This window comes from Thiohalophilus sp., from assembly GCF_034521165.1.
GTDB lineage: Bacteria > Pseudomonadota > Gammaproteobacteria > UBA6429 > Thiohalophilaceae > Thiohalophilus.
In genome coordinates this window covers 113,325-170,721 of sequence record NZ_JAXHMV010000012.1, presented here as the reverse complement: position 1 = coordinate 170,721, position 57,397 = coordinate 113,325, and the positions used below count along the sequence as shown (strand labels likewise).

Sequence of the window (57,397 nt, the reverse complement as noted above, 5' to 3'; positions counted from 1 at the left end):
GTGTTTATTTATCCCCTCCCCCTAACCCCCTCCCTGTGGGAGGGGGACTGATCGTGCTATTTGCAGGACATCCCCTCCCCTTCAAGGGGAGGGTCAGGGAGGGGTGATATAAAATCAGCTCCTGCAAAATCACCTCGTAACTCGTTACTCGTCCCTCGTTACTGTTTTTTTAGCCATGTCGCTTTTCGAAGTCGGCCATGAACTCGACCAGGGTATCGACGCCGGCTTCGGGCATGGCGTTGTAGATGCTGGCGCGCATGCCGCCGACGGAGCGGTGGCCTTTCAGGCTGGTCAGTCCCTGTTTGGCGGCTTCCTCGAGGAAGGTCTTGTCCAGTTCGGGATTGGCCAGGATAAACGGCACGTTCATCCACGAACGGCAGTCGGGCTTGACCGGGTTGGCATAAAAGTCGGAACTGTCGATCGCGTTATACAGTTTGTCCGACTTGCGTTTGTTGATCTCGGCCATGCCTTCCAGACCGCCCTTCTCTTTCAGCCATTCGAACACCAGCCCGGCCAGGTACCAGCCGTAGGTCGGCGGGGTATTGGCCATGGAGTCATTTTCGGCATGCACCTGATAATCGAACATGGCCGGGGTTTTATCCAGCGTCTCGCCGATCAGATCCTTGCGCACGATGACCACGGTCAGACCGGCCGGGCCGATGTTCTTCTGCGCGCCGGCGTAGATCACGCCGTATTTCGACACATCGATGGGCCGTGACAGAATCGTCGAGGACATGTCCGCCACCAGCGGCACATCGCCGGTCTCGGGAATGTAGTTGAACTCCACCCCGCCGATGGTTTCGTTGGGGGTGTAATGCATATAGGCGGCATCACCGCTCAATTGCAGATCTTTTTGCTCTGGCGCACTGGAGAAACCGTCGGCTTCGGTGGTCGCCGCCAGGTTGACGTCGCAGAATTTTTTCGCTTCACCAATGGCCTTTTTCGACCAGGCCCCGGTGTTAATGTAGTCGGCTTTGGTTTTACCACGCAGCAGGTTCATCGGCACCATGGCGAACTGGCTGCTGGCGCCGCCCTGTAAAAACAGAATCTCGTAATTCTCCGGAATCGCCATCAGCTCACGCAGATCACTGCTGGCTTTCTCGGCAATTGACATGAACTCCTTGCCGCGATGGCTCATCTCCATCACCGACATACCGGTACCGTGCCAGTCAAGCATTTCCTCGCGAGCGCGCTCCAGGACTTCCTGGGGCAACATCGCCGGACCGGCGCTGAAATTAAATACACGATTCATACAAACTCCTGATATTTGATTACTTGGAAACGTTTTACCTGTTTTTCGCTGTTTTCATATTCTGTTCGACAAGGGCCGAGGTACGAGTGACGAGTAACGAGGACCGGCGACTCGCTGGTTATTCCTCGTCACTCGTCACTCGTTCCTCGTCACTGATCTTGGCGATTCTTTCGATGCCGGAAAGTTTTTCGCCTTCGCCGAGGCTGATCAGTTTCACGCCCTGGGTGTTGCGGCCCATGATCGAGACTTCGTCGACTTTGGTGCGCACCAGGGTGCCGCGGCTGGTGATGAGCATGATTTCATCTTCTTCACCCACCAGTTCGGCGCCGATGACTTCGCCGTTACGCTCGCTGGTCTGGATCGACTTGACGCCCTGGCCGCCGCGACCGTGACGGGGATAGTCGTCCACCCCGGTACGCTTGCCGTAACCATTTTCGGTGGCGGTCAGGATGTCACCTTCGCTGGCGATGATCAGCGAGATGACATGCTGCTCCGATTGCAGCTTCATACCGCGCACGCCGACCGAGCTGCGGCCCATGGCGCGCACATCCTGCTCGTTGAAACGGATCGCCTTGCCGGCATTACTGAACAGCAACACATCCTGATCGCCGCGGGTCAGTTCCACGCCGATCAGATGATCGTCCTCGCGCAACTCGATGGCGATAATGCCCGAGGCGCGCGGGCGGGAGAAATCGGTCAATGGCGTTTTCTTCACGGTGCCGTTGCTGGTGGCAAAGAAGATGAACTGGCCTTCCGCGTATTCGCGAATCGGCAAAATCGCATTGATGCGCTCGCCCTCTTCCATCGGCAACAGATTGACAATGGGACGTCCGCGTGCGGTGCGCCCGGCCTGCGGCAGTTCGTAGACCTTCAGCCAGTAGACCTTGCCGCGACTGGAGAAACAGAGAATCGTGTCGTGGGTGCTGGCCACGAACAGTTTGTCGATAAAGTCCTCATCCTTGACCGACGTGGCTGCCTTACCCTTGCCGCCTCGACGTTGCGAGGTGTAGGCCGTAATCGGTTGGGCCTTGGCATAACCTTCGTGAGAGAGCGTTACCACCACATCTTCTTCGGTGATCAGGTCCTCGATGGTCAGATCTTCCTGGCTGGCGATGATTTCGGTACGCCGTTCATCGCCGTATTGAGCGCGCATTTCCGCCAGCTCATCACGAATCACCTGCATTAACCGTTCGCTGCTGGCCAGAATGGCGAGCAGTTCCTCGATCTGTTTGAGCAGCTCTTCGTATTCGTTGAGAATCTTGTCCTGTTCCAGTCCGGTCAGACGGTGCAGGCGCATGTCCAGGATCGCCTGGGCCTGCGCATCGGAGAGGCGGTAACGCCCTTCGACCAGGCCGAATTCAGGTGCCAGCCCTTCCGGCCGCGAAGCCGCGGCGCCGGTACGTTCCAGCATCTGGTTGACCACGCCCGGCTCCCACAGGGTGGACATCAACTGTTCCTTGGCTTCGGCCGGATTTTTGGCCGCCTTGATCAGAGCAATGATCTGATCGATGTTGGCCAGCGCAATGGCCAGGCCTTCGCGCACATGGGCCTTCTCGCGCGCCTTGCGTAGATCGAACACGGTACGGCGGGTCACCACCTCGCGGCGATGGCGGATGAACGCCGCCAGGATCTGATGCAGATTGAGCAGCTGCGGCTGGCCTTCGACCAGCGCCACCATGTTGATGCCGAACACGGTCTGCATCTGGGTGTGCTGATAGAGGTTGTTGAGCATCACCTCGACCACCTCGCCGCGACGCAGTTCGATCACCACGCGCATGCCTTCCTTGTCCGATTCGTCGCGCAGCTCGCTGATACCCTCGATTTTCTTTTCCTTGACCAGTTCGGCGATGCGCTCCAGCAGGCGCGCCTTGTTGACCTGGTAGGGCAGCTCGTTGACCACGATGCGCTGACGGCCGTTGGCCATCTCTTCGACTTCGGTACGTGCCCGCACGTAGATGCGGCCGCGACCGGTGGCATAGGCCTCGGCGATGCCGCGCGCGCCGTTGATGATGCCGGCGGTGGGAAAATCGGGCCCCGGAATGTAGCCCATCAGTTCCTGGATCGTGATATCGGGGTTGTCGATCATCGCCAGGGTGGCGTTGATCACCTCGGTCAGGTTATGCGGCGGAATATTGGTCGCCATGCCCACCGCGATCCCGGCCGAACCGTTGACCAGCAGGTTGGGAATGCGGGCCGGCAGAATCTCCGGCTCATACTCGGTTTCATCGTAATTGAGGGTGTAATCGACGGTCTCTTTTTCGATATCCGCCAGCAGTTCGTGCGCGATCTTCGCCATGCGCACTTCGGTGTAACGCATGGCGGCCGGGGCGTCGCCGTCCACCGAGCCGAAGTTACCCTGGCCGTCGACCAGCATGTAACGCAGCGAGAAGGGCTGGGCCATGCGCACGATAGTGTCGTACACCGCGCTGTCGCCGTGGGGATGGTATTTACCGATGACATCACCGACCACGCGGGCCGACTTTTTATAGGGTTTGTTCCAGTCATTGCCCAGTTCGCGCATGGCGTACAGGACACGGCGGTGAACCGGCTTGAGGCCGTCCCGCACGTCGGGCAGGGCGCGCCCGACAATCACACTCATGGCATAGTCCAGGTAGGACTGCTTCATCTCCTCCTCGATGTTGATCGGGAGGACTTCCTTGGCAAATTCGCTCATGCGTCGGCTTCAGTCAGGTTAGTGTGGCTCGTTAATTCTTGAGACGATTTTAGACGGCCACTATACCATAGCGGGGCTACCTACTGCATCTTTGGAAAAACGCGTGAGAAACCCGTTGCGGGCGTATCGTGGAAAGCCGGGCGGTTTTAAAAACCGTTTTGAGGCCCGGCCAGAGCAGAAAATCAGCGGTGCTCGCCCATGTGCCGGGCCATTTTCCCGGCATCGGGCTGTTCGATAATACCGCGCTCGGTGACGATGGCGTCCACCAGTTGTGCCGGGGTGACATCGAAGACCGGGTTCCAGGCCCCGGCCCCCTCGGCCGCCACCCGCTGCCCGCCGCACTCGAGCAGTTCAGCGCCATCCCGCTGTTCGATGGGAATCGCCCCGCCCTCGCCGACCGCCATATCAATAGTGGAGGTCGGTGCGGCCACCATGAATTTGACGCCGTGCTGGCGCGCCAGCACCGCCAGCGAATAGGTCCCGATCTTGTTGGCCACATCGCCGTTGGCCACGATCCGATCGGAGCCGACAATCACCCACTGCACCTTGCCCTGGCGCATCAGCCAGGCGGCGGCCCCTTCGGCCACCAGCGTCACCGGAATATTGTCCTGCAATAACTCCCAGGCCGTCAGGCGCGCCCCCTGCAACCAGGGCCGGGTCTCATCGGCATACACCGTCCCCAGTTTGCCCTCGGCATGGGCGCTGCGGATCACCCCCAGCGCCGTGCCGTGCCCGCCAGTGGCCAGCGCCCCGGCGTTGCAGTGGGTCAACACGCTATCACCCGGTGCGATCAGCGAGGCGCCAAACTGGCCCATTGTCAGATTGGCGGCAATGTCTTCTGCATGGATAGCCCGGGCTTCGGCCAGCAAAACCGGAAAGGGATCACCCTTTATATCATCCAGTTGGCGCCGCAACCGCTCGATCGCCCAGTAGAGATTGATAGCCGTCGGCCGGGCCTCGCCCAGCTGCTGCAGATCGGCTTCGAGTTTGTCACGCCAGTGCGCCGCTGACTCGGCGTAACGCTGTCGTGCCGCCAGCGCCACGCCATAGGCGGCGGTGATCCCGATCGCCGGTGCGCCGCGCACCACCATATCGCGAATCGCCTGAGCAACCTCGGCCACACTGCGGTAATGATTGTATTGATGTTGCCGGGGCAACAACCGCTGATCCAGCAGACAGACCGCGTCGTCATCCCACATCACCGGCTTGAAGGTGTCGTATTCTTCCAGCATAAAAAATTTCGGGGTTGCTTCGGGTTAACTATTGTAATCCGTCAAACTACTTTAAAACACGACAAATTTTATACAACGACAGGCGAAACCAGAAAATGGTCGCTTTTATCCGGTCTGTACTCTCGCAGAGTCGCAAAGGAAAACAAACTAATCCCATAGCGGGCTCTGCGTCTCTGCGAGAGATTATTTATCGTCGGCGATCCCCTTCCTCGCTCTCTGGTTCAGGATCGCTGCCGAAGAAGGTTCACTGTCGTGACAAAAAATCTTGCAGCGGTGAATCCAATGCCTGTATCTTTCCCGGCATGAAGATTGACACTCTGTTATCCGCGCGCTGGGTTCTGCCTGTCGAACCACAAGACGTGGTGCTCGAGCAACATGCCATTGCGATCCACAATGGGCGCATCGAGGCCGTTCTGCCCAAAGCCGATGCCGAACAACGCTATCAGGCAGATCATGTCCAGCACTTCGAGCAGCATGTGCTGATGCCCGGGTTGATCAACCTGCATGGTCACGCCGCCATGACCCTGATGCGCGGGCTGGCCGACGATCTGCCGTTGATGGAATGGCTGCAACAGCATATCTGGCCGGCGGAACAACAATGGGCAGGCAAGGAGTTCGTCTTTGATGGCAGCCTGCAGGCCTGTGCCGAAATGCTGCGCGGCGGCACCACCTGCTTCAACGATATGTACTTTTTCCCCGAGGAGACCGTGCGTGCGGTGGAACAGGCCGGCATGCGTGCCTGCGTCGGGCTGATTATGATCGACTTCCCCACCCCGTATGCACAAACGCCCGATGAATATCTGAGCAAGGGCATCGCTCTGCACGATCAGCTGCGTGGCAACAGCCTGATCCGCACCGCCTTTGCCCCGCATGCGCCCTACACCGTCTCCGACGAACCGTTGCAACGGATTGCTACCTATGCCGAGGAACTGGATATTCCGGTGCATATGCATGTGCATGAAACCGCGCACGAGATCGAGGAAAGCCTGAACAACACCGGCCAGCGGCCACTGCAGCGGCTGGAGGAACTGGGCCTGCTCAACCCGCACCTGCTGGCCGTGCATATGACCCAGTTAAAGACGGATGAAATCGCCCGTCTGGCGGAGGCCGGCGCGCACGTGGTGCATTGCCCCGAATCCAATCTCAAGCTGGCCAGCGGTTTTTGCCCGGCGCATGAACTGGCGCAGGCCGGGGTGAATCTGTGCCTGGGCACCGATGGCGCCGCCAGCAACAACGATCTGGACATGTTCAGCGAAATGCACAGCGCCGCCCTGCTGGCCAAGGCCGTCGCCGGCGACGCCAGCGCCCTGCCCGCCGAGACGGTACTGCGCATGGCGACCCTCAACGGCGCCCGGGCGCTGGGACTGGAACAGGAAATCGGCTCGCTGGAAGCCGGCAAATCCGCCGATGTGATTGCCGTCGACCTGGGCACACTGGAAAGCCAGCCGGTCTATCACCCGATGTCGCAACTGGTCTACACCGCCGGGCGCGAACAGGTCACCGACGTCTGGGTCGCCGGCCGCCAGCTGCTCAAAGATCGAGAACTGACCACCATCGACACGCATGCCGTTCTGGAGCGGGTATCAGAGTGGCAACGGCGCCTAGCGCTTCTGGATTAACACAGTGCCGAGGGACGAGGTACGAGGGACGAGGTGAATTTGTCGGGGCTGAATTTACATCACCCCTCCCTGGCCCTCCCCTTGAAGGGGAGGGGATCAAAACCAGATCCTGGTACCTGGTACCTGGTACCTGGTACCTCGTCCCTCGCTCCTGCCCGAAGGGCATGGGGAGGGATCAAATCCGAGCCTCGTCACTCGTACCTCGTACCTCGGCCCTGCGAATTTCTGTATACTATAATATATGAGCCAAACACACACTAACGTCGATCACCAGGAAATCGCCAAGTTCGAGGATCTCGCCTCGCGCTGGTGGGATCCCCATGGCGAGTTCAAGCCGCTGCATGAAATCAACCCGTTACGTCTGGAGTATATCGACCGGCGCGTGACACTGGCCGGCAAGAAAGTCCTGGATGTGGGCTGCGGCGGCGGCATTCTCTCGGAAGCCATGGCGCAACGGGGCGCGACGGTGACCGGGATCGATATGGGGGAAGCGCCGTTGAGCGTGGCCCGGCTGCACAAGCATGAGTCCGGCGTGGAGGTCGATTATGAGCAGATCACCGCCGAGGAACTGGCCGAACGGGAAGCCGGTGAATACGACGTGGTGACCTGTCTGGAGATGCTGGAGCATGTGCCCGATCCCGCCTCAATCGTTCGCGCCTGCGCGCAACTGGTCAAACCCGGCGGGCATGTGTTTCTCTCCACCATCAACCGCAATCCCAAATCGTACCTGTTTGCCATCATCGGCGCCGAGTATGTTCTCAAGCTGTTGCCCAAAGGCACCCATGATTATGCCAAATTCATCCGTCCCGCCGAGCTGGAAAGCTGGGTACGGGCCGCCGAGCTCCAGACCCGGGAGCTGACCGGCATGAGTTACAACCCGCTGACCAAAACCTATTCCCTCGGGCACGACGTCAGCGTCAATTACCTGTTGCATACCCAGAGGGCGTTAGGGCGTTAGGGCGTTAGGCGTTAGGCGTTAGGCGTTAGGCGTTAGGCGTTAGGGCGTTAGGCGTTAGGCGTTAGGCGTTAGGCGTTAGGCGTTAGGCGTTAGGCGTTAGGCGTTAGGCGTTAGGCGTTAGGCGTTAGGCGTTAGGCGTTAGGCGTTAGGCGTTAGGCGTTAGGCGTTAGGCAACGATGGTGAGCCGGTTGGATTTCCTGTCAACTACCTAACGATTTCACCATCTCACACTCTGTCGCTCTTACGGCCTCACGATTTCACTTCACAAGGGAGACGCGGACATGGATAAGCCGCATAAACAATTACATGCATGGAACATTTCAATGCAACTGGTCAGTGAAATTTATCAACTGACCCAGGGCTTCCCCGATAATGAACGCTTTGGACTAACCCAGCAGTTACGCCGCGCAAGCATCAGCATAGCCTCCAATATTGCTGAAGGCGCGGCGAGAACCGGAATGAACGAATTTCGACACTTTATCAGCATTGCGCGAGGCTCCGTCAGCGAAGTTGACACCCAGATGGATATTGCTGAAATATTGGGTTACCTTACGGCACCTCAGCGTGAAACAGTGGATCAAACTTTAAAGCGTGTTGATAAATTGCTCTAATAAGTTGCATCAATCCCTAAAAGCGTGAAATCGCGAGATAGTGAGAGCGGAAGTTCGTTACACAACATGACCAGCAAAAGCAAACCAGTCAGGGCTAAACCACCTTCTCACGAGCTATCGACCTCGCGACCTCGCGATCTCGCCAGCTCACGCGCCATCCGAACCGTTCTGTTTGACCTGGACGGCACGCTGGCCGACACCGCGCCGGATCTGGCCCATGCGCTCAATGCTGTGCGCCTGAGCCACGAGCTGCCCGCGCTGCCGTTCGATATGATCCGTCCCGTGGTATCGCACGGCGGCAAGGCATTAATCGAGCTGGGCTTTGCCCAAACCCATATCGACGCGGACTTCGAGACGTTACGCCAGCAACTGCTACAGCATTATCACAGCAACCTGGCAACCCACACCGTGCTGTTTCCCGGCATAGCGGCATTGCTCGACACCCTCGAAAGCCGCGGCCATAACTGGGGCGTGGTGACCAACAAGCCCGGCTGGCTGACCGATCCCCTGCTGGAGGCACTGAATCTTGACCAGCGCGCCAGCTGCGTGGTCAGCGGCGATACCCTGCCCCAACGCAAACCCGATCCCGCACCGCTGTTGCATGCCTGTGAACAGTGCGGCAGCGAGGCGAATCAATGCCTGTACGTCGGCGATGCCCGGCGGGACATCGAGGCCGGGCGTCGTGCCGGGATGCAGACACTGGTTGCCCTGTTCGGCTATATTGGCGAGTATGAACAGCCGGATACCTGGGGCGCCGACGGGATGGTGGAATCCCCCGAAGCGATCCTGCAATGGCTAAGTTAAGTAGTTTTGAATGTTGAATTTTGAATTCTGAATTAAATGTGCTTTCTTCAATTCAAAATTCAAAACTCAAATATGAGGGGCAGGTCACGTTGGCGATAGCCTACGTGACAATTCCTCAAGAATAGAGCGTCAGGTAGCGCTGCGCGCAACCTGACCTGCGACTAAGTTAAGCAATTTTAAATGTTGAATTTTGAATGTTGAATTAAATACGATTTCGTCAATTCAACATTCAAAATTCAAAACTCAAAATTGAAATATGACTCAGGAACTGATTTACGCCGCGATTGCTGTTGGCTCCCTGCTGGTCGGGGCGCTGGCGGTTTATCTGTGGCTACAGGGGCGCATCAACGCTCTGCAACGGGAGAACAGCGAGCTGAGCACGACGCTGGAGCTGGAGCGTCGACACGCCGAGGAGAAACTGGAAACGCTGACCCAGGCGCGCGAGCAGCTCAAGGAAACCTTTTCCTCCATTTCCAGCCAGGCGTTGAAACACAACTCCGAGGAGTTCCTGCGTCTGGCGCAACAGAATCTGGAAAAGTTCCAGAACGAGGCCAAGGGCGATCTGGCGCAGAAGGAAAAGGCGATCGAGCAACTGATCAAGCCCATTCGCGACTCGCTGGAGAAGACCGAACAGCAGATCCACAGTATCGAAAAAGAGCGCAAGGAAGCCTACGGTGCGCTGCACAAGCACATCGAAACCATGAATCTGACCCAGCAGGAGTTACGCAACCAGACCCATAACCTGGTTCAGGCTCTGCGCCGCCCGGAGGTACGGGGTCAGTGGGGCGAGCTGACCCTCAAGCGGCTGGCGGAGCTGGCCGGCATGGTCGAGCATTGCGACTTTTATCAGCAGGAGAACATCCAGACCGACGAGGGCCGCCAGCGGCCGGATATGATCGTGCGCATGCCCGACGGGCGTGAGATCGTGGTGGATGTCAAAACGCCACTGGATGCTTATTTAAGTGCCATCGAAAGCAGCGACGAGGAACAGCGCAAACAGCACATGCAGCGTCATGCCAAAAATGTCCGCCAGCGTATCAACGAACTGCACAGCAAGGCGTACTGGAGCCAGTTCAGCCAGTCTCCGGAGTTTGTGGTGTTGTTTATTCCCGGCGATCAGTTTCTCAGCGCGGCACTGGAAACCGATTATCAATTGATGGAAGATGCACTGAGTAAAAATGTGATTCTCGCCACGCCGACCAGCTTTGTCGCCCTGCTGCGCGCGGTGGCCTACGGCTGGCGCCAGGAACAGCTGGCCAAGAACGCCGAGCAGATCAAGAAGATTGGTGAAGAGTTATACCAGCGCCTGGCGACCTTCACCGGCCATTTGCAAAAAATGGGGCGCAGCCTGGATACGACCGTCAAACATTTCAACAGCACCGTCGGTTCGTTTGACAGCCGCATCCTGCCCAGTGTGCAGAAGTTTCGCGAGATGGGGATCAGCTCCAGCAAGGAGATCGAGGCGCAGGAACAGGTCGAAAGCGGCGTGCGTCAGATCGACACCGACATCGATAACGACCAGTAGCCTAGTCTTCCTTGAGTTTGCCCTTGATGCCAGACCCGATTTCCTCGACTTTCTTACCGGTCCGCTCCATCGCTTCGCCGGTACTTTCCTGCAAGCGTTGCTTCAGGGTAGGCTCATCGATCGGATTGCTCAGCAACGGCTTGCCCTTGCCAATGTTAACGCCAAACCACAGCCCGACAGCCAGACCGATGATGACGCCAGAGAGGAGCAGTTTGAGTTTTTTCATTGTCTGATACCTTATTATTTATGATGTTCTTACAATACCACAGACCACTGTCATGACAAGCGACAAACTGGCCGACGCCTATGCCCACTGCGCGGCAATGGCGCGCAATCATTACGAGAATTTCCCCGTTGCCAGTCGCCTGCTGCCGGCGCGCATTCGCCCGGCGGTGACCGTCATTTATGCCTTTGCCCGCCGCGCCGATGATGTCGCCGATGAGGGCGATTTGAGTCGTGAACAACGACTGGCCCGACTGGATGAGTACCGGCTTCAATTGCAACAATGTCAGACGGGGGAATCGTTTGATGATCCGATCTTCATCGCCCTGCAGGATGTGATCACCCGCCACCACCTGCCCATCGAACCGTTCCGGCGATTATTGCAGGCCTTTGTTCAGGATGTGGAGAAAACCCGTTATGCCGATTTTGGCGAGCTGATGGATTATTGTCGCAATTCAGCGAACCCGATCGGCGAGCTGCTGCTGCACCTCAATAATGCCGCCAGCGAGCGTAACCTCGGCTATTCCAACGCCATCTGTACCGCCCTGCAGTTGATCAACTTTCTGCAGGATATCGATCAGGATTACCGGGAAAACAACCGGATTTATTTGCCACAGGACGAGATGCAGCGCTTCGGTGTCAGCGAACAGCATATTGCCAACCGTACGACCGATTTTGCCATGCAGGGGCTGATGCGCCAGCAGATCGAACGGGCCCGCCGGCTGCTTGAATCCGGCGCCCCGCTGGGATTGATCCTTGGCGGACGTTTTGGTTTCGAATTGCGGCTGATCATCGCCGGCGGGGCCCGCATTCTCAAACATCTGCACGAGAACAGTCGCGATGCGTTCGCCCGCCCGCGGCTCACCTCGCGTGACAAGCTGGCCATGATGGCACAGGCGGCCCTGCCCCGCCTGTCTGGCCGCAAGCGCCCGGGTAAACCGGGCGGTGGAATCTGATACACTGGCCGCATCATGACCCCCGATCAATATTGTCAGGACAAGGCCGCTTCCAGCGGTTCCAGTTTCTATTACAGCTTCCTGTTTCTCCCCCGCCACCGGCGCCGGGCGATTACCGCCCTGTATGCCTTCTGCCGGGAAGTCGACGACGTGGTGGACGATAACAGGACACCGGAAGTGAGCCGGGTCAAGCTGCAATGGTGGAAGGATGAAATCGATCGTCTGTTCGACGCTCAGCCACAACATCCCGTGACCCAGGCCTTGCAGTCGGCGATCACGGGGTTTGATCTGCCTCGCGAATATTTTATCGAGATCATCGATGGCATGGAAATGGATCTCGAACAACACCGTTATGCCACGTTCAAGGAACTGTCGCTGTACTGTTATCGGGTCGCCAGTGTGGTCGGGTTATTATCGGCGGAAATTTTCGGTTACCGGGATCGCCATACGCTCAAATACGCCCGGGATCTGGGCCTGGCGTTTCAGCTGACCAATATCCTGCGTGATGTCGGCGAAGACGCCCGCCGCGGGCGCATCTATCTGCCTCAAGAGGATCTGCAGCGCTTCGGTGTACGGGAAACGGATCTGTTACAGGGCCAGGAATCCGCCGGATTTTATCAACTGATGGCCTTCGAGGCACAACGGGCCCGCGAGTTTTACCAACGCGCCCATGCCCATTTACCCGACACCGATCGGCGTGCCCAGCGTGCCGGCCTGATTATGAGCCGCATTTATGAGCGCCTGCTCGATGAGCTGGAAAAAGACGGCTTTCATGTCCTGACCCGGCGTATCAATCTGACCGCGCTGGCCAAGTTGTGGCTGGCCGGGACCACCGTCTGGCACGAACGGCGCCGATGGCGACGCGCCCCACCGGACAGGGAACAGTCCCGATGAAACAGGCCCCGGTGGTGATCGTCGGCGGCGGCTGGGCCGGCCTGGCGGCTGCGGCGGACCTGGCCGCTCGCGGCCATCAACCCCTGCTGCTGGAAGCCGCCAAGCAACCCGGCGGCCGGGCACGCAAGATCGCGTTCGCCGGCCAGGCTGTGGACAACGGACAACACCTTTTTATCGGCGCCTATCATCATACCCTGCGCCTGCTCAAACAGTTTGATCTGCCTGTTGACGAATTATTCGAGCGCCGGCAATTGCAGTTGACCCTGCAATACCCGCAGGGCCTAAAACTGTCCCTGCGCGCCCCTCGCCTGCCCGCTCCCTTGCACCTGTTGTGGGCCCTGCTTGGCGCGCAGGGACTGTCGGCCCGCAATCGCTGGCAGGCCCTGAAATTTGGCTGGCGCCTGTCGCGCTACAATGTGATGCCGCAAACCGATCAATCCGTTCTGGCCCTGTTGCAACAATGGCAGCAGCCACAGGACCTGATCGAAGCCTTCTGGACCCCGTTGTGCCTGGCGATTATGAATACCCCGATCGAGGAAAGTTCCGCCGAGTTATTTGTCAGGGTATTGCGCGATGCGTTTATGCACCAGCGGGCGGATTCGGATCTGCTGTATGCACGCCGCGATCTCGGCAACCTGTTCAGCGAGCCCGCCACGCAATACATCGAACGCCAGGGCGGCGAAGTGCGACTGGGACGGCGGGTCTTGCAGTTGCATATCGAACAACAACAAATCCAGGGCGTCGTTACCGGCGACGGCGAAATTCAGACCTCACAGGTGATCCTGGCGGTGCCGCCGCGTGCGGCTGCCGCCTTGTGTGAATCCCATCCCGAGTTGACCGGCTTACAGCAACAGTGTAATGCCTTCGAATACGAACCGATCTGCACGATTTACCTGCAATACCCCAGGCAGGTGCAATTACCGCAACCCATGCTTGGCCTGCTCGGCGGGCTGGGCCAATGGCTCTTCGATCGACGCCTGTATGGCCAGAATGGCTTGCTGGCGGTAGTAATCAGTACCCGGGGTAAACACATGCGCCTGACCAATGCCGAGTTGATCGCCCGCATCGCCGGAGAGTTACAAGGCCATTTCCCCGACTGGCCCGCGCATGAGCAGGCCATGGTGGTTCGGGAAAAACGGGCCACTTTTGCCAGTCGGGTTGGCATTAACCCGCAACGCCCAGACGCTCGCACCGCCATCGACGGCTTGTGGCTGGCCGGGGATTATACCCGAACCGATTATCCCGCCACGCTCGAAGGCGCAGTCAAAAGTGGGTTACAATGCGCCACCCTGGCCCACCGGGCACTTCATACCTGAAAACAAGACGGTTTTTCATGACAACATCACTCATTGATTATCAGCCTGCCGCGGATCTGTTGCAGGATCGAATCATTCTTGTCACCGGTGCCGGCGACGGTATCGGCGCCGCCCTGGCCACTTCACTCGCGGCCCACGGCGCGAGCGTGATTCTGCTGGGACGAACGGTTAAAAAACTGGAAAAAGTCTACGATGCGATCGTCGCCGCCGGCTATCCACAGCCGGCCATCGTGCCGCTGGATCTGGAAGGCGCCACGGCCGATCACTATCAGGAACTTGCCGACTCCCTGCAACAGGAGTTCGGTCGCCTGGACGGGCTGGTGCATAATGCCGCCTATCTTGGCGCGTTAATGCCGGTGGAACATTATGATCTGCAATTGTGGGCCCGGGTATTGCAAATCAATCTGACCGCGCCGTTCCTGCTGACCCGCGCCGTTTTACCGTTATTAAAACAGTCAAAAGCGGCGTCGGTAATTTTTACCTCCGCCAGCGAGATCCAGGGCGGGCGCGCCTACTGGGGCGCCTACAGCGTGAGCAAGGCCGGTGCCGATAACCTGATGCAGATCCTGGCCAGCGAACTGGAAACCAACACCCCCATCCGCATCAACAGCCTCATCCCCGGCCCGGTACAGAGCCAGACCCGTCGCACCGCCTTCCCCGGGGAAGATCCCAACCAGCACGCCACCATCGAGCGGATCCTGCCCGCCTATCTCTACCTGCTCGGCCCCGACAGCGAAAACGTCAACGGCCAGATCCTGCAGGCGCAAGGTACTAGCTGAGGGTGCTGTAAATAACGCAAAGGACGCAAAGACGCCAAGAACGCAGAGAAATATTTATTCAAAATAAAACTCTAGCATTACATTAATGCCAGGGTTTTGGTTTTAGAAGCACCAGGTTTTTATAATCGTAACTTTGCGTCCTTTGCGTTAATTCCCAGAGCATACAAAAATGAGATTATCCCCAGAGATCTACATGGACTTCCTGTTCTTCGAGTTCCATAGGTCAGGTTGCGCATAGCGCTACCTGACATTCATGCCTGTAAATAACGCAGAGAACGCAAAGAAAACGCGTGCTCAAATAAGAAACCCGGCTTCACAGTCATGCGAATACCGGGGTCCTTTAAACAATTCTACCAATTTTTATTTTGAACTCTGCGTCCTTGGCGTCTTTGCGTCCTTTGCGTTAATCCTCAGAGCCTCAAAACATGGAACTAATCCCAGAGATCCACATGCACGCCCTGTGCTTCGAGTTTGTCGGCCCGGGCGGAGATGTAGCGCTGGAAGTTGGGCTGTTCCTTGTAGGCGCCGGAGGCGACGTAGTCCATCACTGACTGGACGTGGAAAGCACGCAGATAGGCCTCGGCACGGAAGACCTCGTTACCGCTGTTATCGAAAAACACCAGCGTCGGGGCATATTTGATATTCAGTTCGCCGGCCAGTTTTTTGGCGGTGGTGCGCTTGCCGTCGGGACCGACGACTTTTTGATCGCTCCACATATCCAGGCGTACCACGTCAAAACGCTTCAGCTGTTCGCGGGTTGCCTCGCGCGGATAGATATCTCCGTGCAGCTCGTCGCAGGCCTTGCATTGCTTTTGTTCGAACATTAACAACAGGGGTTGTTCCCTGCTGGTCAGTTTTTCCAGGTTATACGGTGGTCCCATCAGGAAATCGGCCTGGTGCAATTTGCCGCTGGCTTTCTCGCCGCCCTGCTGTTTGTAATACTCACGAAAACTCAGCTGGTTTTCTTTTTTCTGGCTGACGTATTCCAGGGCCGCCATGAATTTGTTCGGTGCATAATAGCCGTTGATGCGCAGCACGACCTGGCCGTTTTCATTCATCATCAACAGCGTCGGGGTAAACATGACCTTCAGGTTCTCGGCGAACTTCTTTTCGGTCAGCATATTGCCATTCAGATCGGTCACTTCCCGGTCGCCCCACATATTGATGGCGATGACATCGAAGTTTTCCTGTGTCACATCGGCAATATTTTTCTGACCGAAGTTATCCTGCAGCAACTTGGCGCAATAGGGACAGCCATCCTGATAAAAATAGAGCATCAACCGCTTGTCCTGCTGCGCGGCTTCTTCGATATCCTCGCGAATATCCAGGAATGAGTTTTTGAACCAGGCCGGTTTCTCGTGATAGCCCGGGTTGTTCATTCCTTCATCCAGCCCCTCACCGTCGGCGGCCAGCGCGGGTTTGCCGGCCAGCAGCAACAGCGCCGCCGGGACAATTATCCAGAATTTCTTCAGCAGCATGTTCTCCCCCTTTTGAATCGCGATGCTGATTCGTTTTTTTAGACCGCACTGTTACCCAGCCGTTCCGGAAAAACAAGTCCGCAGGCGTCAGTGAATTGACGTCCTGACACGCCGCCCCATAAAGCAGTTGTAACTCTTTGTTTTTAATATATTTAAAAGCTTTTACATGACTGGCACACTTTTCGCATATTGAGTCCAGCAATGCATGTGAAGGGCGAAAACATGGCGATAAACAGTACAACAGGCAGCCAGGACACTTCCGTCACCGCCGGGAATCTCGGCCAGGACCAGCTTGGCATTGCGCCAACGGACCTGCAACAGACGCTGGAGCTGGCGGGTCTGCTGCAAACGACCCTGGAAATCAATCAGATACTCGGGCATTTTCTCGACAACGCACGCATTCGGGTCGATTTTGACAGCGCCCATTACAGTTATGACGCGCTGGGCATGGAATTCGAGCAGGGGAGCCGCAAGCGGCACAGTTGTTCCTACCGGCTAAAACTTGCCGGTGAATTCCTCGGCGAGCTGGTTTTCACCCGCCGCCAGCGGTTTGCCGAGGAGGAACTGCAGAAGATCGAAAATCTGCTCTGCCAGCTGATTTACCCTCTGCGCAACGGGATCTGGTATCAACGCGCCCTGCATGCGGCCCATTTCGATCAGTTGACCGGCGTACACAACCGGGCGGCCTTCGACTCCAGCCTGGTGCGCGAGGTCGATCTGGCCCATCGGAACCAGGTGCCCCTGTCCCTGGTGGTGACCGACCTGGATGACTTCAAGCTGATTAACGACGAGCACGGCCATGCCGTGGGCGATGACGTGCTGCGTATCTTTGCCGAAACCCTGATGCTGAACATGCGCAGCAGCGACATAGTCTATCGTTACGGCGGCGAGGAGTTTGTCATCCTGTTGAGCAACACCGACCGGACAGGTGCCGAACTCGTCGCCCAGCGCCTGCGTGAAGCGGTCAACCGGACCCTCTTCAGCTCTAAAGGGTTGAATATTCCGGTCACCGCCAGTTTCGGCGTTGCCAGCCTCGGCCGCCAGGATGACAGCAAGTCCCTGTTCGACAAGGCCGATCATGCCATGTACGAGGCGAAAAAAGCCGGTCGCAACCGGGTCGTCGCCTTCTTTGCAGAGCAGGCCAAACAGAGTGAAGTTAGCTGATCGCCGGAATTTGAACCCGGTCACACCCGCAGACTGTTGCCGAAAGGCAAACCGGCTATACTGGTAGCCAAACCCGGCCCCGGCAGCAACGCTAATGAATTATCTGCAACAACTGGAAAAAGTCCTCGACAGCCGCTTCAAGCTGGTCAGCATCGAAACCTACGATACCGACCGGGTCAGCGAACTGTTCACCCAGCTCAGCCGCTTCAGCAACAAGGCCTTTTACATGCACCTGCCGGATGAAGGCATGCATCGTTTGGGGGCCGCCCACATCACCCTGCCCCGCACCCGTACCCCGCTGGAAGTACTCGAGCATATCGACAATACTCCCCATTTCGGGATTTATATCCTGCGCGATTTCAACGCGGCACTGGAAGACAAGAAAGTCGTCGACAAACTCAAACAGATCGGCGCCGGTGAGCAACGCAAGGTAGTCATCCTGCTGAGCGAATACATAGAACTGCCCAAAGAAATCAAACCCTATACCCTGCGCTCCAAGCACCAGATCAAACAGGCGAGCTGACGCCCGCGCCTCGCGGGCGAGTTCCGAGGAACGAGTCACGAGTGCCGAGGAACATCAAACCCCGGTTAGATAGCTCGTAGGAGCGGCTCCGCCGCGATAGAACTTATCGTTACGTACAACCTGTCGCGCCACAGGCGCTCCAACGGTGCTTTATTTAATCTTTACCACTTTTCTCGTATATGGCGGAAAATAACGCGGAGGACGCAAAGAAAATCATTTCCGTTATAAGTAAAACTTTGCGTTCTCTGCGCCTTTGCGTTCTTTGCGTTTTCCCAGCGTGCAGGAAAAGTGGATTTTATCGTTTAGCCTGGCGGGATGTTTTTTTACGGGATTGTTTTTTGCGAACCGTTTTCTTCCGGGTTGTCTTTTTCGTTGAACGTGGCGATTCGGGCAGGGCTTCGTCCATGCCGACCATGGCCAGGACGTGGTTGATGTCTTTCTCACCGAGTTCGCGCCATTGGCCCTGCGGCAGGTTGCGGGGCAGGAACAGGTTGCCGAAGCGGGTTCGGATCAGGCGGTTGACCGTAACCCCGACGGCGTCGAACAGGCGTCGTACTTCGCGGTTGCGACCTTCGTGCAGCAGCACGTAATACCAGTGGTTCACACCCTGTCCGCCCCCGTCGACGATGTCGTCGAACCGTGCCGGGCCGTCATCCAGTTGCACACCCTCGCGCAGCTGTCGGTAATGGTCGTCGGAAAGCTCGCCCAGCACGCGCACGGCGTATTCCCGTTCGATTTCAGAGGAGGGATGCATCAGCCGGTTGGCCAGTTCGCCGTCGGTGGTAAACAGGATCAGGCCGGAGGAGTTGATATCCAGGCGGCCGACGATGATCCAGCGGCCGTTTTTGACCGGCGGCAATTTGGCGAACACCGTCGAGCGGCCTTCGGGATCGTCCCGGGTACAGATTTCACCTTCGGGCTTGTTGTAGGCGAGGATGCGGCGCGGGGCGAGGTCCAGCGTCCGGCGCACCGGCTTGCCGTTGAGCCGGATTTCATCCGTCAGTTCGACCTTGTCACCCAACCGGGCCGGCTTGCCGTTGATCTCGATGCGGCCCTGCTCGATCCAGGATTCGATCTCCCGGCGAGAGCCATAGCCCGCCTGGGCCAGGACTTTTTGTACGCGTTCAGCCATCGGGTGTCAGTGCTCGGCGCTCAGCACCCGGGTCGTGCGGCTCTCGTCATTGTCGGTTTCTTCGGGCTCATCACCGGCGTCGGACTCGCCCTGCGCTTCGACTTCAGCTTCGATTTCGACTTCAGTATCGGTTTCAACGTCATCGGCTTCATGACCGATGGTTTCGTCAGCGTCATGGCCGGCGGCTTCGTCGTCAGCGTCATTGATCGCTGCCACCTCATCCGGGTGTTCGGCTTCAAGCGGTTCATCCGGGGCGTTCTGCATTTGCGAGGCGTCTTCACCCTGCTGGCTTTCCCCCCAGTCCAGTTCGGCATTGATGGAATCGATATCGCGCAGTTCCGCCAGCGGCGGCAGATCCTGCAGGCTTTGCAGATTGAAGTAATCAAGAAATTCCCGGGTGGAGGCGTACAGCGCCGGTTTGCCCGGCACATCGCGATGGCCCACTACCTTGACCCATTCGCGTTCCTGCAGGGTTTTGATGATCTGAGTGCTGACACTGACGCCACGGATCTCCTCGATCTCGCCCCGGGTGATGGGCTGGCGATAGGCGATCAGCGCCAGGGTCTCAAGCACGGCGCGGGAATAGCGGGCCGGCTTTTCCTCCCACAGCTTCGAAACCCAGTTGGCGTAATCCTGTTTCACCTGAAAACGATAACCGGAACCCACCTGGCGCAATTCCAGGCTGTGATCGGCATAGTCTTCCTGCAACGCGGCAAGCGCCGCCTTGATCGCCTCAAGGTCAGGCGCATTGTCGTCGTTGAACACCTCCTGTAACTGGTTGAGGTTCACCGGATCGTCGGCGGCAAACAGCACGGATTCGATGATGCGTTTGAGTTCCTGTTCAGTCATGGATCATTTCGGCCCTGGTTGTCCCTGATTACTCGGGGTTGTTCTCGGCTTGTCTGGCTTTGACATGAATCGGTCCGTAGACCTCGGTCTGGACCATTTCGATCAGGTGTTGTTTGAGCAGCTCCAGAATCGCCAGCAGCGTCACGACCACGCCGCTGCGTCCCTCTTCGAGGCTAAACAGCGCGTTGAAATCGGTAAAGCTGTCGGACTTGACCGCCCCCAGCACCCGCGACATGCGCTCGCGCACCGACAACGGCTCCATCTGGATATGATGGTGTTCATACCTGGAGGCCCGGCGCATGACATCGGTAAACGCGGCCAGCACATCCTTGATATCCACTTCCGGCGGGGTACGCACCACCTTGAGATCGGGCGCCTTGACCTCGGCAGGAAATACATCGCGCCCGACCCGCGGCAACTCGTCGATATCCTCGGCGGCTTTTTTGAAGCGTTCGTATTCCTGCAGTCGACGCACCAGTTCGGCACGCGGATCGCCCTCTTCTTCTTCCTCGCTGACCGGCCGCGGCAGCAGCATGCGCGATTTGATCTCGGCCAGCATGGCCGCCATCACCAGATACTCGGCGGCCAGCTCCAGACGCAGTTCGCTCATCAGCTCCACGTACTCCATGTACTGGGCGGTGATGGTGGCGATCGGCAGATCGAGAATGTCCAGATTCTGGCGCTTGATCAGATACAGCAGCAGATCCAGCGGCCCGGCGAAGGTTTCCGCCAGGAACACTTCCAGCGCATCGGGGGGAATATAGAGATCCTTGGGCAGCACCGTCATCGGCGTGCCCTGCACCACGGCGAAGGGCATCTCCTGCTGCTCGGGCGTCTCCTGGCTGTCGTGGTGCTCGATGGTGTCGGTCATGAATCAGCGATACTCCAGGCCCATGGCCTGCCGGACTTCCTGCAGGGTCTGGCGCGCGGTATCCCGGGCCTTGTCGCAGCCTTCGGTGATAATCTTGCGCACCAGTCCCGTATCCTGTTGATATTCCATGGCGCGTTCGTGGATCGGTGCCAGCTCGGCCTTGACCGCCTCGATCACCGGCGCCTTGCATTCCAGGCAGCCGATGCCGGCGCTGGTGCAGCCCTGCTGCACCCAATCCCGCACCTCGTCCGGGGAGTATACCTGATGGAGTTTCCACACCGGGCATTTTTCTGGATCGCCGGGATCGGTGCGTCGCACCCGGGCCGGGTCGGTCGGCATGGTGCGCAGTTTTTTCTCGATCTCGGCGGGATCTTCGCGTAACGAGAGGGTATTGTGATAGGACTTGGACATTTTCTGCCCGTCCAGACCGGGCATCTTCGGCGCCGGCGTCAGCAGACTGTCGGGCTCGGGCAGGATAATCCGGCCGCCGCCTTCCAGATAACCGAACAGTCGCTCCTTGTCGCCCAGGGTGATGTTCTGTTGATCGTCGAGCAGCGCCTGGGCGGTGTGCAGCGCCTCATCATCGCCCTGCTCCTGAAAACGGCGTCGCAGCTCCTGGTAGAGCTTGGCGTTTTTCTTGCCCATTTTCTTGATCGCCGCCTCGACCTTTTCCTCGAAGCCCGGTTCGCGACCATATAAATAGTTAAAACGGCGCGCCACCTCGCGGGTCAGCTCCACGTGGGCCACCTGATCCTCGCCGACCGGGACCAGCCCGGCCTTGTACATCAGGATATCGGCGCTTTGCAGCAGGGGATACCCCAGAAAACCGTAGGTGGCCAGGTCCCGCTCCTTGAGTTTCTCCTGCTGATCCTTGAAGCTCGGCACCCGCTCCAGCCAGCCCAGCGGGGTGATCATCGACAGCAGCAGATGCAGCTCGGCATGCTCCGGCACCCGGGACTGGATGAACAGGGTGGCCGAGCCGGGATTGACGCCCACCGAGAGCCAGTCGATGACCATCTCCCAGACACTCTGCTCGATGATCTGCGGATCCTCGTAGTGGGTGGTCAGGGCATGCCAGTCGGCGACGAAGAAAAAGCACTCGTACTCGTGCTGCAGTTTGATCCAGTTTTTCAGCACCCCGTGGTAATGGCCCAGGTGCAGGGCGCCGGTCGGCCGCATGCCGGACAGCACACGTTGTTTCTGATTGGGCAAAGCAGTCAATTCAGGCTCCAGAATAGAAATCGCCGGCCATGCCCGGGGCACAGCCGTGCTGATAGTCGGCCGTCACCGGCCACGGGGATCATCATTATCATTGTTCTGTCGTACCGGGCACCCCCGCTGGACAGGCCGGGCATTATACCCTGTTGGCCCCTGTAGCGGGCAAATCGGGGTGATTCAGACGCTCTCGAACGGCGCCGGGTCCCCCTTGCCCTGGCGAATCACCCGGGGCAGCTCGTCGGTCATATCGACCACCGTGCTGGGGTCGAAGCCGCAATGACCGCCGTCGATGACCAGGTCCACCTGGTGTTCCAGCTGCTCGCGGATTTCCTCCGGGTCGGTCAGGGGCATCTCCTGACCGGGCAGGATCAGGGTGGAGCTCATGATCGGCTCACCCAGCTCGGCTACCAGCGCCTGGGCAATAGGGTTGTCGGGAATGCGAATCCCGATGGTGCGCCGCTTGGGATGCAGCAGGCGGCGTGGCACCTCGCTGGTGGCATTGAGAATAAAGGTGTACGGCCCCGGGGTATGGCTGTTGAGGATCCGGAACAGGGTATTGTTGGTCAGCTTGGCATAGGCACTGATCTGGGAGAGATCGGCGCAGACCAGGGTGAAGTTGTGCTTGTCATCGACCCGGCGAATCTGACGAATGCGCTCCATCGCCTTTTTATCTTCCAGATGGCAACCCAGCGCGTAGGCCGAGTCGGTGGGATAGACGATCACCCCGCCCTGGCGCAGCAACTCCACCGCCTGGCGAATCAGCCGCGGCTGGGGCGTTACCGGGTGGATCTGGAAAAACTGGCTCATGCCGCCACCTCGCTGCAGCGAGCCCAGGCGTCAGACTCCCAGACGGGACGACAACCGGCCGGCAACTCGGGCAGGCGGCCCAGATCCCGATAGGGATTTTCCGGACCGTGGTAGTCGGAACCGCTGGAGGCGGCCAGGCTCCAGGTCTGGCTCAACTGGCCGAAACGCAGCATATCATCACGGCTGTGGCTGCCCGAGACCACCTCCAGCGCGGCGCCGCCCAGTTCGCCAAATTCCCCCAGCAGCTGGCGCAGGCGCGTGGCGTTAAGCTTGTAGCGGGCCGGATGCGCGATCACCGCCAGTCCGCCCGATTGGCGAATCCAGCCCACGGCCTGCTCCAGGGTTGCCCACTCGCCAGGCACATGGCCCGGCTTGCCCTTGACCAGATAGCGTTTGAAGACCTGCTTCAGATCCCGCGCGTGGCCCTGTTCCACCAGGTAACGGGCAAAATGCGTGCGCCCCACCAGTTCCCCGTCGGCATAGCCGCAGGCACCGTCATAGGCCCCGGCGATACCGGCTTTGGCCAGCCGCCGGCCGATCTCCTCCGCCCGCCAGCGGCGAAAATCGAGTTGCCGGGCAATACCCCCCTGCATGGCGGGATGCCCGGGATCGATGTGCAGGCCCACAATATGCAGGGTCTGGTGCGCCCAGCTGACCGACAGCTCGATCCCGGGGATCAGCCTGAGGCCCTGTTCACGCGCCGCCACCCGGGCCGCTTCAAGGCCGGCGGTGGTATCGTGGTCGGTCAACGCCAGCTGGTCAATGTCCCGCCCGGCCGCCCGGGCGACCAGCTCGGCGGGACTCAGGGTGCCGTCGGAGGCGGTGGAATGGGTATGTAAATCGAATCGCTCTGTCATGGTTTCTGCATCGGGATCTGCTGGATGACCGGCCATCATCCGGTAATTTCCGGTTTTGTGCCAGTGTAACGTGTCCGACGGGGAAAACGGGACCCTCAATTTTGGCTCATGCCTGGCGTGGCTGAAGGCCTGCCCGTGCCTGTGTTAAAGTTTGGATATTCAATACCTGCCACAACGCGGTGAACAAAAGCCATGAGCATTGTCGAGATCGATCTCAACGCCCTCGCCGACGTGGTGGAGGAAGTCACCGCCGCGCTCGACCAGGCGTATCGCGACAGCCCGATCGAACACAGCGAACTGGACAAGCCGCAGGTCGTTGGCGAGAACCTCAAACAGTTTGCCCAAATGGTGCAGCATGTCGATGCCCAGTACCACGGCACCACTGACGGCAAATCCCGCGAGGCCCTGCCCGACAAGTTGCAGGATCTCAGCCAGCTGGGCGATTACGGTCTCTCCCGGCTGGCGGAGCTGAGTGAATGGGCCCGCCTGCTGGAACAGGACGAGTTACAGGTCACGCTGGATGAGTTATCGATCCCGATCGCCCTGTGGACCGCGCGTAACATCGGCAGCCTCCAGGAGCTGCGCAGCGTGGTGGATGCCCTGTCACGGATCGCCAACCAGACCCAGGATGAGGACTTCCTTGCCGAGTTAAGCGGCATTATGGATGAGATTGCCAATGCCGCCGCCCCGCAGGTCAAGGCCGACGAGGACAAGAGCCATGCCGGGCGTCCCTGGCGCATGCTCAACCTCAACCATGGTATCGTCGCCACCCGGACCCACGATCCCGCCATTATGGAATCGGTCTTCGAACAGATCCTGTTGCGCCTGCCCGAGGATGCCCCGACTTTTTTCCGCGAGGGCATGGAACAGGTAGCGGCAATCGATTATCCGGGTCATGTGCGGGAAGTCATGGAAAAATATTATCAAATGACCAATAATCCGACTCTGCATTGAGCCTGCTCATTCTCCTGACATTCAACGCTGGACTGCCATGAAGTTTCTGTTTGATTTTTTCCCCATACTGCTGTTTTTCATCATCTACAAGCTGTATGGCATTTACCCGGCCACCGCCGTGGCGATTGCCGGTTCGATTTTGCAGAACGCGTTTTACTGGTATCGCCATCGCAAGTTCGAAAACATGCACCTGGTGACTCTGGGGCTGATCATCATACTGGGTGGCGCCACCTTGTTGTTCCAGAACAAGACGTTCATCATGTGGAAGCCCACCGCGGTTTACTGGGCCTTTGCCATTGCCTTTATCGCCAGCCAGTTCATCGGGGAAAAGCCGCTGATCCAGCGTATGATGGGCCATGCCATCGAAGTACCGCCGCGCATCTGGCGTAATGCCAATTTCAGCATGGCCCTGTTCTCGGTGTTACTGGGGGTCGCCAACCTGTATGTGGCCAACTTTTATTTCGTGGCCGAACAGGCCCTGATCGCCGCCAGTGAACAGGCAGTCAACCTGGAAAACTGCGCCGCCACCTATAGCGGCACGGCGGTGGAACTGTGCCGGCAGGCCAAATCCATGGAATCCATCTGGGTCAACTTCAAACTTTTTGGTATGCTAATCCTGAGTGTCGTCTTTCTGATCGGCCTCGGTGTTTATCTCTCCTTGCACGTCAAGGACGAAGAAAACAAGGACGAACTGGCAACCTCAACCGAACCGGGTAACGACGCCTGATGTTATACGCCATTATCGCCCAGGATAACGACAACAGCCTGGAACAACGTCTGGCCTCGCGCCCGGCACACGTGGAGCGCCTGCAGCAGCTCAAGGATCAGGGGCGCCTGATTCTGGCCGGCCCGCATCCGGCCATCGACAGCGAGGATCCCGGCCCGGCCGGTTTCAGCGGCTCGTTGATCGTCGCTGAATTTGCCTCGCTGGAGGATGCCCGGCAGTGGGCCGATGCCGATCCCTATGTCGCCGCCGGCGTCTATCAATCCGTTACCGTCAAGCCTTTTAAGAAGGTGTTTCCGTAGCCACATTCATCAAGTTAAGGAATCTCGATTATGTTTAAACCCAATACCTGCTCATCCGTCTTTGCGCTCATCGCTGCCGCCCTGTTATTCAGTGGCACAGCATTTGCGGCCGATCCGGTCGCTGTGGTCAATGGCGAGCCGATCTCGCAGCAAACCTACGAGCGGTATCTCAAATACCGCAGCCAGCAACAAGACGGGCAATCCGGCCAGGTCAATCGCGAAGCGTTGATCAATGAGCTGGTTAACCGTCAACTGCTGTTGCAGGAAGCCAAAGAACAGAAGCTGCATCAAAACCCGGACATCGCTTTTCGCATCAAGCAGCTGGAAGCCGACGCGTTGATCCAGGCCCTGATCCAGAAACAGGCCCAGAGCAGCCCGATCAGCGAAGACGAGCTCAAAAAGGAATATGAACAGCGTGTTTCCGCCAGCAATGCGAAAGAGTACAAGGCCAGTCACATCCTGCTCAAAAGCGAGCAAGAGGCCAAAGACGTCATCAAGGAACTGGACAGCGGCGCGGTATTTGCCGATGTCGCCAAGGCCAAATCCACCGGGCCCACTGCCAAAAACGGCGGCGACCTTGGCTGGTTCAACGCCAATCAGATGGTCCCGCCCTTCACTCAGGCCGTGGCCAGGATGGATAAAGGCAGCTACAGCAAAACCCCGGTCAAGACCCAGTTCGGCTGGCACGTCATCAAGCTGGAAGACGAACGCAAGGTCACTCCGCCCAAGTTCGAAGAAGTCAAGGAGCAGCTGCGCAGCATGAAAGGCAACCAGCTCATCCAGCAATATGTTATCCAGCTTCGACAAGACGCCAACGTCGAAATCAAGTAAACCAAAAAGCCCCGCAATGCGGGGCTTTTTTCTATCCTCAGTCGGTCGCGGCAACAACCGTTTCAATAACGCCTTTTAAAGCGCAAGATACTGATGACGCAGTTCGGTATTATCCAGTACCTCCTGGGCCGAGCCATCGAATACGACCTGCCCCATATCAAGAATGACTGCCCGATCGGCCAGCTCCAGTGCGGCAATGGCATTTTGCTCCACAATGATGGTGGTAATGCCCAGTTCCTTGATACTCTGGACGATCTTTTCGATTTCCTTGACGATGACCGGCGCCAACCCTTCGTAGGGCTCATCGAGCAATAGCAGCTTGATGTCGCGGGCCAGAGCACGAGCGACTGACAGCATCTGCTGTTCACCACCGGAGAGCGTGGTGCCCTCCTGATGACGACGCTCGCCGAGACGCGGAAAATGATCGTAGATACGCTCCAGCGACCAGCCAACGGGTTTGGCAATTTGCGCCAGTTTGAGGTTCTCCTCCACCGTAAAACCGGGAATAATGCGCCGGTCCTCCGGCACCAGGCCCACACCGGCCTGCGCCGCCTGATAGGACTTCATGGTATGCAGGGGCTGGTGATCCAGCCAGACTTCACCATGACGCAGCTGAGGGGAACCGATCTGTGCGATGCTGCGCAGTGTCGAGGTTTTGCCCGCCCCATTACGCCCCAGCAGCGCGACGATTTCCCCTTCGCGCACATCGAAGTTGACCCCCTGCACGATATAGCTTTCGCCGTAATACGCATGCAGGTTCCAGCAGGAGAAAAAGGCCGGATCGGAGCCGGTACCGCGAACGGTATGTTTTTCAGCCTGTTTACTCATTGTGGGTACCTCCCAGATAGGCTTCCTGGACCCTGGGGTTGCCACGGATCTCATCCGGTGTTCCTTCGGCGATAATCTGGCCCTGTGCCAGTACCGAGATCTTGTCCGCCAGGGAAAACACCACCTGCATGTCGTGCTCGATGATCACCTTGGTCATCCCCCGCTCCTTGATGTGCTGCAAAGAGGCGATGGTCGCATTGGTGTCGGCGCGCGACATGCCGGCAGTGGGCTCATCCAGCAAAAACAGTAGCGGGTGCTGCACCAGGCCCATGGCCAGTTCCAGGCGACGCTTGTCGCCGCGCGACATGGTGGCCGCGTGCATGTGCTTTTTCTCGAGCAGGTTCATCTCCTTGAGGGCCTGCTCCGACTCGTGCAGGATATCGGTTTCGGCATCCATGCGCACAAACGGATTGAGTTTGAACGAGCCATCGCGTCTGGCCAGCGCCGGAATCATCACATTCTCCAGTACCGTCAGATCGTGGAAGATCTCCGGCGTTTGAAACACCCGTACTACCCCGGCCTGATTGATCTCGTGAGCGGATTTGCCGGTAATGACCTCGCCGTTAAATGTCACGGTACCGCGATCCGGTGCCAGCCGACCGATACAGACATTCAACAGGGTGGACTTGCCGGCCCCGTTGGGGCCGATAATGGCGTGGGTCTTGCCTTTTTCCACTTGCAGATTGACATCTTTCAGGGCATGCAGCCCGCTGAAGCTCTTGTCCACGTAGGCAATGTTTAAAACGATATCCGATGCCATGGGTCAGTCCTCCACCTGTGAGCTGTCCGCTTCATCGGACCCATGTTTTCTCGCTCGCCAGCGTCTGGCGATACGTGACAGACCATCCATCAGCCCCCCGGGCAAAAAGATCACGATAATCATGAACAGCGCACCGAGTGTCAGATGCCAGCCTTCGCCAACAAAGGGGTGAACGATGGTGACAAGGAAATTCTCGATAAAGCCCGGCAGGAACGAGAAAGCCTCGTGCAAGGCGGACTCATTGAATGCGGAAAAGATATTTTCCGAGTATTTAATCAAAGCCGCACCGATGATCGGGCCGAGCAGGGTTCCCGTTCCACCGAGGATGGTCATCAACACCACTTCACCGGAGGCGGTCCACTGCATGCGCTCGGCTCCGGCCAGGGGATCGGTCACGGCCAGCAGCGAGCCGGCCATCCCGGCATACATGCCGGAGATGACAAACGCCCACAGCAGATACGGCCGGGTGTTGTAGCCGGTGTACTGCATGCGGCTTTGATTGGATTTGATCGCACGCAGCTTGAGACCGAAGGGTGAGCGGAAGATCAATACCGAAAGATAAAATCCTAAAATCAACATCACCGCCGAAAAATAAAAGGCCGGATAACCCTGCATGCCGATGCCAAACAGCGAACCGATGGGTGAACCATCATGAGCAGTACCCAGCATGTTGTCGATGATCCGCGGATCGTCGCGCAGCACGCGCAGTCCGGTTTCACCATTGGTAATGGGAGTCAATACCGAATAGGCCAGTTTGTAACTCATCTGCGCGAAGGCCAGAGTGAGGATGGCAAAATAGATGCCACTGCGGCGCAGACTGAGAAAGCCGATCACCACCGCAAACAGCCCGGCCAGCAGGGTGGCCAGGATCACCGCCGGAATAACATTCAGCGAGAGCAGCTTGAACGACCATACCGCCGTGTAGGAGCCTACCCCGAGAAAAGCCGCGTGACCGAAGGACAGGTAACCGGTCAGGCCGAACAGAATATTATAGCCGATCGCAAACAGCCCGAAGATGGCAAACTTCTGCAGCAGATCGGGATAACCCGCACCGAAGGGTTGTAACCACAACGGCGCCAGCAAAACCACGGCGGTGAAGCCCAGCATCAACAACCTGTCATTACGTGAAAGACTGAACATCTTCACCGCTTATTCCTCCATTACACCTTTCTGGCCCATCAACCCGCGTGGGCGAACCAGAAGCACAATTACGGCAATTAAATACACAATGATTTGATCCAGGCCGGGTAACACCGACTTGATCTCGTTCATGGAGGCAAAGGACTGGAGAATGCCCAGCAGAAAACCGGCTGCTACCGCCCCGGGCAGGGAGCCCATGCCGCCCACTACCACCACAACGAAGGACAGCACCAGAAACTCCATGCCCATGTGATAGTCCGGTGGCACGATGGGTGTATACATCACCCCGGCCAGGCCGGCCACCACCGAGGCAATACCGAATAATATGGTAAATCGTCGCTCCACGTTGAGCCCCAGCAGGCTGACCGTCTCCCGATCCGACATGCCGGCACGCACCACCATGCCAAAAGTGGTATAGCGCAGAAAAGCAAATACCAGCCCGATAACCAGCAGGGAAAACAGGAAGTACACCAGCCGCCAGTACGGATAGGCCACCGATTCCCCAAGGCCCAGCCAGACACCAATCGGCGCGGTACCCGACAACATTTCCGGTGCCGGGGTGGGAATGGGGTTGGCACCGTAAAAGGTCTTGATGACCTCCTGTATCACGATGGCCAGACCGAAGGTCACCAGGATCTGTTCGGCATGCGTGCGCTTGTAAAAGAACTGATACAGACCACGCTCAAGCACCAGACCGATCAGCAACATGACCGGTATAGCCAGAAAAATCGACAGGGGCACCGCCCAGTCGATAATCATGCTGCCGGTATCGCCCCACCAGATCTCCAGGTAGGGGACTTCCTTGTAGGCATCGAAGAAGGTGACGCTCTCGTCCTTTACCTTCCTGGAGATGGTCAACAGCTGCTGGAAGCTGACCGCGCAAAAGGCGCCGAGGGTGAATTTGGCGCCATGGGCAAAGTTAACCACACCCAGACTGCCAAATACCAGAGTCAGCCCCAGTGCGATCAGGGCATACGCACTACCCTTGTCCAGGCCATTGAGGATCTGCAGTACAAATGCATCCACGTTACATTTACCGATTTCGTTAAGCTGACAACGATGACCTGTCGGCTTATACCGGCAGGTCGCAAATAATCAGACACCGGCCCGCAAATCGGGCCGGTGCCTCGGGGTAAGACCGCAAACGTTTTATTTGCAGCTACCCAGTTCCCCGCCGAAGATGGAGGGATCGTACATGACCTGCTCGGTCGGTACCTGTTTGACCACCTTCAACAGGTCGAACTGGTTGGAGGGGTTATCGTTACCCTCTACCACCAGCACCGGCTTGAAGCACTGATGGTCAGCACCACGATACAGCGTCGGGCCGTTGCCCAGGCCGTCGAACTGGAAGTCCTCCAGCGCACTGATCACCTCACAGGGATAGAAGGTGCCCGCGGTTTCCACGGCATTGGCATACAGCAAGGTCTGCACATAGCAGGTATGCGCCGCCTGCGAGGGCGGAAAGCCATACTCCTGGCCGAAGGACTTGACGAAGGCCTGTGAAGCCGCGTCCTGCAACGCCCAGTTCCAGTTAGTACTGCCAAGGATCCCCTTGATGTTCTCGCCGGCACCCTGTGCCATCAGACGTGAGAACAGCGGGACCACGATCTGGAAGTCCTTACCGTTGACCTGCTTGTCGCGCAGACCGAACTGCACGGCCTGGGTCAGGGAGTTGACCATGTCCTTGCCGTAGTGGTTGAGGATCAGCACGTCCGCACCGGAGTCCAGCACCGGGGTAATGTACTGGGAGAAGTCACCGGCACCCAGCGGCGTGCGAACGGTTTCAACCGTCTGCCAGCCCAGCCCTTCGGTAGCGTTCTTGATGGACTCCTCCTGGGTCCAGCCCCAGGTATAGTCGGCCGTCAGATGGTAGGCCTTGCGATCAGTGCCATAACGCTCCCCGAGCACCGGTGCCAGGGATTGGCCGGACATATAGGCATTGAAGAAATGACGGAAGCCGTATTTACGCTTGTCCTTGCCGGTGGTGTCATTGGAATGGGTCAGACCGGCCATGAACATCACCCCGGCCTCGTGACACAGCGACTGTACCGCAACGGCCACGCCCGACGAGGAACCACCGCTGATCATCAGGGCGCCGTCTTTTTCGATCATGCGCTTGGCCGAGGCACGTGCCGCGTCCGACTTGGTCTGGGTATCGCCGGTCACATAATTGACCTTCTTGCCCAGGATACCGTTGCCCTGCAGGGCCATCGGTTTCATGGTATTGAGCATACCGCCGTCGCCTTCACCGTTGAGGTGTTTGACGGCCAGCTTGAAGGCGCGCAACTCGTCAGCCCCCTCATCGGCATAAGGCCCGGTCTGCGGAACATTAAAGCCCAGGGTGATCGCCGCGGCTTTGCCGGGGTTATTGACGAAATCCTGCGCCCAGGCATTGCGAACAAAAACGGTTGGCGCCATACCCGCGACACCGAGTGCTGCCGTTGACTTGAGAAAGTTACGACGCTTCTTGTTGAAATCATCACTCATAGTCTGGTTCTCCTCCAGCTGGTGTGGATTGGTAAATATTTCCTCCTGCCCCGAGGTCACGAGAAATACAAGCGACGAGCCCCGGTGTGTGGCGATATTGCTCCGCAACTGTAGAGCGGCCTGTAAACTAAAGCAATAACTGTTTGATATGAATGCCAATACATTGTAAATTCATGGCTCGAATTTTCGACTCTTATGTAAATAATTGACAACTTTCGCGAGGCGATACCGCTCATGACTGCAGCTGCGATTGGTTACAAGATCCGCGAGCGACGCAAGGAACTGGGTATAACCCAGGCCGCCCTGGCCAGGGAGCTGGGAATTTCCGCCTCTTACCTGAACCTGATCGAGGCCAACAAACGCGCGGTCGGCGGCCGACTCGCCACCCGACTCGCCGGCGCCCTGGACCTGGAGGTGGGGGAACTGACCGGCATCACCGAGCAGCGCCTGCGCGACGATCTGGGCGAACTCGCCGCGGACCCGCTGCTGGGCCACATCGATCTCGAGGCCAACTACGCCGATCAAATCATTGCCCGTAACCCCAACTGGGCCCGCCTGATCCTGGCACTGTATCGCGCCTACCTGGACAGTAACCAGGCGCTCTCCCTGTTGAATGATCGCCTGAACCAGGATCCGTGGTTGCAAGCCACCATGCATACCATCCTCACCCGGATCACCAGCCTGCGCTCCATCTCCGAGATCCTGATCAGTGACGGCACGATTGACCCGCCGCAGCGCAACCGGTTTGAAACCATGCTGCATAACGAGAGCACCCGGCTGACCGACACGACCCAGGAGCTCGTTGCGCATTTCGAAGAGCAAAACAATCTGGATCCCTCGCTGGCTGCTGCCGAGCAGGTGGACGATTTCATCATTGGCGAGCGCAATTACTTTCCGGCAGTGGAAGAGGCCGGGCTGCAACTGCGAAGGGAACTGGAGCGCCTCGACAGAAGCAACATTGATGCGGCACTGGTGAAGTATCTCGAAGAGAAGTTTGCTATCCGAATCCAGACCAACGCTTATGATCAGTCCCCTAACGCACTGTGGCACAACCAGAGCTATTTCGATAAAGACAACCGGGTGCTCTGTTTTCTGGCCAACGCCCCGCCCACCACCCGGCGTTTCCAGACCATGCGGGTTGCCGCGCAACTGAGCTTTGGGGATACCCTGAATTCCCTGGTCGCCGATCCCAGATTGACCACCGACGCCGCCCGGGCCCGGGCGCGGGGGGCGCTCGCCAGCTACCTGGCCGGTGCCGCGCTGTTCCCCTACACGTCCTTTCTGGAAGATGCAGAACGCCAGCGTTACGACATCGAGATATTGCGCCAGAAATACGAGGCCGGCTTTGAGCAGATCTGCCATCGGCTGACCACACTGCGGGCACCCGGGGCCGAAGGGGTGCCATTCGCATTTTTGCGCGTCGATCCCTCGGGACATATTTCCAAACGCTTTCCCCTGTTTGGCCTCTCCCTGCCGCGCTTCGGTCATGCCTGCCCGTTGTGGCCCGTGTTCAGCGCCTTCCAGACACCCGGTCGGGTGGTTCGTGAGCTGGGGGAGTTCCACAACGGCAACCGTTTTTTAATGATCGCGCGTACGGTCACCAAACGTGCCGCCACCTTCCGCGCCCGGCCGGTCATGTTCTCGGTCATGCTGGCATGCGAGGTGCTGCATGCCGATCGGACGATCTATGCCGAGGGCATCGACCTGCGTGCCCCCGGGGCGGCCGTGCCGGTGGGGTCAACCTGCCGCCAGTGCCAGCGGCTTGACTGCCAGCATCGCCAGGAACCGCCCATCACTTCGGGGCGCGCGGCCCGCCAGACGGTCTGAACAGGCGTTCCGAATGCCAGTCCAGGGAGATTGCTTCGCCACGTTGTTCCTTGCAATGACACCACTATTTTGGTCATTGCGAGCAAAGCAATCTTTTGAACAAAGTGATCAGGCATTCGGAACGCTTATACAGGGCATCGAGCATTCAAATCGGGCACGGTTACTGATAGATTGTGTTGACAAACACCCGCCTTTGGCTGACCGGGCGGGAAAGAAATGCAAATCGAATAATGACATCCTGGAAAGGGAGGCCGTGCGTGAGCGGACAGATACTCATTGCTGAAGATGAACCTTATATCGTCGATGCACTCAGCTTTATCCTGCGCCAGGCCGGCCACACAGTGACCGCCGAATCCGATGGCAGCGCGGTGCTGGAGGCGTTGCGCAAGACCCGGCCCGATCTGCTCATCCTGGATATTATGCTACCGACCAGAAATGGATTCGAGCTACTCAAGGAACTCAAAGCCGACGAGGAATTCAGACAACTACCGGTACTGGTCCTCACAGCCAAGGGTCAGGCCAAGGATCGCGCCATGGCCGAGCAGCTCGGCACTGATGCTTTCATTGCCAAACCGTTTTCCAACGCCGAGGTACTGCAGTGCGTGGAACGACTGATCGGACAGTCACAGAGCGCGGCGTATGATCACTAGAGCCCCCAAAAGTGCGGCATCGCTGCTCGCGCTGGGTATTGCGCTGCTGCTGCCGCCGCTTGCGCTGATTTTTGCCAGACAGATTACTCTGTGGGGGATCCCCTTGCCTGTATTTTATATCTTCGGGCTCTGGCTGGTATTGATCATCGGGATATGGCTGATATCGCGACAGCTGAAGCCCGACTCCACCGGCTAAGCAGTTAGCAGAACATGCTCAGTACCAACTTCGTCCTGCTTATTGCTCTCGCCTATGTGGTGATATTATTCGTTCTGGCGTTTGTCAGTGAACGTCGGGCCCGGGCCGGCCGTGATCGGCTGTTGCGTTCCCCCCTGGTGTATACACTTTCCATTTCTGTCTATTGTACGTCCTGGACGCTGTTCGGTGCCGTCGGCTCCGCGGCCCGTAACGGACTGGAATTCGCCACGATCTATCTGGGACCAACACTGGTGTTTGTCGGCTGGTGGTTCCTGCTGCGAAAGCTGGTGCGAATCGGGCATGCATACCGCATCACCTCGATCGCCGACTTGATCTCCTCGCGCTTTGGCAAAAGCGCCGTACTGGGCGTTCTGGTGACCTGTATTGCCGTGATTGCCGCAACCCCCTACATTGCCCTGCAGCTCAAGGCAGTAACAGCCAGCTTCGAAGTATTCAATCTGGCCAGCGACAACAGTGCTTCCACTTCCATCATTGCCGATACCGATCCGGGTTTTTGGGTCGCACTGACCATGGTACTGTTCACTATCCTGTTTGGAACTCGAAACCTCGATGCCAATGAACATAACCCGGGAGTAGTGGCGGCCATTGCCTTTGAAGCGATTGTCAAACTCTTCGCCATTCTGGCCGTGGGCCTGTTTGTTGTTTTCGGGATCGCCGGCGGGGTGAATGAGGTCTTTCAATTGCCCACGGCCGAGCGCATCATTTATGACAATGAGCTGTTCGGCTGGCGCTGGATTAACATGATGGTGCTCTCGGCCATCGCCATTGTTTGCCTCCCGCGCCAGTTTCAGATTACCGTGGTGGAAAATTCCGATGAAAACCACCTGCGCACCGCGGCATGGGCCTTTCCCCTGTACCTGTTTTTAATCAGCCTGTTCGTGTTGCCCATCGCCATTGTCGGGACCGCCCTGCTGCCGCAAGGAACGAACCCGGATATGTTTCTGCTCACTCTGCCATTGTCGGCTGATCAGAATCTGCTGGCATTACTGGCCTTTATCGGCGGCTTCTCCTCGGCCACTTCCATGGTCATCGTCTCGAGTATCGCCCTGTCCATTATGGTCTCCAATCACATTATCGTGCCACTCCTTCTGCGTATGCCACGCCAGAACCTGAATACCAGTGGAGACATCAAACATCTCATGTTGATTACCCGACGCATCTCTATCGCGGTGATCCTGTTACTCGGTTATCTTTATTTCCATCTCAGCGGCGAATCCGACGCGCTGGCGGCCATGGGACTGATCGCCTTCGTCGGTGTCGCCCAGTTCTTCCCCGCTATGCTGGGTGTGTTGTACTGGCGTAATGCCACCACCAGAGGAACGATTGCCGGCCTCTCCGTCGGCTTTATCCTGTGGATCTATACCTCATTCATCCCGAGTCTCAGCGAAGCCGGCGGCGCGCTGACCTCACTGGTCGAATACGGACCATGGGGGATTGAACTGCTCAAGCCCCAGGCGCTGTTCGGACTGGAAGGCATGGACCCGCTGGTTCACTCGGTATTCTGGAGCCTGGGCAGCAACGCCGCGCTGTTTGTCCTGGTGTCGGTATGGACGACGCACCGGCCACTCGAGAAACTGCAAAGCGCATTATTCATTGATGTATTTCGCAATCTGGTGGGCAGCGAAGCCCAGGTGATACACCGCCACGCGGCAATCAAGGATCTATACAAACTCACCCAGCGCATTCTCGGCCCGGCGGAGACCCACAAGCTTTTCGAGGAACTCACCGGCGGCGAGTTGATCCTGCAACAACTCCCTCCCCTGGATGCCAAAGGCATCGCGACTATCGAGCGGCGTCTGGCCGGTAATATCGGTGCCTCCACGGCGCACGCACTGGTCTCCCAGATTGCCACCGGTGAAACTATCAGCATGGACGAGATCATCAAACTGGTGGATGAAACCCAGCAGGTCGTCGAGTACAGCCACCGCCTGGAACAACAATCAATACAACTGCAAGCCACCGCCGATGAGCTACGCAGTGCCAATCTGCGCCTGCATCAGCTCGACGCCCGGAAGGACGAATTTCTCAGCCAGGTCAGCCACGAAGTCCGTACCCCCATGACCTCCATTCGTTCTTTCGCCGAGTTGTTATTGAACATCGACGCGCTGTCCAACGAACAATCCCAACGGTTCATCCGCATCATTCATGAGGAAAGCCTGCGACTCACCCGACTTCTGGATGAAATCCTTGAGATGAGTCACCTGGAACAGGGCCATCTGCAGATCGAATCGACTCCCGTCAATCCGGAAACTCTCATCGATCGCGCACTGGATACCTGCCACGGCCTGGCGGAACAACACCAGGTAAGGCTCGTTAGCGGCGAGCGCGCCGCGCTTGCGCAGGTACGCGGCGATGCCGAACGACTCTATCAGGTACTCATCAACCTGCTAACCAACGCTATCCTGTATAACACCAATCCCCAGCCGTGGGTCCAGGTGGAAAGCCGAAACATCGGTAGTCATTACGAACTGGATATCATCGACAACGGACCGGGCATTGCGGATATCACACAGGTATTTGAAAAATTCAGCCGCGGCAACCAGAACGCCGCCAATCCTCACGGCAGCGGGCTCGGTCTTGCCATCAGCCGCCGTCTTGTCCAGAAAATGAACGGCGAACTGGCTATCGTTAACAGCAGCGACCGGGGAACCCGTTTCAGACTACGATTGCCGCTGAACGACGAAAAGACTGGCGGCGATTGATATTTTGGCAGTTGGCAGTTGGCAGTTGGCAGTTGGCAGTTGGCAGAAAAATAGTCCCGTCGTTCTTGATTTGAATCAACTTGCTAACTACCAGGAAAAATATTCACCACGAAGGCGCGAAGTCACGAAGTTTTAATTATTTATTCTTCGCGACTTCGTGCCTTCGTGGTTTGCTTTTCAGTTCCGCACCATTGGCATCCCGATCATTTTTCGATGAGAGGTAGGCCGGACATAGCGCAGCGGTGTCCGGCAACTTGCTATTTAATCAAATCCAGAAATGCCGCCTCATCCAGAATTTCCACACCCAGCGATTCCGCCTTGTCGGCCTTGGAACCGGGATCGGCACCGACCACGACATAATCGGTTTTTTTGGAAACGCTGCCGGTCACCTTGGCGCCGAGTGCCTGCAGCGCGGCTTTCGCGTCGTCGCGGCTCATGCTCTCAAGTGTGCCGGTCAAAACAAATGTTTTGCCATTGAGCGGCAGTTCCTCGGCCGGTTTGACTTCAATAGTTTCCCAGGTCACACCCGAGCGGATCAGTTTTTCGATCACTTCCTGGTTATGTTTCTGTTTGAAGAAGGTCAGAATACTCTCGGCGACGATGGGGCCGATATCCGGCACCGCCATCAACGCCTCCTTGTCGGCCTTCATCAGGGCATCCAGCGAACCGAAGTGATTGGCCAGTGAACGTGCTGTCGCCTCGCCCACATCATGAATCCCCAGCGCATAGATAAACCGTTCCAGGGTTGTGTTGCGGCTTTTTTCCAGAGCGTCGATCAGATTCTGCGCCGACTTGTCGGCCATGCGTTCCAGCTGTACCAGTTGGTCTTTCTCCAGGCAAAACAGATCGGCCGGATCATGCACATAATCTTCATCCACCAGTTGATCCACCAGCTTGTCACCCAGTCCCTCGATATCCAGGGCACGACGTGAGGCGAAGTGTTTGAGCGCCTGCTTGCGCTGGGCGGCACAATAGAGGCCACCGGTACAATAGGTGACCGCTTCCCCTTCATGGCGGACGGTTTGTGAGCCACAGACCGGGCAGGTTCTGGGCAGGTGGTATTTTTTCAGTTTGCCTTCACGTTTGGATTCGACCACGCTGACCACCTGCGGAATCACATCCCCGGCGCGGCGAATGATAACCGTATCGCCGACGCGCACATCGAGGCGATCGATCTCGTCCTGGTTATGCAGGGTGGCGTTGCTGACCGTGACACCGCCAACATGCACCGGTTCGAGACGCGCCACCGGGGTCAACGCGCCGGTTCGCCCGACCTGCACGTCGATGCCGATCAGTCGGGTCATCTCCTCCTGGGCGGGAAACTTGTGGGCAATAGCCCAGCGCGGGGCCCGGGAGACATAGCCCAGTGCCTGTTGTTGATCCACGCGATTGACCTTGTAGACCAGCCCGTCGATCTCGTAATCGAGATTGTCGCGTTTTTCCTGCATTGTCTGGTAGTAATCCAGACAGCCCTGGATCCCCTCGACCACCCGGGTCTCGGGGTTGGTGCGCATGCCCCATTCACGTAACTGTTCCAGAATTGCACTGTGGCGATCCGGCAGCTCGGCGCCCTCCACCAGCCCCGCGCCGTAACAAAAAAACGATAGCGGACGTTTGGCGGTGAGCCGCGCATCGAGCTGACGCAGGCTGCCGGCAGCAGCGTTACGCGGATTGGCGAAGGTTTTCTCCCCGGCTTGTTCGCGCGTTTTATTGAGCTGCTCAAAACCCTGCCTGGCGATGATGACCTCGCCGCGCACCTCCAGACGTGCCGGGTAATCGGAACCCCGCAGCTTTAGCGGAATCGTCTCGATCGTGCGCACGTTCTGGGTGACGTCCTCCCCGGTGGTACCGTCACCACGGGTGGCGCCACGGATCAGTTTACCGTTTTCATACAACAGACTGATGGCCAGTCCATCGAGCTTTGGTTCCACGGCATATTCAATGGTATCGACCTGCAGCTTCTCCCGGGCCCGGCGATCGAATGCCTGGACCTCATCCTCATCAAAGGCATTGCCCAGCGACAGCATCGGCAGTTCGTGTTTGACTTCCTCAAAGGCGGATAACGGCGTCGCACCAACCCGCTGGGTCGGGGAATCGGGGGTGACCAGTTCAGGATGCTCGGCTTCCAGATCCTCGAGCTCGCGCATCAGGCGATCGTATTCCGCATCCGGGATCTCGGGATCGTCCAGCACGTAATAGCGGTAATTATGATAATCAATCTGCTCGCGCAGCTCGTTGATACGGTGCCGAACTTTGTCGCTGGCATTCATTATGCGTGACACTCTGTATTTGAGATTATTCTGTAGAACAAACCACGAAGTCTCGAAGACACGAAGAAGTAAAAAACTTCGCGCCTTCGTGTCTTCGTGGTAAAGCTTTTCTCGCCCCTAGTGACTCGTCCCTCGACCCTTGCCCCTGGGGCGCTGTTTCTGCAGGCCAGCCATTTTGCGGCGGAATAAAAAGGACTCGATCTGTTCCTTGAGGTGGCCGATGGTCTGCAGGGTAAGGAGGTTGCGTCGTTCGTCGCACAGGTCGCCGCCCAGTTGTTCGGCCAGGTTGCGGCCGGTTTTGAGCATCAGCTCGAAGGCTTCGCGCGAGTCGATCGGCGCGGGCAGCTGCATAAACAGGGAGACTCCCGGGGTCTGTAGTTGCTCGATGGCATGGAGGTCGAATGTTCCCGGTTCCACGGTATTGGCCAGGCTGAACACGGGACGTCCGCCCCCCTGTTCGGGATAGCGATGAAAAATCATCATCTCGCCGTGGCGCAGATCGTTGGCGTACAACGCATCGAGAATATCCATGCCGGCAAACTGCCGGCCCGCTTTGGCCATGACATTGAGGACGATCACCAGGGATTCGCCGTCGTCCTCTTCGGCATCAACGGCACTGAGACCACTCAGGCTGGCGACATCCACATCATCGTCGCGACGGGCATGCCATGACATTTGTGACAGGGCCTGCAGATCCTCGTCGTCCAGATCATCGTAGTAATTGTCCCGTGATGCGGTCGTGTTGACGTCATCGCTGTCATTGACGCGATGCCGTCCAAAGGTCGGTAAAGAGAGACGCGGAAGACGCAGGAAGCCGGGCCAACGCAGTCTCTGCCCGGAACGCAGGCGCATGACCAGATAGAAAATCGCGACGAACGCGACACCGATTGCCAGCAGGGTCAGCCGCAGCGGATCCATATCAGCACGACCTTGTTATGAATATGAATTGAACGTCACCAGTACCGGACTTTTTAATCATTCTCTCGCCGAGCTGCAGAAACGTTTATGCCCGTTGTTTGGGTGCAAAGTGAAACCTGTACATTCTTAAGATGACATTTGTTGCCTCTGCGTACTCCGCGCCCTGGCGAGAGTGACTCAACTCATGCCGAAGCGAGTTTGGCCGCTTCGTCGACGTCCACCGCGACCATGCGCGAGACGCCCGGTTCGTGCATGGTGACGCCGGTCAGGTGGTTGGCGACTTCCATGGTGACTTTATTATGGGTGATGAAAATAAACTGTGTTCTGTCCGACATGTGCTGCAAGAGATCACAATAGCGGGTGACGTTGGCATCGTCCAGCGGCGCGTCGACCTCGTCGAGCATACAAAACGGCGCGGGATTCAGTTCGAAGATGGCAAAGACCAGGGCCACCGCGGTCAGGGCTTTTTCGCCGCCGGACAACAGGTGAATGGTACTGTTGCGCTTGCCGGGCGGACGCGCCATGACGGTGACGCCGGTCTCCAGCAGATCCTCGCCGGTCATCTCCAGGTAAGCATGACCGCCGCCAAACAGGCGCGGGAAAAGATCCTTGAGCCCGCTGTTGACCTTGTCGTAGGTCTCCTTGAAACGGGTCCGGGTCTCCTTGTCGATCTTGTGGATCGCATCTTCCAGGGTCTTGAGGGCCTGCACCAGATCCTCGTTCTGCGCATCCAGGTATTTCTTGCGCTCTGACTGCTGTTCGTACTCCTCGATGGCCGCCAGGTTGATCGGCCCCAGGCGCTGGATCCTGGCTTCCAGCTGTTCGACGTTTTCCTGCCACTGAGTGACTTCGGCGTCTTCCGGCATCTCCTGCAACAGTTGCTGCAGTTCGAAACCCGATTCGGTGATCTGTTCTTCGAGCGTCTGGCGGCGAACCTTGAATTCCTGCTGGCTGATGCGGATCTGCTCCAGGCTGGAACGCACTTCCTGCACCTGCTGTTCGGCCGCGACACGCTGTTCCTCGAATTCGCGCATCTGATGCTCGATCGCTTCCATCGCCTGGCGCGCCTCACCCAGCTCGGTTTCCACAGCCACGCGTTTGTCGAGCTTGTCGGTCAGCTCCCTGTTCATCTCCTCCAGCGGCGCCTCGCTTTCAGCCAGCGCCTTTTGCAGCTCATCACGACGGGCGGAGAGCTGGGTGAGCTGGCTGTCGAGGCGTTCCCGGGCCTGCCGGGTGGAGTTCAGCTCGGTGCGCTCTTTTTCGGCGCGCAGTTTGATCTCGTGGGCTTCGCTGCGCACGCTCTGGGCCTGCTCGCGGGCCTGTTCCAGGGTATTACGCAGTTCATCGCGACGGTTGCTCAGCTGTTCGCGCTGTTGCTCCAGACCGGACATGGTATCCAGCGCCGTTTGCAGACGGCCGCGGCACTCCTGCAGCTCCTGTTTGTCCCGCTCGATTTCGGTGTGCAGATCCTGCTGTTCTTTTTGCAGCGCCTGCTGGCGGGCCTGGGCCTGCTCCAGCTGGTTCTGGCGCGCCTTGAGATCGGACTGCTGTTCGGCCTGGCGGCGACTGGCCTGATTCAGCCGGGCCTGGGCATCGTCCCGCTCCTGCTCCAGCTCACGCAGCCGTTCGCGCTCGCCTTCCAGCTGTTCCTGCAGGGCCTGCACACGGCCGCTCTCTTCCTGAATCCGGGTATTGAGCGCCTTGAGCTCCTGCTCGCGCTTGAGAATGCCGGTTTTCTGATCCTGCTCCTGGTCCTTGACCACCCGCAGCCAGTTGGGCCCGAGCCAGATCCCCTCGCGGGTGACGACCGACTCCTGTGCCGCAAGGTCGGCCCGCAGCGAGAGCGCCTCGGCCAGGGATTCGGCGGCATACACCCCGCCCAGCAGGGCATCCAGTTTCCACGGCGCGGAAACCTTGTTCAGCAACGGCGTGCCGCTGGCCGCGCGGGTCTCCGGACCCGGAGCCTGGGTGTCGAACAGGGTCAGGGTGCCTTCCTGCAGGCTGCCGAGCACTTCGGCCAGCGGATCGACCCCGGCCACGCAGACCGCTTCCAGATGCCCGCCCAGCACACATTCCACGGCCCGTTCCCAGCCGGCTTCGACGTCCATCTCCTCGGCCAGGCGCGGCGCATCCTGCAACTGTTGACCGCTGAGCCAGTCGTTGACCGCCCCCTCGTCCTTGCCCAGCGCCGCCTGCTGCAGCGCCTCGAGCGAGGCACTGCGACCGCGCAGATCCTGCAACCGGCTACGGGCCTGATCCAGGTCGGCGTTGACCTGGTGGCTGGAATCGCGCAACGCGGCGATCTGATCCTGCTTTTCAGTCAGAGACTGCTGGGCCTGATTGACCTGTTCGCCGGTTTGTTCGAGCTGTTGTTGCAACTCGGCCACTTCCTGCTGTACACGCTCCGGCGATTGCTGCTGCAAGTCCTGCTCGGCCTTGTCCAGCCGTTGCTGCAGCTGGGTCAGTTTCTGCTCCAGATGCTGAATACGGGTGCGCTCCACCTCGGCCTGGCGGGCCGGTTCGGCGGACTGCTGATTGAAATCTTCCCAGGCCTGCTGCCACTCCTGCATCGCCTGCTCGGCCCCCTGCAGGGCTTCGGTGGCGGTCTGCTCGCGCTGCTCTGCGGCCTGCAGATCCGGTTCAATCATCTTGAGCCCGGCTTCCAGCTCCTCGATCCGTTTGCGATCCGCCTCCACATGGACCTGGGCATCATTCCAGTCTTTTTCCAGCTGTTGCAGATCCTGGCTCTGCTGGGTGCGACGCTCCCTGGCGTGCTGGATGGACTGTTCCAGCCGGGCGATATCGGCGCCAATACTGTAAAACCGGCTCTGGACTTCGTTGAATTTGTCGCTGGCCTCGGTATGCAGGCCGCGCTGCTGTTCGATCTCGGCCTCGATATGGCGCTGTTTGGCCACCGCGCCTTCCAGGGCCGTCTCCTGTTCGCGCAACTGGTTATCGCTCTGGCAGGCCTGCTCGTCGACGCCCTTCCAGCGCAGCGCCTGGAGCTGGGCGCGCAGCAGGCGTTCTTCTTCCTTGAGCACCTTGTAGCGCTCGGCGGTTTTGGCCTGGCGTTGCAGCTTGGCGAGCTGCTTGTCCAGCTCCTCGCGCAAATCGTTGAGCCGATCCAGATTCTCGCGGGTGTGGCGAATGCGGTTTTCGGTCTCGCGACGGCGCTCCTTGTACTTGGAGATGCCGGCGGCCTCCTCAAGGAACACCCGCAGCTCTTCCGGCTTGGCCTCGATAATGCGCGAAATCGTGCCCTGCTCGATAATCGCATAGCTGCGCGGCCCCAGGCCGGTACCCAGGAAGATGTCGGTGATGTCCCGGCGCCGGCAGCGGGTGCCGTTGAGATGGTAAATGGACTGCCCGTCGCGGGTGACCGTGCGCTTGATGGAGATTTCGCTGTAGGTGGCGTACTGCCCGCCCAGGCTGCCGTCGCTGTTATCGAACACCAGCTCCACCGTGGCCTGACCGACCGGCTTGCGCGAGGTGGAGCCGTTGAAAATGACATCGGCCATGGAATCCCCGCGCAAATGCTTGGCGGAAGACTCGCCCATCACCCAGCGCACCGCGTCGATGATGTTGGATTTGCCACAACCGTTGGGCCCCACCACCCCGACCAGCGAGCTGGGCAGCGGAACGGTAGTCGGGTCGACGAAGGATTTGAAGCCGGAGAGTTTGAGTTTGGTCAGTCGCATCGGGGAAAGATACAGTAACCTTATATAAACAGGCAAGATTGACAAACCTGCAAAACCGCCGTCTGAATTCCGCCGTGCTGCCATCGAAAGCAAACAGCTTCAACGCAGAGGTGCAAAGACGTAGAGGAGCGCAAAGGATATCAATGTGTTAACTGAACAGGGACGAGGTACGAGGGACGAGGAAAACTCTCAAAATCAGACATTGTGGGAGCGCCTCTGGCGCGATGGTCGTCTCGGGCTCAAAATATCTATCGCGGCGCAGCCGCTCCTACCAAACCCATGAGGTTTGTCTTCCTCGTCACTCGTACCTCGTACCTCGTCCCTACCCGAACCTTGCCTGGCTTGTCAGCCAGGCAAGGTTCGGGTATTGTTTCGCGCCATGCCCAGCCAGCCCAGCAAGAGCCTCGAAACGTTCGACAATCCGATGCCGGAACGGGATTATACCATCCGCATCGAGGTACCGGAGTTTACCTGTTTGTGTCCCAAGACCGGGCAACCGGACTTCGCGACGCTCTATCTGGAGTATGTGCCCGAGGCCAAATGCGTCGAGCTCAAGTCGTTGAAGATGTATGTCTGGGCCTATCGCGACGAGGGGGCCTTCCACGAGAAGGTCACCAATACCATTCTCGATGATCTGGTGAAGGCGACCGAGCCGCGCTTCATGCGCCTGACCGCGAAATTCAATGTGCGCGGCGGCATTTACACCTCCGTCGTCGCCGAGCACCGCCAGAGCGGCTGGCAGGCCCCCGAGGCCGTCAAGTTACCTTGACGGCAGTGCCGAGGGACGAGTAACGAGGTCCGAGGTATGACTTCTTCACATTCCGACAACCGTCACACTGCACTCTATGTAGGGATTGATCTGGGGACGTCCGGTTGCCGGGCGACGGCGATCAATGCTGATGCCACAGTTCTCTACACGGCCAGTACCGAACTCCCCCCCGCCATGGCCGAGGGCATTGCCCGTTATCAGGATCCCGGGCTCTGGTGGCAGGCGGTGGAGCGGGTGCTGGATGAACTGTTTGAACAGGTCGATCCCGCGCAGGTAGAACGTATCGCCGTGGACGGCACCTCGGGGTCGGTGCTGGTGACCAATGCCGCCGGCGAACCGTTACGCGAGGCGTTGCTGTACAACGATCAGCGCGATCCGGTTTACGTCGAACACCTCAAGGCGATGGCACCGCCGGATAACCCGGTGCTCAGCCCCAACTCCGGCCTGGTCAAGCTGTTGTGGCTGAGCATGCACGTCGATAAAAGCGCCCTCGCCCACTGTCTGCATCAGGCCGACTGGATTGCCGGCAAACTCACCGATCGCTACGGCATCAGTGATGTCAACAACTGCCTCAAAACCGGTTTCAATGCCGAGCACTATACCTGGCCACGCTGGATGGATACCCTGCCGCTGGACAACGCCTGGTTGCCCACAGTGCAAGCACCCGGCGCGCCGGTCGGCCCGATCAGCGATCATATGGCCAAACGTTTCAATCTGTCAGAGAAGACATTGATCGTCAGCGGCACCACCGACAGTACCGCCTCGTTTATCGCCACCGGCGCCGGCGAGCCGGGCGATGCAGTGACCGTGCTTGGCTCAACCCTGGTATTGAAGGTGCTGGGCAATAAGCCCATTCTGGCCGCCAACTACGGTGTTTACAGCCAGCCGCTGGGCGACTTGTGGCTGGTGGGCGGCGCCTCCAACAGCGGCGGCGCGGTATTGAAACACTATTTCACCGACGAGCAACTGCAGGCGATGACGACGCAACTGGATCCGCAACAGCCAACCGGACTCAACTACTATCCACTGCCGGCTCTGGGGGAACGCTTTCCCATCAACGACCCGAACCTGAGCCCGCAACTGGAACCGCGTCCCGATGACGACGTGACGTTTTTTCAGGGCATGCTCGAGGGGATCGCGCGCATCGAAAAACAGGGTTATGAACGCCTGGCCGAACTCGGCGCCCCCTTCCCCAAACGCATCCTCAGCGCCGGCGGCGGCAGCGTCAACGACGCCTGGACGCAGATACGCCAGAGCCTGCTGGGTATTCCGGTGGAAACCGCGCCCAACACCGAAGCCGCTTACGGCAGCGCACTCATCGCTCTGCGCAGTGACAAGAGCTGATAACCACGAAGGCACGAAGGCACGAAATTAACCTTGTTTGTTTATCATATCGCTTGCCGGTACGATATGCCTAACCTGAACAGGCCGCTTTCACAGCAAGATGCTCTTTGTTCGCTGTAATACGCCGTAAAATTGCCGGCCACCCGTCCGCCAAAGATAAATAAAAAATTATTTACTTCGTGTCTTCGTGCCTTCGTGGTAAGGCTTTTATCTCTCAGGAGGTCCTATGATCAGTAATCCGTTTACCGGCGCCGGTTATCTGCTGCGCGGCCTGAGTCTGATTGGCAAACCTGGCGTGAAGCGCCATGTTGTGTTTCCTCTGATTATCAATATCCTGATCTTTGCCGGTTTAATCTGGCTGCTGGCCGCGCAGTTCGACGTACTGCTGGAATGGCTGATGCCGACCTTGCCTGACTGGCTGGCCTGGCTGGACAGTCTGCTCTGGTTTATTTTTGCTATCACCACCGGTATTGCGGTGTTCTTCAGCTTTACTGTCCTGGCCAATCTGGTCGGCGCGCCGTTTAACAGTTTCCTCTCCGCCGCCGTGGAAAAAAATCTGACCGGGCGCTCGCCCATCAGTGAAGTGGGGTTTATGGAGGAATTGATCAAAGCCATCAGCGGTGAAATCAGGAAAATGGCGCTGTTTGCCTTGATCGCGCTGGCTCTGCTGATCATTACACTGATTCCCGGGCTCAATCTGATTGCACCGGTACTCTGGATTATCTTCAGCGCCTGGATGTTGAGTATTGAATACCTGGATTACCCGCTGGGCAATCAGGGCAAGAGCTTTCCGGAGATTCGCCAGGCCATTGGGCAAAAACGGTTGTTGTCTCTGGGCTTTGGCGGCGCGGTGATGGTGGCCACCCTGATCCCCGTTTTCAACTTTATGGTGATGCCGGTTGCCGTGGCCGGTGCCACGGCGCTGCGGATTGAACAGTTCAAATAAGCAGGTCGGAGAAATTCTCCGACCTGCTTGCGATCCTCAGAAGCGAGGACCGGCGCCTTTTTGTTCAAGGTATTGATTGTAGGCCAGCTCGCTTTCCTTTCGGGACTGATTGGCCAGCGCAATCGCCTTGTCGTACTCCCCTTTCTCGGCGGCTTTTTGAGCGGCTTTCATCAGATCTTGCGTATCCCGCCAGGCAAATTCCACGGCATAGACTTTGTCATAGGCAGTCTGGGCCTCCGCCATGGCTTGTGCGTAACGTTGCTGGGTTTGTTCGGCGGACTCGCCACCGATGCCGGCACAACCTGCCAGCAACCAGGCGCCGACCGTGAAGGCCAACAGGGTTTTGATCGTGTTCATAGCGCTTCTCCTCAAGGTGTTGCAGTCATTATTAACAGGTATGACAACAGTCCTGTTCACCACGCTCTTTGACAGAGCATGGCTCACATTAGACCGCAACAGACAAGGAAGATGCGCGCCGGCTCACTGATTATGAACGATAATTTTTACTCGTTATAATCGATATTTTTGATTAAACGAGCAACAAATGCGGTATCGGCATGCAGGCCAACGTTATCCGGTGTTCATCGGGAAATAACGACTATTGCACTTCATTTGGCAATTTTTCGGGATCGATGCGAATTTCACTGTTTTCGATCCGCTCGTAAATCTCTTCATCCACCAGCGAGCGCTTGTGTAATGTTATCGTCTCCCCGTTTTTCACCATGGAACTGGTCAGGGATTTATGAATACGTGTCCCATCGGCATCCTGAAAGTCGACAGTCACCAGCGCATAGTAAGATTCATCGCAGTTATTACGAATCCGTGCCGTCCACTCAAGCCATACCTGACCATAGCTGGGCTCGGCGGAGTCGATATGATGCTCCACGGCTTCCAGGCAATCACTGGCCAGGGTCTGGCCGGACAGGAACAGCAAAAGGAACATGATGGCTATCTGTCTGATTTGCATTACGACTCCATGCATTAATCGTTAATCGTTAATCGTTAATCGTTAATCGGCAAGTATTTCGCTCTATTGCTCCAGAGATCGGGATTCGATGCATCCCGTCACTTTACGAATAACTTTTGCTCACGGCCTACTCAGTGCAATTCCTGTTCCAGTGCGACGCCAGATTCATCTTACTGGCATCGGAACAGCCGCGAATCAAGAGCTTAACTGACTCGCCGGAATAGCGGGGCACGAAGCATGCTTACGGCATGTTAAACTGGTTCTATCCATTGCGCCGAAAATCACGACAGGAACGCGGTCTTGCATCGGGATGACGGCACACATGTGTCAGAATGACTCACTACCGATCAAGGAGCCCCGTGTCATTGCAACGTTATAATCTGCGCACCGCGCTGCTGATATTCGTCCTGTTGCCCTTGCTGGCGCTGAGTGCCGCCGCCGGCTGGTACTCCCTGAAAGTGCTGGAAAACCAGAGCCGGGAGCGCATGCAGGACGAAATCGAACTGGTCGCCCGGGCCATCCGCCAGCCGGTGATTTACGCCATGGAGCAGGGCCGCGAGGGCGCACTCGCCCAGGCGCTGGATTCCACCTCGCATATTGGCCGGGTCTACGGTGCCTATGTCTACGACGCCAGTGGCAAGCGCATCGGTACCAGCGGCCCGACCGAACCGGCGGTGGGCAGTACCCGGGTCGCCGAATTGATGTCCGAAGGCGATCGTCGCGAGGAATACAACCGCACTCTCGACGGCGAGGACGTCTATTCCTATTTCCTGCCGCTATCGAACGAGGCCGGCCAGATCACCGGCATGCTGCAGGTGACTCGCCGGGCCAGCGAATTCGAATCCTATATCACCCGGTTGCGGTATCAGGGGCTGGCCGTATTGCTGCTGACGGCTTTGCTATTAAGCGTGGTGATCTTTTACGGTCACTACAAGGCATTCGGCTCTCACGTTGCGGCGATGCGCCGGGCGATTGGCCGCATCGGCGCCGGCGAGCGCGAACAGCGGGTGCCGACCGAAGGCCCGCAGGAACTGCACGATCTGGCGTTCGGCCTTAACCGGATGCTGGAGAACCTGATCAGCCAGGAAGAAGTGGTGGTTCGCCAGAAACTGGAACAGGCCGCGCTGGAGGATCGTCTGCACCGCTCGGAACGCATGGCGGCGATCGGCCAGCTGGCCGCCGGTGTGGCCCACGAACTGGGGACTCCCCTGAATGTGGTCGACGGCCAGGCCCAGCGGGCCCTGCGCCACCGGGATATCAATCCGGCCATTAACACCGCGCTATCGGAAATCCGTCATGAAGTACAGCGAATGAATTTTATCGTCCGCCAGTTGATGGACTTCGGCCGCAGCAACCCGTTGCAATGTCAGCCGGAACGGGCCGATCGGATCGTGCGCGCGGTACTCACCCAGGTCGCCAGCGATGCCCGTTATCGACATATTGAAGTCCAGGTGGATGAGACCCGGCCTATCCCGGAGCTGATGATCGATCGGCTGCGTATGGAGCAGGCGCTGTCGAATTTGTTGCACAACGCGGTTCAGGCCGCCTCGCAACAGGTCCGCATCGGCTGGTTTGCCGATGCGACACAGGCCGGTTTTGTGATCGACGATGACGGCCCCGGCATCGCCGAAGCGGATCGGGAACGTATTTTCGAGCCGTTTTATACCACCAAAGGGGTCGATGAAGGGACCGGCCTGGGACTGGCCGTGGCCCACGCCGCCGTCAGTGATCACGAGGGCCGGATCGAGATCGAACACAGCCCGCTGGGGGGCGCCCGCTTTCGGATCGTGCTGCCCGTCAGCCCGCAACACGGAGCCACGCATGGATAATAACGCCAACCCGTCGCATATTCTGGTCGTCGAGGACGACGCCTCGTTACGTAAATTGCTCATCGAGGAGTTGCAGGACAGCGACTATCACACTCTGGAAGCGCCCGACGCCGAGCAGGCCTGGCAATTGCTCAATGATCACCCGGTCGATCTGGTCATCAGCGATCTGCGCCTGCCCGGCGCCGATGCCATGGCGCTGCTGCAACAGACCCGGCAACTGCCGGTCGCGCCCGGCTTTATCATTATCACCGGCTTCGGCACGGTGTCGCAGGCGGTGGAGGCCCTCAAACAGGGGGCCGACGACTTTCTGACCAAGCCGGTGGATCTGCAGCATTTATTAATGAGTGTGCAACGGGTTAACGAAACCCGCCGTCTGCGCCTGGAACTGGTCCGCTATCGTGAATTGCTTGGCAGTGGCGACTTTCACGGTATCGTCGGGCGTAGCGCCCCCATGCAACAGCTCTACAGCCAGATACGCCAGATTGCCCGGGCCGCCGGGCCGGTGTTGATCGAGGGGGAAAGCGGAGTCGGTAAGGAACTGGTCGCCCGCGCGATCCATGCCGAAAGCGAGGTCAGCGAGGGCCCGTTCATTGCCGTCAACTGTGCCGCCATTCCGGCCGAACTGCTGGAAAGCGAGCTGTTCGGTCATGCCGCCGGGGCATTCTCCGGCGCACAAAAGGCGCGCCGCGGCCTGTTTCTGGAGGCCAGCGGCGGCAGCCTGCTGCTGGACGAGATTGGTGAATTGCCCATTGGCATGCAGGCCAAATTGTTGCGGGTCTTGCAGGAACAGAAACTGCGGCCGGTCGGCGCCAATCGCGAGGAAACGGTCGAAGTGCGAATTCTGGCCGCCACCAACAGCGATCTGGAGCGCGAGGTCAGCGAAGGTAACTTCCGCGAGGATCTGTTTTATCGCCTGAATACGTTTGCCCTGCAGATTCCCCCGTTACGCGAGCGTGGCGAGGATCTGGAATTGCTGACCGCCCGTTTCATTGATGAATTCAGCGCCCGACGCGATCACCCGATCCAGGGCATCTCCGATCGGGCCCTGCAACAACTCAAGCGCTATCCGTTCCCCGGGAATGTCCGCGAGCTGTCCAACATCATCGAATGGTCTGTCACTTTTTGTCATGCCAACCAGATTGATATCGAGCACTTGCCCGAACGCCTGCTCAAAAGCAGTGACAGTCAGACCGACACAGCCTTGCCTGCCATGCTGGCGCACAGCAGTGAGCTGATTCCCCTGCAGGAACTGGAGCGCCGCTATATCGAACACGTGATCAAACAGGTCGACGGCAACAAGCGGCGTGCCGCGGAAATTCTCGGTATCGGCCGACGCACACTCTATCGGCGTCTGGGTGAGGATGATGAGAACTGAGACCACCCTGTGCAGCTGACACGCCGGCACATGTGTCAAAACGCTACACACAAATCAGCAATATGCCCGCCTGATACATCCTCATACTGTGTTATTAGCCTGCAGTATCGCTCCCTCAGAATGTAAACAAAACATTTACTTGCCAAACAACTTTTTGTCTTTAAAGCGTTTTTGCCTGTTCAGCCTGGTTCTTTGTATGGTTTGTGGACCATTTCACAGCAATCCGGCATGCGGCTTGCTCCTGTCCCGGTGTCAGTAATCAAAACCCGAGGAGTCTTACATCATGAAATTCAAAAAAACAGCACTGCTGGTTGCCCTGTTCGGCATGAGCCTGTCACTTGGCGCTTACGCCCAGGACTATGGTCAGGGCGGTGCCCAGCAACAGCAGCAACAGGGTAGCCAGGCTCCGGCCAATGTCGACGACGCCTCCCTGAACAAGTTCAAGGACGCCTTTGCCGAAGTCAACAGCATCCGCGAATCCTTCGCCGGCAAACTGGAAAACGTTGAAGATCCGCAAAAAGCCCAGAAACTGCAGCAGCAGGCTCAGCAGGACATGGTGAGCGCCGTGGAAGATGCCGGGCTTTCTGTTCAGGAATACAACCAGATCTTTGCCGCCGTTCAGCAGAACCCCGAACTGCAGAAAAAGGTACTGGGTGATCGGTAATCTGAACGACTTGCAGCTGTAATAAAATGCCCCGTGTTACGGGGCATTTTTTTGCGTATAACAACCGCAAGTCAGCTAAACAAGCGTTCCGGATACCAGTCCATTTTAGCGCGTAGCCTGGATCAAACAGCAAGACGACGGATCCCGATTTTGCGGGGTTCAGGTGGAACCGCTTCGCTTGTTCCACCCTGTAGAGGGTGATCGGGTACTGGGAACGCTTATTTAGTCGGGTTTGAACAGGCGGGGATTGCGATCGGTGAACTTGCCGATCCAGTCGACGATAAAGGAACGTTCGCCCCGTTTCATATACCACCAGCCAAAGACACTGATCAACAGCGCCCCGAGCGCATCGACGATCAAATCCCACATAGTATCGGTCAGTCCCGAATTATCACCGAGCATCGGTTTTTGCATATTGGTACCGGCCAGGTGATCCATGGAAAATTCAAAAATTTCCCATAATGTACCGGCCGTCACGGCGAACAGAAAAGCAAACAATGCCATGAACCCCGGCCGCAGATGCAGCTCGATACGTTTGTTCTGGTTCAGCACATAAATCAGCAAAAACCCCAGCAATCCCAGCAACAGGCCTGAACTGGTATGCAGGGCAATATCCCACCACCAGATCCGATCATAGTAACGACGGATTTCCCCCAGAAACAATGAAGCGAAAACAAACAACACCGCCAGCAACTGAAACTCCGCCGGCACGGTAATCTGAAAATGCCGACCGATGATTGCCGGTGACAGAATCACTGCCATGATAGCCATGACCAGAATCGCGCTCAGCCACAGCCCGTTATACAGAGTCAATATCAGTTCCAAGGCCATTAACAACAACAATACGCTAACTGTGCGCCGATAAATTCGTGCCGAGCGTTGATCCCTGTACGGGGTAACCGGATTTGTCCGCGAGTTATCAATCATCTTGAACCAGCCGTTTTTGCAAGCGTCGTACACCCTCTTTCAGTCGATCAAGCGAGGTGGTATAGGCAAAGCGCACATGTTGTTCGGGGCGGTTGTCACCAAAATCGTTGCCCGGGGTCACAGCGACACCCGTCTCGCGTAACAGGCTTTGGGCAAAGGCAAAACTGTCATCGGTAAACCGACTGCAATCGGCATAGAGGTAAAACGCGCCTTGCGGTTCGACCTTGATATCGAACCCTATCTCGCGTAATGCCGGCAACAGAAAATCACGACGTTGCCAAAAAGCCTCGCGTCGCTGCTCCAGTATCGCCAGGGTTTGCGGCGTCAGGGCGGCCAGCGCCGCATGCTGGGCCGGAGTGGAAGCGGACAGGAACAGGTTCTGTGCCAGCTTGTCGAGGGACGGGATCAGATCCGACGGCGCCACCAGCCAGCCGATACGCCAGCCGGTCATACCGAAATATTTGGAGAAGCTGTTAATGACCACCACCCGCTCCCCCAGCTCCAGTGCGGTCGGGGCCGGCGCGCCATACACCAGGCCGTGATAAATCTCATCGACGATCACCGAGGCGCCCTGCTGCTCGACCCACGCAATGATCGCCCGAAGTTCGTCCGGCGGCACCAGGGTACCGGTCGGGTTGGCCGGCGAGGCAAGCATGACGACCCGGATATGTGGCTGCCAGTATTGCTGCACCCGATCCAGAGTCAACTGATAGCCGGTCTCCGCATTGACGGGCACCGCCTGGACGCGGGCATCGAGAAAATAGGCAAAATTGCGGTTACAGGGATAACCGGGATCGGCCAGCATCACGCCCTGCCCCGGTTCCAGCAAGACGCCGAGAGCCAGCAACAGGGCACCGGAGGCACCGGGGGTCACCATAATCCGTGCCGCCGGTACCGATACCGCATAACGATCCTGATAAAAACCGGCGATCGCCTCACGCAGCGGCGCCATTCCCAGTGCCGGGGTGTAATGCACATTACCGTCAGCCAGGGCGCGGGTGGCGGCCTCGATCACCGGGGCCGGAGTGGGGAAATCGGGCTCGCCGATCTCCATATGCACCACATCGTGGCCCTGCTGCTCCAGCTCACGGGCCTCGGCCAGCAGCGCCATCACCCGAAAGGGTTGGATACGATCGATACGACGGGAGGGCGTCTCGGACATAGCTGAACTTTAACCCCGTTACAGGCGCACCGAAACCCCGGCAAATGTGCTGCCGGGAGAAGGCCAGCCGGGTAACACCGAAGACGCCGATTTTCTTCTGGCAGACGCCCTGCCTCACACCACTGAGTCGGCGAATTCGATGTCATCGGTGTGTTCAGTGGTTAGAATATTGCCGGGTTAGCCTGAATGCACCCGTTTGACCAGCGCCATATCCAGGTATTCGGCACCATTCACAATCGCCGGCGATCCGGACAGCACCTGAAACGGCTGCTGCGGCTCGCCAAAACTGTCCAGTACCAGCTCCGCATCGTCAAAATCGTGATCGCGGGTATAGTCATTGACGGTAATGATGGTTTTCAAATCCGCCCCTTTGCTCGCCAGGATCCCGTTATGAGAGTCTTCGAAAGCGATGCACCAGGCCGGGTCGAGTGCCATTTTTTCCATGGCGTAATGATAAATATCCGGGGCCGGTTTTTTCGCCGGCACCACATCACCGGCGGCGATGACCTCGAACCAGTGCAGCGCCTCGGGCCCCACGGCATTTTCCAGCAACGCGCTGACATTGGCCGGCGTGGTGGTCGTGGCAATGGCCAGCCGGTAGCCGGCATCCCGGGCCTCGCGCAACAGCCGCTCGACCCCGGGGCGCAACGGGATACCCCCCTCGCCCAGCAACGCTTCGTAATGGCGGGTCTTGGCGCGATGCAGGTCGGCAATCCAGTCGGACGGATCCCCCGGTAAGGTCGCGGCGGGCCGATACTGTTCCAGATAATGACGCATCCGCTCCTTGCCGCCGGTAATACGCAATAACTCCCCATAGAGCGGCACATCCCATTCCCAGGCCAGGCCAGCCTCGGCAAAGGCCCGGTTGAAGGCCACCCGATGGCCGTCCCGCTCGGTGTCCGCCAGGGTGCCGTCCACATCAAATAACAGTGCCGCCAGTTCCGCCATCGCTCTCCACACTCTTTGCATTGTTTCAAAAGCGCGCCAGCTTACCTGAAACCGGCGATTTTGCCACCCCGCTGCGAGCCGCAGAATTCCATGATTTTCATGCGGTTAAGCGTGACCCACAGCAACCCGCCGGAAAAAAACCGTCCGTCAGACCACGCGTTTATTGCGCCTGCGGGCGGATTCTGGTAGAAAAGCGCGTTATTTTTTACGCAACAGCGTCCGCCAGGAGACCATTGCACATGGCCGCAAAGAAAAAGACCGCGAAGAAGAAAACCGCCAAGAAAGCGACGGCGAAGAAGAAATCGACCAAGAAGAAGGCCGCCGCGAAGAAAACCACGGCGAAAAAGAAAACCGCGGCCAAAAAGAAGACCGCGGCGAAGAAAACCACTGCCGGGAAAAAGGCGGTAGCCAAGAAAAAGCCCACCGCCAAAAAGACCGCGAAGAAAACCGCGCAAAAGAAAGCTCCGCGCAAGTCGGTCACCGAACACGCCGGCGAGATCACGCCCTATCAGATGAAAAAGGGCGAAGAATACATGAACGAGCCGATGTCGCAGCATTTTCGCGAGATCTTGCGAAACTGGAAACGGGAGCTGATGGAAGAAGTGGATCGGACCGTGCACCATATGCAGGACGAAGCCGCCAACTTCCCGGATCCCAATGATCGGGCCAGTCAGGAATCCGATTTCACGATGGAACTGCGTACCCGGGATCGCGAACGCAAGCTGATCAAGAAAATCGATGAATCCCTGAACGCCATCGACAACGGGGAATACGGCTATTGTGAACAGTGTGGCATCGAAATCGGCATCCGCCGGCTCGAAGCCCGCCCCACCGCCACGCTGTGCATCGACTGCAAAAGCCTGGACGAAATCCGCGAACGGACAAGAGCCTGACCTGACACCGGGGGCCAACGGCCCCTTTGTTCTGCCTCTTCTCAAGCTCATTGTAAATAACGCAGAGAACGCAAAGGCGCAAAGATCGCGGAGGTGATTTACTTTTTCCTGTCAGACAGCAGGCATTTTGGCAGGAGATTTGCGGCTGCACCCGAAAAATACCTCAAAACCACTTTGGATTATGACCCTAATCCATTGTTGGGTTAATGCAAACTCAGCAGAAATAGTCCCTTACAAACAATATTTTCTTTGCGTTCTTTGCGTCTTGGCGCTCTTTGCGTTTTTGATAGGACTGGAAAAGGCTACTGCGGTTCGAGAGCCCGCTCGCCATGGCGACGGTCGAGGCGGATTTTGAGGTCGTTGCTGCGGGCGAAGCTCATGAGAAATTCGTACGCCTCGGGGTTGCTGTCGGCCAGGCCGCGAGCCACCACCAGACATTTCTCACCGTCAATGATGCATGGCTGCACGGCCTGGTCATAACACAGGCGGTTATCGCGGCCGAAATGGGCCAGATTGGCGCCCAGCCGCTCGGCCCAGTCACCCGGGCGCAGGCGGCTTCCTTCCTGATTCACGCCCCGAATCACGACGACCCCGTTTTTATCATTCTCGTTATCACTCAATGTGGGTATCGTCCCGCTTCGTCATGCCATACAAATAATGTTAGGCTGTTGTCATAATCCGGTTCGGGAATTATCGACCCAAGATCCGCTGAACTTTAAACACCAACGGTGAAGAGCATGTCTGTGACTGTGCATGAAGCGATTCGTGAGCGCCACTCCACGCGCGCCTATCTGGATAAGCCGGTGACCCATGAAACGGTGGAAGCGATTCTGGAACTGGCCCGCTGGGCCCCTTCCGGGGTCAATACCCAGCCCTGGCAGGTCTGTGTCCTGACGGGCCAAACCAGGCAGCAGCTGGGCGAGGCGATTATCCAGGCCCGCGACAGTGGCCAGAGTGAAAACCCCGACTATGCCTATTATCCGCGCGAGTGGCACAGCCCCTATCGCGAGCGACGCAAAAGCTGCGGGCTCGCGCTTTATCAGGCACTCGACATCGGACGCGAGGATCGCGACAAACAAAAAGCCGCCTGGTATCGCAATTACCGGTTTTTCGACGCGCCAATCGGTCTGCTGTTTCTGATCGACCGGCAACTGGAAAAAGGATCCTGGCTGGACACGGGCATGTTCCTCCAGAACGTGATGCTGGCGGCCAAAAGTTTCGGCCTGGACACCTGCCCCCAGGCCTCGCTGGCCGAATTCCCCGACATTGTTCGAAAGCAACTCGACTTGCCGACCGACCTGCAGGTTGTCTGTGGCATGGCACTGGGTTACGCCGATCCGGATCACCCGGTCAACCGGTACCGCCTTGAGCGGGAACCGGTCGAGGCATTTACGCGCTGGTATGAATAAGATAACAGGGCCGAGTTACGAGGGACGAGTGACGAGGAAAAAAATATGTTCAATCTGGTGTGTAATTCACGCTCAACGATAGATCAGCATTTTCCAAAATGACTGACCCGCAATC

Annotated in this window: 53 protein-coding genes (1 of these 53 running past the window's edge); 28 read left to right on the top strand and 25 right to left on the bottom strand. The window is 58.0% G+C overall.

The features are described 5' to 3' along the window. Positions 1 to 169 precede the first annotated feature (169 nt). The 3 genes from serC to mtnA all read right to left on the bottom strand — a co-directional run bounded on the left by serC (position 170) and on the right by mtnA (position 5,158). Positions 170 to 1,252, bottom strand: a complete 1,083-nt coding sequence (gene serC / locus U5K34_RS11955; protein ID WP_322568627.1) for a 3-phosphoserine/phosphohydroxythreonine transaminase — start codon at positions 1,250 to 1,252, stop codon at positions 170 to 172. A 118-nt stretch (positions 1,253 to 1,370) separates the two neighbouring features. Then, positions 1,371 to 3,926: a DNA gyrase subunit A gene (gene gyrA / locus U5K34_RS11950; RefSeq protein ID WP_322568626.1), complete on the bottom strand. Its 2,556-nt coding sequence runs from the start codon at positions 3,924 to 3,926 to the stop codon at positions 1,371 to 1,373. Positions 3,927 to 4,108: 182 nt separating this feature from the next. After that, positions 4,109 to 5,158, bottom strand: a complete 1,050-nt coding sequence (gene mtnA / locus U5K34_RS11945) for an S-methyl-5-thioribose-1-phosphate isomerase (protein WP_322568625.1) — start codon at positions 5,156 to 5,158, stop codon at positions 4,109 to 4,111. 302 nt (positions 5,159 to 5,460) lie between these two features. Here mtnA and U5K34_RS11940 point away from each other — a divergent pair, with 302 nt between their 5' ends. The 5 genes from U5K34_RS11940 (at position 5,461) to U5K34_RS11920 (ending at position 10,675) form a co-directional block, all read left to right on the top strand. Next, entirely contained in the window at positions 5,461 to 6,777 is a 1,317-nt protein-coding gene (locus U5K34_RS11940; protein ID WP_322568624.1) for a TRZ/ATZ family hydrolase, read from the top strand. Positions 6,778 to 7,018: 241 nt separating this feature from the next. After that, positions 7,019 to 7,735, top strand: coding sequence for a bifunctional 2-polyprenyl-6-hydroxyphenol methylase/3-demethylubiquinol 3-O-methyltransferase UbiG (ubiG, locus tag U5K34_RS11935; RefSeq protein WP_322568623.1), 717 nt, complete (start codon positions 7,019 to 7,021; stop codon positions 7,733 to 7,735). 281 nt (positions 7,736 to 8,016) lie between these two features. Further along, complete coding sequence (locus U5K34_RS11930) at positions 8,017 to 8,346, top strand: four helix bundle protein (protein ID WP_322568622.1); 330 nt, start codon at positions 8,017 to 8,019, stop codon at positions 8,344 to 8,346. A gap of 66 nt (positions 8,347 to 8,412) precedes the next feature. Then, positions 8,413 to 9,150, top strand: a complete 738-nt coding sequence (gph, locus tag U5K34_RS11925) for a phosphoglycolate phosphatase (protein WP_322568621.1) — start codon at positions 8,413 to 8,415, stop codon at positions 9,148 to 9,150. 256 nt (positions 9,151 to 9,406) lie between these two features. Continuing rightward, on the top strand, positions 9,407 to 10,675 hold the full coding sequence (locus tag U5K34_RS11920) for a DNA recombination protein RmuC (protein ID WP_322568620.1): 1,269 nt from the start codon (positions 9,407 to 9,409) through the stop codon (positions 10,673 to 10,675). Between the two features lies 1 nt (position 10,676). Here the strand turns inward: U5K34_RS11920 and U5K34_RS11915 are convergent, their stop codons facing one another. Then, the gene (locus U5K34_RS11915; protein ID WP_322568619.1) at positions 10,677 to 10,901 is read right to left on the bottom strand and encodes a hypothetical protein; all 225 of its coding nucleotides are present in this window, start codon (positions 10,899 to 10,901) and stop codon (positions 10,677 to 10,679) included. A gap of 52 nt (positions 10,902 to 10,953) precedes the next feature. On the opposite strand from U5K34_RS11915, the gene hpnC reads away from it, so the two are divergent. From hpnC to U5K34_RS11895, 4 genes are read left to right on the top strand one after another with little or no spacing between them, the layout of a single operon-like run. After that, the gene (hpnC, locus tag U5K34_RS11910; RefSeq protein WP_322568618.1) at positions 10,954 to 11,853 is read left to right on the top strand and encodes a squalene synthase HpnC; all 900 of its coding nucleotides are present in this window, start codon (positions 10,954 to 10,956) and stop codon (positions 11,851 to 11,853) included. Between the two features lie 15 nt (positions 11,854 to 11,868). Then, on the top strand, positions 11,869 to 12,747 hold the full coding sequence (gene hpnD / locus U5K34_RS11905) for a presqualene diphosphate synthase HpnD (protein ID WP_322568617.1): 879 nt from the start codon (positions 11,869 to 11,871) through the stop codon (positions 12,745 to 12,747). Beyond that, the gene (gene hpnE / locus U5K34_RS11900; protein ID WP_322568616.1) at positions 12,744 to 14,063 is read left to right on the top strand and encodes a hydroxysqualene dehydroxylase HpnE; all 1,320 of its coding nucleotides are present in this window, start codon (positions 12,744 to 12,746) and stop codon (positions 14,061 to 14,063) included. The genes hpnD and hpnE overlap by 4 nt, the downstream gene beginning before the upstream one ends. A 17-nt stretch (positions 14,064 to 14,080) precedes the next feature. Further along, a complete protein-coding gene (locus U5K34_RS11895) occupies positions 14,081 to 14,842 on the top strand; it encodes a YciK family oxidoreductase (protein WP_322568615.1) in 762 nt (253 codons plus the stop codon). A 431-nt stretch (positions 14,843 to 15,273) separates the two neighbouring features. Here U5K34_RS11895 and U5K34_RS11890 read toward each other — a convergent pair whose 3' ends face one another. Beyond that, the gene (locus U5K34_RS11890) at positions 15,274 to 16,320 is read right to left on the bottom strand and encodes a thioredoxin family protein (RefSeq protein WP_322568614.1); all 1,047 of its coding nucleotides are present in this window, start codon (positions 16,318 to 16,320) and stop codon (positions 15,274 to 15,276) included. 222 nt (positions 16,321 to 16,542) lie between these two features. On the opposite strand from U5K34_RS11890, the gene U5K34_RS11885 reads away from it, so the two are divergent. Continuing rightward, positions 16,543 to 17,484, top strand: a complete 942-nt coding sequence (locus U5K34_RS11885; RefSeq protein ID WP_322568613.1) for a GGDEF domain-containing protein — start codon at positions 16,543 to 16,545, stop codon at positions 17,482 to 17,484. A 94-nt stretch (positions 17,485 to 17,578) separates the two neighbouring features. Further along, complete coding sequence (locus U5K34_RS11880) at positions 17,579 to 18,007, top strand: hypothetical protein (protein ID WP_322568612.1); 429 nt, start codon at positions 17,579 to 17,581, stop codon at positions 18,005 to 18,007. Between the two features lie 295 nt (positions 18,008 to 18,302). Here the strand turns inward: U5K34_RS11880 and rluB are convergent, their stop codons facing one another. The 6 genes from rluB to U5K34_RS11850 all read right to left on the bottom strand — a co-directional run bounded on the left by rluB (position 18,303) and on the right by U5K34_RS11850 (position 23,741). Beyond that, positions 18,303 to 19,139 (bottom strand): 23S rRNA pseudouridine(2605) synthase RluB, encoded by an 837-nt coding sequence (gene rluB, locus U5K34_RS11875; protein ID WP_322568611.1) that lies wholly within the window; start codon positions 19,137 to 19,139, stop codon positions 18,303 to 18,305. A 6-nt stretch (positions 19,140 to 19,145) separates the two neighbouring features. Beyond that, complete coding sequence (scpB, locus tag U5K34_RS11870) at positions 19,146 to 19,988, bottom strand: SMC-Scp complex subunit ScpB (protein ID WP_322568610.1); 843 nt, start codon at positions 19,986 to 19,988, stop codon at positions 19,146 to 19,148. 28 nt (positions 19,989 to 20,016) lie between these two features. Further along, entirely contained in the window at positions 20,017 to 20,859 is an 843-nt protein-coding gene (locus U5K34_RS11865) for a ScpA family protein (RefSeq protein WP_322568609.1), read from the bottom strand. A gap of 3 nt (positions 20,860 to 20,862) precedes the next feature. Further along, the gene (locus U5K34_RS11860) at positions 20,863 to 22,080 is read right to left on the bottom strand and encodes a tryptophan--tRNA ligase (RefSeq protein WP_322568608.1); all 1,218 of its coding nucleotides are present in this window, start codon (positions 22,078 to 22,080) and stop codon (positions 20,863 to 20,865) included. A gap of 174 nt (positions 22,081 to 22,254) precedes the next feature. Further along, positions 22,255 to 22,884, bottom strand: coding sequence for an L-threonylcarbamoyladenylate synthase (locus tag U5K34_RS11855; RefSeq protein WP_322568607.1), 630 nt, complete (start codon positions 22,882 to 22,884; stop codon positions 22,255 to 22,257). Further along, positions 22,881 to 23,741, bottom strand: a complete 861-nt coding sequence (locus tag U5K34_RS11850) for a PHP domain-containing protein (protein ID WP_322568606.1) — start codon at positions 23,739 to 23,741, stop codon at positions 22,881 to 22,883. Before U5K34_RS11850 ends, U5K34_RS11855 begins: the two co-directional genes overlap by 4 nt. A 192-nt stretch (positions 23,742 to 23,933) precedes the next feature. On the opposite strand from U5K34_RS11850, the gene U5K34_RS11845 reads away from it, so the two are divergent. The 4 genes from U5K34_RS11845 to U5K34_RS11830 are packed head-to-tail and all read left to right on the top strand — an operon-like array spanning position 23,934 to position 26,552. Beyond that, positions 23,934 to 24,695, top strand: coding sequence for a hypothetical protein (locus U5K34_RS11845; protein ID WP_322568605.1), 762 nt, complete (start codon positions 23,934 to 23,936; stop codon positions 24,693 to 24,695). Positions 24,696 to 24,732: 37 nt separating this feature from the next. After that, a complete protein-coding gene (locus U5K34_RS11840; protein ID WP_322568604.1) occupies positions 24,733 to 25,422 on the top strand; it encodes an inner membrane-spanning protein YciB in 690 nt (229 codons plus the stop codon). Next, complete coding sequence (locus U5K34_RS11835; RefSeq protein ID WP_322568603.1) at positions 25,422 to 25,721, top strand: YciI family protein; 300 nt, start codon at positions 25,422 to 25,424, stop codon at positions 25,719 to 25,721. The genes U5K34_RS11840 and U5K34_RS11835 overlap by 1 nt, the downstream gene beginning before the upstream one ends. A 30-nt stretch (positions 25,722 to 25,751) precedes the next feature. Beyond that, positions 25,752 to 26,552 (top strand): peptidylprolyl isomerase, encoded by an 801-nt coding sequence (locus U5K34_RS11830; RefSeq protein ID WP_322568602.1) that lies wholly within the window; start codon positions 25,752 to 25,754, stop codon positions 26,550 to 26,552. 75 nt (positions 26,553 to 26,627) lie between these two features. Here the strand turns inward: U5K34_RS11830 and U5K34_RS11825 are convergent, their stop codons facing one another. The 5 genes from U5K34_RS11825 to U5K34_RS11805 all read right to left on the bottom strand — a co-directional run bounded on the left by U5K34_RS11825 (position 26,628) and on the right by U5K34_RS11805 (position 31,767). Then, positions 26,628 to 27,380: an ABC transporter ATP-binding protein gene (locus U5K34_RS11825; protein ID WP_322568601.1), complete on the bottom strand. Its 753-nt coding sequence runs from the start codon at positions 27,378 to 27,380 to the stop codon at positions 26,628 to 26,630. Continuing rightward, complete coding sequence (locus U5K34_RS11820; RefSeq protein ID WP_322565523.1) at positions 27,373 to 28,140, bottom strand: ABC transporter ATP-binding protein; 768 nt, start codon at positions 28,138 to 28,140, stop codon at positions 27,373 to 27,375. Before U5K34_RS11820 ends, U5K34_RS11825 begins: the two co-directional genes overlap by 8 nt. A gap of 3 nt (positions 28,141 to 28,143) precedes the next feature. Continuing rightward, positions 28,144 to 29,280: a branched-chain amino acid ABC transporter permease gene (locus U5K34_RS11815; protein ID WP_322568600.1), complete on the bottom strand. Its 1,137-nt coding sequence runs from the start codon at positions 29,278 to 29,280 to the stop codon at positions 28,144 to 28,146. Between the two features lie 9 nt (positions 29,281 to 29,289). Then, positions 29,290 to 30,306, bottom strand: a complete 1,017-nt coding sequence (locus U5K34_RS11810) for a branched-chain amino acid ABC transporter permease (protein ID WP_322568599.1) — start codon at positions 30,304 to 30,306, stop codon at positions 29,290 to 29,292. 123 nt (positions 30,307 to 30,429) lie between these two features. Next, a complete protein-coding gene (locus tag U5K34_RS11805) occupies positions 30,430 to 31,767 on the bottom strand; it encodes a substrate-binding protein (RefSeq protein WP_322568598.1) in 1,338 nt (445 codons plus the stop codon). 234 nt (positions 31,768 to 32,001) lie between these two features. Here U5K34_RS11805 and U5K34_RS11800 point away from each other — a divergent pair, with 234 nt between their 5' ends. From U5K34_RS11800 to U5K34_RS11785, 4 genes are all read left to right on the top strand, one after another. After that, on the top strand, positions 32,002 to 33,594 hold the full coding sequence (locus tag U5K34_RS11800) for a helix-turn-helix domain-containing protein (protein WP_322568597.1): 1,593 nt from the start codon (positions 32,002 to 32,004) through the stop codon (positions 33,592 to 33,594). A gap of 257 nt (positions 33,595 to 33,851) precedes the next feature. Beyond that, complete coding sequence (locus U5K34_RS11795) at positions 33,852 to 34,244, top strand: response regulator transcription factor (RefSeq protein WP_322568596.1); 393 nt, start codon at positions 33,852 to 33,854, stop codon at positions 34,242 to 34,244. Then, entirely contained in the window at positions 34,234 to 34,440 is a 207-nt protein-coding gene (locus U5K34_RS11790; protein WP_322568595.1) for a hypothetical protein, read from the top strand. Before U5K34_RS11795 ends, U5K34_RS11790 begins: the two co-directional genes overlap by 11 nt. A gap of 14 nt (positions 34,441 to 34,454) precedes the next feature. Next, positions 34,455 to 37,163 carry an ATP-binding protein gene (locus U5K34_RS11785; protein WP_322568594.1) on the top strand — a complete coding sequence of 903 codons (2,709 nt, stop codon included), beginning with the start codon at positions 34,455 to 34,457 and terminating at the stop codon, positions 37,161 to 37,163. Positions 37,164 to 37,420: 257 nt separating this feature from the next. Here U5K34_RS11785 and ligA read toward each other — a convergent pair whose 3' ends face one another. The 3 genes from ligA to smc all read right to left on the bottom strand — a co-directional run bounded on the left by ligA (position 37,421) and on the right by smc (position 44,049). Next, complete coding sequence (gene ligA / locus U5K34_RS11780; protein WP_416224095.1) at positions 37,421 to 39,436, bottom strand: NAD-dependent DNA ligase LigA; 2,016 nt, start codon at positions 39,434 to 39,436, stop codon at positions 37,421 to 37,423. Positions 39,437 to 39,550: 114 nt separating this feature from the next. Further along, positions 39,551 to 40,351: a cell division protein ZipA gene (zipA, locus tag U5K34_RS11775; protein ID WP_322568592.1), complete on the bottom strand. Its 801-nt coding sequence runs from the start codon at positions 40,349 to 40,351 to the stop codon at positions 39,551 to 39,553. A 182-nt stretch (positions 40,352 to 40,533) separates the two neighbouring features. Continuing rightward, positions 40,534 to 44,049 carry a chromosome segregation protein SMC gene (smc, locus tag U5K34_RS11770; protein ID WP_322568591.1) on the bottom strand — a complete coding sequence of 1,172 codons (3,516 nt, stop codon included), beginning with the start codon at positions 44,047 to 44,049 and terminating at the stop codon, positions 40,534 to 40,536. A 379-nt stretch (positions 44,050 to 44,428) separates the two neighbouring features. On the opposite strand from smc, the gene queF reads away from it, so the two are divergent. The 3 genes from queF (at position 44,429) to cysZ (ending at position 47,108) form a co-directional block, all read left to right on the top strand. Continuing rightward, positions 44,429 to 44,818 carry a preQ(1) synthase gene (gene queF / locus U5K34_RS11765; RefSeq protein WP_322568590.1) on the top strand — a complete coding sequence of 130 codons (390 nt, stop codon included), beginning with the start codon at positions 44,429 to 44,431 and terminating at the stop codon, positions 44,816 to 44,818. A gap of 36 nt (positions 44,819 to 44,854) precedes the next feature. Then, positions 44,855 to 46,162, top strand: a complete 1,308-nt coding sequence (locus tag U5K34_RS11760; protein ID WP_322568589.1) for an FGGY-family carbohydrate kinase — start codon at positions 44,855 to 44,857, stop codon at positions 46,160 to 46,162. 226 nt (positions 46,163 to 46,388) lie between these two features. Continuing rightward, positions 46,389 to 47,108, top strand: coding sequence for a sulfate transporter CysZ (gene cysZ / locus U5K34_RS11755; RefSeq protein ID WP_322568588.1), 720 nt, complete (start codon positions 46,389 to 46,391; stop codon positions 47,106 to 47,108). A gap of 36 nt (positions 47,109 to 47,144) precedes the next feature. On the opposite strand, the gene U5K34_RS11750 is transcribed toward cysZ, so the two are convergent. Both U5K34_RS11750 and U5K34_RS11745 read right to left on the bottom strand, forming a co-directional pair. After that, positions 47,145 to 47,465, bottom strand: coding sequence for a hypothetical protein (locus U5K34_RS11750; protein ID WP_322568587.1), 321 nt, complete (start codon positions 47,463 to 47,465; stop codon positions 47,145 to 47,147). A gap of 241 nt (positions 47,466 to 47,706) precedes the next feature. Beyond that, on the bottom strand, positions 47,707 to 48,075 hold the full coding sequence (locus U5K34_RS11745; RefSeq protein ID WP_322568586.1) for a hypothetical protein: 369 nt from the start codon (positions 48,073 to 48,075) through the stop codon (positions 47,707 to 47,709). A 359-nt stretch (positions 48,076 to 48,434) separates the two neighbouring features. On the opposite strand from U5K34_RS11745, the gene U5K34_RS11740 reads away from it, so the two are divergent. The 3 genes from U5K34_RS11740 to U5K34_RS11730 all read left to right on the top strand — a co-directional run bounded on the left by U5K34_RS11740 (position 48,435) and on the right by U5K34_RS11730 (position 51,943). Further along, positions 48,435 to 49,904, top strand: coding sequence for an ATP-binding protein (locus U5K34_RS11740; protein ID WP_322568585.1), 1,470 nt, complete (start codon positions 48,435 to 48,437; stop codon positions 49,902 to 49,904). Further along, entirely contained in the window at positions 49,897 to 51,279 is a 1,383-nt protein-coding gene (locus U5K34_RS11735; RefSeq protein ID WP_322568584.1) for a sigma-54 dependent transcriptional regulator, read from the top strand. The genes U5K34_RS11740 and U5K34_RS11735 overlap by 8 nt, the downstream gene beginning before the upstream one ends. 283 nt (positions 51,280 to 51,562) lie before the next feature. Next, the gene (locus U5K34_RS11730) at positions 51,563 to 51,943 is read left to right on the top strand and encodes a DUF4168 domain-containing protein (RefSeq protein ID WP_322568583.1); all 381 of its coding nucleotides are present in this window, start codon (positions 51,563 to 51,565) and stop codon (positions 51,941 to 51,943) included. Between the two features lie 222 nt (positions 51,944 to 52,165). On the opposite strand, the gene U5K34_RS11725 is transcribed toward U5K34_RS11730, so the two are convergent. From U5K34_RS11725 to U5K34_RS11715, 3 genes are all read right to left on the bottom strand, one after another. Further along, the gene (locus U5K34_RS11725; protein ID WP_322568582.1) at positions 52,166 to 52,774 is read right to left on the bottom strand and encodes a hypothetical protein; all 609 of its coding nucleotides are present in this window, start codon (positions 52,772 to 52,774) and stop codon (positions 52,166 to 52,168) included. An 88-nt stretch (positions 52,775 to 52,862) separates the two neighbouring features. Then, entirely contained in the window at positions 52,863 to 54,032 is a 1,170-nt protein-coding gene (locus U5K34_RS11720; protein ID WP_322568581.1) for a pyridoxal phosphate-dependent aminotransferase, read from the bottom strand. Between the two features lie 177 nt (positions 54,033 to 54,209). Next, positions 54,210 to 54,980 (bottom strand): HAD family hydrolase, encoded by a 771-nt coding sequence (locus U5K34_RS11715; RefSeq protein WP_322568580.1) that lies wholly within the window; start codon positions 54,978 to 54,980, stop codon positions 54,210 to 54,212. On the opposite strand from U5K34_RS11715, the gene dksA reads away from it, so the two are divergent. Next, entirely contained in the window at positions 54,962 to 55,873 is a 912-nt protein-coding gene (gene dksA / locus U5K34_RS11710; RefSeq protein ID WP_322568579.1) for an RNA polymerase-binding protein DksA, read from the top strand. The genes U5K34_RS11715 and dksA overlap by 19 nt on opposite strands. A 302-nt stretch (positions 55,874 to 56,175) precedes the next feature. On the opposite strand, the gene U5K34_RS11705 is transcribed toward dksA, so the two are convergent. Next, positions 56,176 to 56,493: a DUF3579 domain-containing protein gene (locus U5K34_RS11705; RefSeq protein WP_322568578.1), complete on the bottom strand. Its 318-nt coding sequence runs from the start codon at positions 56,491 to 56,493 to the stop codon at positions 56,176 to 56,178. A 117-nt stretch (positions 56,494 to 56,610) separates the two neighbouring features. On the opposite strand from U5K34_RS11705, the gene U5K34_RS11700 reads away from it, so the two are divergent. Together U5K34_RS11700 and gluQRS are read left to right on the top strand one after the other, a co-directional pair. Beyond that, positions 56,611 to 57,282 (top strand): nitroreductase, encoded by a 672-nt coding sequence (locus U5K34_RS11700; RefSeq protein WP_322568577.1) that lies wholly within the window; start codon positions 56,611 to 56,613, stop codon positions 57,280 to 57,282. A 98-nt stretch (positions 57,283 to 57,380) separates the two neighbouring features. Further along, positions 57,381 to 57,397 carry the beginning of a tRNA glutamyl-Q(34) synthetase GluQRS gene (gene gluQRS, locus U5K34_RS11695; protein WP_322568576.1) on the top strand. Its footprint extends 967 nt past the window's final position, so the window shows 17 of its 984 coding nt (coding positions 1-17); its start codon is at positions 57,381 to 57,383; its stop codon lies beyond the right edge, outside the window.

Bases quoted from the DNA above. Each gene is read 5' to 3' on its own strand.
- serC (WP_322568627.1), bottom strand. From the start codon at position 1,252: ATGAATCGTGTATTTAATTTCAGCGCCGGTCCGGCGATGTTGCCCCAG.
- U5K34_RS11855 (WP_322568607.1), bottom strand. From the start codon at position 22,884: ATGAGCCAGTTTTTCCAGATCCACCCGGTAACGCCCCAGCCGCGGCTG.
- U5K34_RS11830 (WP_322568602.1), top strand. From the start codon at position 25,752: ATGTTTAAACCCAATACCTGCTCATCCGTCTTTGCGCTCATCGCTGCC.
- U5K34_RS11895 (WP_322568615.1), top strand. From the start codon at position 14,081: ATGACAACATCACTCATTGATTATCAGCCTGCCGCGGATCTGTTGCAG.
- U5K34_RS11730 (WP_322568583.1), top strand. From the start codon at position 51,563: ATGAAATTCAAAAAAACAGCACTGCTGGTTGCCCTGTTCGGCATGAGC.
- rluB (WP_322568611.1), bottom strand. From the start codon at position 19,139: ATGGCTGAACGCGTACAAAAAGTCCTGGCCCAGGCGGGCTATGGCTCT.
- U5K34_RS11880 (WP_322568612.1), top strand. From the start codon at position 17,579: ATGAATTATCTGCAACAACTGGAAAAAGTCCTCGACAGCCGCTTCAAG.
- U5K34_RS11930 (WP_322568622.1), top strand. From the start codon at position 8,017: ATGGATAAGCCGCATAAACAATTACATGCATGGAACATTTCAATGCAA.
- U5K34_RS11790 (WP_322568595.1), top strand. From the start codon at position 34,234: ATGATCACTAGAGCCCCCAAAAGTGCGGCATCGCTGCTCGCGCTGGGT.
- hpnE (WP_322568616.1), top strand. From the start codon at position 12,744: ATGAAACAGGCCCCGGTGGTGATCGTCGGCGGCGGCTGGGCCGGCCTG.
- U5K34_RS11915 (WP_322568619.1), bottom strand. From the start codon at position 10,901: ATGAAAAAACTCAAACTGCTCCTCTCTGGCGTCATCATCGGTCTGGCT.
- U5K34_RS11825 (WP_322568601.1), bottom strand. From the start codon at position 27,380: ATGAGTAAACAGGCTGAAAAACATACCGTTCGCGGTACCGGCTCCGAT.
- U5K34_RS11700 (WP_322568577.1), top strand. From the start codon at position 56,611: ATGTCTGTGACTGTGCATGAAGCGATTCGTGAGCGCCACTCCACGCGC.
- U5K34_RS11715 (WP_322568580.1), bottom strand. From the start codon at position 54,980: ATGGCGGAACTGGCGGCACTGTTATTTGATGTGGACGGCACCCTGGCG.
- U5K34_RS11890 (WP_322568614.1), bottom strand. From the start codon at position 16,320: ATGCTGCTGAAGAAATTCTGGATAATTGTCCCGGCGGCGCTGTTGCTG.
- U5K34_RS11840 (WP_322568604.1), top strand. From the start codon at position 24,733: ATGAAGTTTCTGTTTGATTTTTTCCCCATACTGCTGTTTTTCATCATC.
- gph (WP_322568621.1), top strand. From the start codon at position 8,413: ATGACCAGCAAAAGCAAACCAGTCAGGGCTAAACCACCTTCTCACGAG.
- gyrA (WP_322568626.1), bottom strand. From the start codon at position 3,926: ATGAGCGAATTTGCCAAGGAAGTCCTCCCGATCAACATCGAGGAGGAG.
- U5K34_RS11800 (WP_322568597.1), top strand. From the start codon at position 32,002: ATGACTGCAGCTGCGATTGGTTACAAGATCCGCGAGCGACGCAAGGAA.
- U5K34_RS11940 (WP_322568624.1), top strand. From the start codon at position 5,461: ATGAAGATTGACACTCTGTTATCCGCGCGCTGGGTTCTGCCTGTCGAA.
- U5K34_RS11845 (WP_322568605.1), top strand. From the start codon at position 23,934: ATGAGCATTGTCGAGATCGATCTCAACGCCCTCGCCGACGTGGTGGAG.
- ubiG (WP_322568623.1), top strand. From the start codon at position 7,019: ATGAGCCAAACACACACTAACGTCGATCACCAGGAAATCGCCAAGTTC.
- zipA (WP_322568592.1), bottom strand. From the start codon at position 40,351: ATGGATCCGCTGCGGCTGACCCTGCTGGCAATCGGTGTCGCGTTCGTC.
- U5K34_RS11920 (WP_322568620.1), top strand. From the start codon at position 9,407: ATGACTCAGGAACTGATTTACGCCGCGATTGCTGTTGGCTCCCTGCTG.
- scpB (WP_322568610.1), bottom strand. From the start codon at position 19,988: ATGACTGAACAGGAACTCAAACGCATCATCGAATCCGTGCTGTTTGCC.
- U5K34_RS11735 (WP_322568584.1), top strand. From the start codon at position 49,897: ATGGATAATAACGCCAACCCGTCGCATATTCTGGTCGTCGAGGACGAC.
- queF (WP_322568590.1), top strand. From the start codon at position 44,429: ATGCCCAGCCAGCCCAGCAAGAGCCTCGAAACGTTCGACAATCCGATG.
- mtnA (WP_322568625.1), bottom strand. From the start codon at position 5,158: ATGCTGGAAGAATACGACACCTTCAAGCCGGTGATGTGGGATGACGAC.
- U5K34_RS11745 (WP_322568586.1), bottom strand. From the start codon at position 48,075: ATGCAAATCAGACAGATAGCCATCATGTTCCTTTTGCTGTTCCTGTCC.
- U5K34_RS11720 (WP_322568581.1), bottom strand. From the start codon at position 54,032: ATGTCCGAGACGCCCTCCCGTCGTATCGATCGTATCCAACCCTTTCGG.
- smc (WP_322568591.1), bottom strand. From the start codon at position 44,049: ATGCGACTGACCAAACTCAAACTCTCCGGCTTCAAATCCTTCGTCGAC.
- U5K34_RS11725 (WP_322568582.1), bottom strand. From the start codon at position 52,774: ATGGCCTTGGAACTGATATTGACTCTGTATAACGGGCTGTGGCTGAGC.
- U5K34_RS11850 (WP_322568606.1), bottom strand. From the start codon at position 23,741: ATGACAGAGCGATTCGATTTACATACCCATTCCACCGCCTCCGACGGC.
- U5K34_RS11835 (WP_322568603.1), top strand. From the start codon at position 25,422: ATGTTATACGCCATTATCGCCCAGGATAACGACAACAGCCTGGAACAA.
- U5K34_RS11820 (WP_322565523.1), bottom strand. From the start codon at position 28,140: ATGGCATCGGATATCGTTTTAAACATTGCCTACGTGGACAAGAGCTTC.
- U5K34_RS11760 (WP_322568589.1), top strand. From the start codon at position 44,855: ATGACTTCTTCACATTCCGACAACCGTCACACTGCACTCTATGTAGGG.
- hpnC (WP_322568618.1), top strand. From the start codon at position 10,954: ATGACAAGCGACAAACTGGCCGACGCCTATGCCCACTGCGCGGCAATG.
- cysZ (WP_322568588.1), top strand. From the start codon at position 46,389: ATGATCAGTAATCCGTTTACCGGCGCCGGTTATCTGCTGCGCGGCCTG.
- U5K34_RS11815 (WP_322568600.1), bottom strand. From the start codon at position 29,280: ATGTTCAGTCTTTCACGTAATGACAGGTTGTTGATGCTGGGCTTCACC.
- U5K34_RS11805 (WP_322568598.1), bottom strand. From the start codon at position 31,767: ATGAGTGATGATTTCAACAAGAAGCGTCGTAACTTTCTCAAGTCAACG.
- hpnD (WP_322568617.1), top strand. From the start codon at position 11,869: ATGACCCCCGATCAATATTGTCAGGACAAGGCCGCTTCCAGCGGTTCC.
- U5K34_RS11785 (WP_322568594.1), top strand. From the start codon at position 34,455: ATGCTCAGTACCAACTTCGTCCTGCTTATTGCTCTCGCCTATGTGGTG.
- U5K34_RS11750 (WP_322568587.1), bottom strand. From the start codon at position 47,465: ATGAACACGATCAAAACCCTGTTGGCCTTCACGGTCGGCGCCTGGTTG.
- U5K34_RS11865 (WP_322568609.1), bottom strand. From the start codon at position 20,859: ATGACCGACACCATCGAGCACCACGACAGCCAGGAGACGCCCGAGCAG.
- U5K34_RS11885 (WP_322568613.1), top strand. From the start codon at position 16,543: ATGGCGATAAACAGTACAACAGGCAGCCAGGACACTTCCGTCACCGCC.